Origin of the sequence: Bacillus cereus group sp. BceL291, assembly GCF_051776705.1 — a bacterium.
Lineage (GTDB): Bacteria > Bacillota > Bacilli > Bacillales > Bacillaceae_G > Bacillus_A > Bacillus_A cereus.
The window spans coordinates 1-57,671 of record NZ_JBPWAP010000010.1; the positions used below are offsets into that span (position 1 = coordinate 1).

The window sequence follows — 57,671 nt, forward strand, 5'->3', positions numbered from 1 at the left end:
CTAGGTTTATTTGGTATGCCCATTTTTAAAGATACCAAATATTTCGAGAGTTTTTTGGTTATATGAACGAAAGTTCATTGTGTTTCCATTCTTAAGTGGATAGGCATGCGGATTTGCCCCAGGTTGCGAAATTCCATCTACAGTTACACTATTTGTGATAAAAGTCGTTCCAGTTGGGATTGGATCTTGAAAAATAACATTCGTCGCAAGTACATTTCCTGTATTTTGAATTGTTACCGTGTACGTAAGAACGTCGTTAACCGTTGCAAAAGCTTTATCCACTGTTTTTCTCGTTATTATCTCAGCTATATTAATTGTCGTAACTACAGTATTGCTTGTCGCTTGCCCTGAAACTGGTGGTTGACCAGGTACTGGAGTAAAGTTAAATGTTACACTCGCACGGTTTGGAATTGGATTGACAAGAGGGTTTGATGTCACTCGAACTTGAAAGCGCACTACAGTCGTTTGCGATGCATTAATACTTCCAAGATTAATACTACTTGCTGGATTCGCTCCTGGACGTGCTACCCCGTTTACCGTAACGCTATTTGCGACAAATGTTGTTCCAGCAGGGATACTATCAACAAAAATAACATTGTTTGCAGTGATGTTTCCATTATTCGTTACATTAACCGTGTACGTTAATACATCATTAAGTGTTGCCGTCTGTAGATCTACAGACTTTTGCATACTTATAGTTGCTTGATTCACTGTCGTTTGTACTGTATTTGAAGAAGACGTACTTGCAATAGGAAGGCTACCAACGAAAGGACGAAATTGGTAAGACACCATTGCACGATTTGAAATAGGGTTTGGATTTGGAAACGATGTAATTCTTACTTGGAATGTAACGATTCTTTGAGCATTATTTGGTATCGTTCCTAAATTAATTCCACTAGCTGGATTCGCACTTGGTTGTGTTACTCCACCAACCGTTACACTACCAGCTATAAATGCTGTGCCGTTCGGAATACTATCTTGTAATAAAACGTTGTCCGCACTTCCTGTTCCTGTATTCGGAACTGTAATCGTATAAGTGAGAATATCTCCTATACCTGCAACTGCTTTATCAACAGATTTGACAGGATTTATAATCGGTCCCGTCGCATCAATTTGAACACCAAAACCAGCCGCTGCATAACCATCACCATTTGTAACGAACCGAACGGTTGCTGACGTTTGATTATTTACTAATGATGATGAAGCATCTACGTTTGTAATATCCCATCCTTGTCTTCGAACAGCCAAAGCTATCCCTAATGGCTGATTCAAATCTCCAAACGTTCCGGTTGTATCTAATTCCCCAAAGTCATTACAAATTTGAGATTGAAAGAAATTATTTGCCGGATTTCTCGGTCCGAATAATGCAACTGTAGCATTTGGGTTTGGTCCAAAGCGAAGTTGATCTCCAGAAATGTTGGAATCTCCCTCTTGAACAGTTACGAGTACTCTTCCTGTAACAGCTCCTGTAGCTGGAGTAGCAAATCCTGAAATAGTAGCATCAACAGGCGGGGATGAAGCATCAATAATTTCTTGGCCTGCATAAACTGACAAATTCCGAAGAGGTAAACTTGCATTTTGATATACAACCTCAAGCGTCCAGCCAGCTGAACGACTGATTGTTGGATCAGCTGAAGTTCTTGCAGCGGGCACAGCACCTGTTGTATATGTGCCTGCCCCACCTGCACTAACAAGATTCGTTACATTAGCAGAGCGAGCATAATAAAACTGATTTCCTACTGAACCTTGCTGCGCGGTAGCGGGATCTGGCGTAACAGCAAACGTCCCTGATGGTGTTGTAAATGTAATATCATCATTTAAAAATGGTAAAACATCTTCCGTATCAGTCCGAAAAGTACCAGCCCAAACTAACTCTGCATATAGTACACTACTCCCCGCCGGAAGATTTAAAATTGCACTTGAAGAATTCAATTGCCATTCATCCGTCGTTCCTGCTGGGAACCCTGGTACTTGCAGCGCTGTATTTACCGTAGTAAATACAGCAAGTGTACCAAAAATATTACCTGGCGCAGGTGATGTAGGGCTAAGCCCTAACGTGTTCCCAGTGAACGTGACGGCACCAGGTACTGTTGTTGTAAAACGGTTTATAAAAGGCACACAATCATCTCATTTCATTTATAGTAAAAAGTGCTCTATACTATAAAATGTAGACAAACTATGCAATGTACGTTGTCCAACAAAATTCCGCACATACGAGAGGAGTTTATAAAACTATGCGCTACGTTATCATAACAGGAACTTCACAAGGTTTAGGTGAGGCTATTGCCACTCAGTTGTTAGAAGAAAGTACAACTGTCATCTCTATTTCTAGAAGAGAAAATAAAGAACTTACTAAACTTGCAGAGCAATATAACAGCAATTGCATTTTTCATTCCTTAGATCTTCAAGATGTACATAACTTAGAAACTAACTTTAAAGAAATCATTTCATCCATTAAAGAAGACAATGTATCCTCTATTCATTTAATTAATAATGCAGGTACAGTTGCACCTATGAAGCCGATTGAAAAAGCAGAAAGTGAACAATTCATTACGAACGTTCACATTAATTTACTTGCACCTATGATTCTTACATCTACGTTTATGAAACATACGAAAGAATGGAAAGTAGATAAACGCGTTATAAATATTTCATCTGGTGCAGGAAAAAATCCTTATTTCGGATGGGGCGCTTATTGTACGACGAAAGCTGGTGTAAATATGTTTACACAATGCGTAGCAACTGAAGAATGGGAAAAAGAATATCCAGTAAAAATCGTCGCTTTTGCCCCCGGTGTTGTTGATACAAATATGCAAGCACAAATTCGTGAAACAGCTAAAGAAGACTTCACAAATTTAGACCGCTTCATTGCATTAAAAGAAGAAGGAAAGCTATTATCACCTGAATATGTTGCGAAAGCTATTCGTAACTTACTAAAAACTGAGGAATTCCCTCAAGGCGAGGTTATTAGAATTGATGAATAACAAAAAGGCGTGCTAAAATAGCACGCCTTTTTGTTTTACTTCTCTAAAAATATGAGCACAGATTCCGCAATTTGTTCATAACCAATTTCTTGATAAATTTTATTGGATGTCGGATTCGCTAGATCAGTATATAACGTAGTCGTCTGGTAGCCTTCATCTAACATACGTTGACTAAGTGCTGCTACACAATGAGATGCATACCCTTTTTTCCTTGCTTCTTTCGGCGTATATACGAAATTGACTGTTATATTATTTTTAGTTGGTCTCGTTTTTGCAGCTACAGAAACGAGTTTCCCATCCACTTCCAAACCAAACAGTCGATTTGTAGTTATTAATGTATACGCAGTTTGTTTTGCTTCTTCTTTCGTAGTAGGAAGCTTTACGTCTTCACAAAATTGATATATCCACTGTTCTATTAATGGTAATTCATCATTATTTACCGCTCGGAAAAGTCCATTCGCATTACACTTCTTCTTTACTCTGTTCAGCTCATACACACCTTGCTCCATTGCAACATTCGTTTTTTTATTTTCTAATACGGCAATCTCTTCCGCTAATTTCTGTACAATTTTCTTATTACCGATCAATCCAGGAATATCCGGATATACTTTCGTTAATTCTTTTGCAAGTTCCTCAATAGTTACTCCCGCAATTTCAGAAGTTGCAACAATGATTTGTTTCTTCTCTTCTGTTTGCAGAAATACAACCGCAATTTCTTCTCCTTGTTTCGCTATCCCCATAAATATCGGTTCTTGGACCATTTGTAATACACCTAATATGAGATTGTTTTCCTGCTCATTCTTTTCTAGAAATGGTGTAACATCTTCTTTAAAATGAAAAATCTCTTCATATACATGTAATTGAATCATCGACAATCTCTTCTCTCTATTCATAGTTTAATTAAGTATTGGCGATTAATTCATCAAATCCCTCTTTTACGATTCAATAATATTCAAAGCTAATGTATTCAAAGCATTTTCAGCTTGTAAAATTCTCTGTTTTTCCTTTTCAAATACATCTTCTTCTTTTTGAAATGACTCTTTTCGATTTTTGATCATGCGCTCCATCTCTTTTTTACTCGGTCCACCGTATACATTTCTTTTTTGAATAAAAGCTTCTGGCGATATAATTTCTTTCCACTCTTTTTCTAATAAATTTATTTTAAAATGTTCTTGCAAGTACATATTTACCTCTTTGAAGTGTAATTCATGTAGTTCTTTTTTCTGCTCCAATGACATATTTGCAATAGCACTTGCTGCATGATGAGCATGCCGAAATGGAATTTCATAGTTTTTTGTTAAAACATCGGCGAAATCCGTTATCGTTATTGCATGTTTATAGGAACGACTTTTTAACGTTTCTTCTTCTACTTTCATCGTTCGGATCACTGCATTCATCATACAAAAAACACGAATTGCCTTTTCAATCCCTTTATATAAATATGGCTGCAAGTCATCTTCCGTATCGACAATATCACCAAATGGTGTATTATGAATCATTTGAAATACTGTAAATGCTTCTCCTAAAGCACTACTCGTAATTGCACGAGCATGTTCAATTGAAACCGGGTTTCGTTTTTGCGGCATAATACTACTGATTTGTACATATGACTTTGCAACAGTAATACCGTCATATTCTTTCGTTGCTAACAACAAAAAGTCATGAATCCATCTACTCGTATTCGTCATCATTACCATAAGTAGCGAGCTAACTTCTAATAAATAATCCGCTCCAGCAACAGCATCATATGAGTTCTCAATTACATTTGTAAATCCAAGTAGATGAGCAACTCGTTCTCGTTTAATCGGGAAACTTGTTGTAGAGAGTGCAGCCGCCCCCATTGGAGACTGATTTAAAAGCTGGTACGTTTTTTTCATTCGTTCTAAATCTCTTTGCATCGTATCATAAATTGCTAACGTATAATGACCAAATGTTGTTGGCTGTGCTGGTTGTGTATGTGTATAAGCTGGCATGATCGTTTCCTTATGATCAGCAGCAAGTTGCAGTACACTTTCTTGCAATAACAAATGATGTTCTATTAATCGTAATACATATCGCCTTAAACTCATGCGATACATCGTTACGCCCATATCATTTCTACTTCTACCAATATGCATATTACTTACAAAATCGCATTTCGCTTCTTGAGAAATTAAATGTTCGACTAAAAAAAAGAGATCTTCATGCTGCTCTGTATAGAGCAATTGCTCTTCTGGAATTCCCTCTACCTTTTTTAATGCGTGTAATATAACTTTAGCTTCTTCCTTTTTCATTAAATTTTCTTCCGTCAGCATCGTAATATGTGCTTTATGCACTTGAAACATATCTTTCAATAAGTAATTTCGTTGAAAATCAAATACATGTTGTAATACACAATCCACATATGTTTTCCCAGGGAAATCAGCGCCTTCACTCTTTATAAACTCTTCTTTACTTTGTTTCATCACCTTTTCCCCTCTCACCTAAGTATTACTACCCATCATACCCAGAGATAGAAAAAAAGTGCTTGTACATAAAAATAAACTCGGTGCTCTCTGCACCGAGTTTATTTAATAAAAGTCGCATCATACTTATCACTTTGCAACACTTGGAAATGCAAGTTTGCTAAATGCTTCCGTATTTCTGCACTATCGTCTTCATTTAAATTATTCGCCAAAAACACAATTTCTGTACAGTTTCCACGTTTATCCATAGCATAAACTGCTTTTGTAACCGTCCATGGTGTGTAACCATTCTTTTGCCCCGCATGTCTGAATGTTTTACGGTATTTCTTGGCACTCATGTCTGTTTCAACGATATTTGCCCACACTTTTTCTTCAGCCTCTGTCAAGCCACCTTTATGGTTTGCCTTTTGAAGTAATACCATATAATCATTTGCAGAAGCTGCTGGTAATCTATCTGACCAAATTTTGTCGTAACGTTCCTCTAAATAAAGCGGAATTTCCTTCTGTAATAATGGTCCCTTCTTCTTTAAGCGTTCATGAATAATCATCGCATATTCACGATATTGCTCTTGAGACATTTCTTTTAACTTTTTCTCTATTTTATATTTTGGAACATGTAATTCTTTATGCAAATATCCCGGGATATACAAAGATGAAACGATTGGAAATAGTGGTTGATGTACAGGAAGTGATAAACTTTGTAAATTTCGATTGATGTTATCTAATCCTAACAATTCCATTAAGTATTCAGCATTTGCATTCGAACTAAACTTAACCATTCCTTTTGCCACTTCTTCTAAAGAAACCGCTCCTTCAGTTATCTTGCCCGTCTTCTCCAAATACTTTTGCCATCTATCTTGTGCACCACCATCTGTATTCGGCACATAATAACGATTCACATCATTAATCGACACGAAACTAGAAGAATCAATTTTCCCTTCAGTAACTTGTTTCGTATATTCAAGCGCCACAATTAATTTCATCGTACTAGCAACTGGCAATACAACATTTGGGTTTACAGAATAAACAACTTTATCATTTCTCTTTACTAGAAGCGCACTATTTTTTTCATCTTTATGTTCTTCAATAAAAGATGCAATATACTGTGCATCATCATTATTTGAACTCCACACTTTTTTCACTAAAAAGTTACCCGATATTAGCAAAACAAAAATACCCACAATTACTGCGCATACTATAGTTTTTTTCAAGTAAAATTCCTCTCCTATTGTGTAACTCTTCTCTATTTATCATTTAAAAACAAAATAATGGAGATGGTCATTTAAATAACCATCTCCATTATTTTAACTTGTATGCTCCTATTATGTCTACGTCATAAATTTCACAAAATCCTCAAGAAACTTTTTATAATGTAACGACCAACCAATTCGCACCCAATTTTTTAATGCTTTTGCATCAGGTTGAGGCCGAAAATCAGCAATACTCTCTCCTTTTGCAATTCCAACTGTATCTACATCGACACGACGATATACATAATCTAAAAGGGATGGATTTGCCACAACCATCATTGTAACGACGTCATGTACTGGACTTCCTTTTATTTTCGGATTTAACTTTCTATAAGCTTTATAATAGTACGTAAATATCGGCTCGATTAACTTATTAAAACTCGTTTTAGAGTGTTTCGTAATATATTTTACCATTTCCGGTGTAATAATTGCTTCAGATGTAACGTTAAGTGGCACTAATGTTACATTTTTGGCATTTTGCATAACTAATTGTGACGCAATGGGATCACCATGAAAATTCGCCTCTGCGACTGGTGTTACATTGCCAGGCATTAAGAAAGCACCGCCCATTATATAATATTCTTTCACATACTTCATCATCGGCTTTTCTAAAATAAATGCTGTCGCTAATGTTGTTGATCTACCAGCATCGACTATTATTAATTCTCCTTTATATTTTTCAAGAAGATCAAAAAATGTACAAAAAGGCTTTATATTTGGTGAAAAAGTTTTTGAAGGTTTAATTGGCCCTAAACCGTCTGTCCCATGAATTTCTGGATAATACGTCGTAATATCTCCGGATAAAGGAATTTTCGCACCATTAATAACAGGTATATCTTCCCGTCCTGCCATTTGCAATAAATATGCGGCATTACTTGTCGCCTTTTCTTGTGTTACATTTCCATATCCCGTTACTACACCAACAATATCAATATCAGGATGCAACAATCCATACATAATTGCTAAAGAGTCATCAATGCCTGGGTCTCCTAAAAATAATACTTTTTTCATCGACCTCAACTCCATCCCCTCAGTTGTTATTAATTTATGAATAACCGTGGATATACAGAATAAAAAATGAACAAATTCACACAAAAAAACGCAGTCTTATAAGGACTACGTTTCTTCAGCTAACCTATACTGTTTTTTTTATAGCACTCATACTTCCAATGATGTAAGCGATAAACGCAAAACAAATCGGGAAGACAACTGTATGTATACCGAACGGATTTGGATAGAAAAGATGAATACACATATATGAGCCTACCCCAACTAAAATAGACGCAAGCGCTCCTGTAGCATTTCCTTTCCTCCAATATAACCCTAATACGATTGGCCAAATGAATGCTGCTTCTAATCCACCGAAAGAAAATAAATTTAGCCATATTAAAAAATCTGGTGGTTTAATTGCCGCTGCATAAACGAGTAGTCCTACAATACCCGTAATCCACAAACTTCCTTTTTTTATCGTACTGTCTGCTGCATCTTTATTTATGTAATTTACGTATATATCTTTAATAATTGACGAGCTTACAAGTAATAATAAAGAGTTTACTGTAGACATAATCGCTGCCATCGGTGCAGCTAAGAAAACTCCAGCTAACCAAGGTGGCAACACTTCCATCGCAAGTAGCGGCATTACTTTATCTGGTACCGTTATACCTGGAAGTACTACTCTTGCAAATACACCTGTTAAATGCATACCGATCATAATTGTGCCAACGACAACGGTTCCAATTATTAAAGCTTGGTGCATCGCTTTTGAATTTTTATAAGACATGGCACGCACGCTAATTTGCGGTAAACCGACAACGCCAATTCCAATTAAAATCCAAAATGATGTAACATATGATTTCGTTAAACTGCCATCTGCTCCGAATGGTGTAATTAACTTTGGATTAATTTGAACAAGTTCCTGCATAATCTTTTCAATTCCACCACCAGCAATGACAGTAGCAATTAAAATGATTGTTGTTCCAACTAACATAATGATTCCTAATAATGTATCTGATAGAGCAACTGCACGAAATCCACCAATTAATACGTACACAAGTACAGAAAAAGTAAATAAAAATAGTGCTGTTGTATACGATAGCCCCGTTAGTGACTCGATTAATCGTCCACCACCGACCCACTGGGCTACTGTCGCTGAAAATAAAAAGATAATAATACATAACGCAGAAAGTATAACAACTGCTTTATTATTGTATCTCCCTTTTAAATAATCGATAAGAGTAATTGCTTCCATCTTCCTAGCGATAATTGCAAACTTTTTACCGATAACCGTTAAAACGATATACCCTGTTACAACTTGAATCGCAGATAACAGTACCCATCCAAGACCCATATTGTAAGCAATACCAGGGCCACCAATAAAGCTACTTGCACTACCGTACGTAGCAATCATTGTCATCGCTAATAATAAACCGCCTAGCTCACGCCCACCAAGAAAATATTCTTGCAAAAATTTATTATGAGCAGTTGCTTGCACGCGTCTTGAAGCATATACACCAATTAAAAATACAACGATAAACGAAATTATCATTGGAATGATTACATACCAATTCATCTATTATTCCTCACTTTTTTCTTCCTCATCGAGTGAAATATCTTGAAATACAAAACGAACAACTAAACTAAGTAAAATAACCATAACGATAAATCCAACGATACAGCTATAAAAAAACCATGCGGGAAAACCTAATACATATGTATATTCATTCGGATTTTTACTACCAAGCCCATAAGCAAATCCGTACCAAATTATAAAATTAATAATAGCAAGTCCAAGACCAATTAACGCTTCTCTATGGGCTATTCGAAAGCGTGGATCATCATGATAATCTTTCATTTTTACCCCTCCTCTCACGATGTATTATTGTACCATTGTTCTTCTAGTTTTTCCTACTAGAAAGCAAAAACAAGCAGGATTTTTTTATAATCATATAGAAGATTCTCTTACATTACATATTTTTTACAATTGTAACACAAATGAAATTTGAATTTTCAGTATTTCTTAATTATGATTTTAATTAGAGGCTTTCCATCTAGTTTCCACATCCTTGATTTCGGAATAAGCGCCGTCTCGTACTGCGTTTACATTATATTTTCAAGGGGGTTATACAATGAGTCAACTAGCTGTAAATCTTCATGAAAAGGTAGAGAAGTTTCTTCAAGGTACAAAAAAGTTATATGTGAATGGATCTTTCATTGAAAGCGCTTCCGGTAAAACATTTAAAACACCTAACCCAGCAACTGGTGAAACACTTGCCGTCGTTTCTGAAGCTGGTCGCGAAGATATTCATAAAGCTGTAGTCGCAGCTCGTATGGCTTTTGACGAAGGTCCTTGGTCTCGTATGAGCACTGCTGAGCGAAGCCGTCTCATGTACAAGTTAGCTGATTTAATGGAAGAACATAAAGAAGAGCTCGCACAGCTCGAAACATTAGATAACGGAAAGCCAATCCGTGAAACAATGGCAGCAGACATCCCACTTGCAATTGAGCATATGCGCTATTACGCTGGCTGGGCTACGAAAATCGTTGGTCAAACAATTCCTGTTTCCGGTGATTACTTTAACTATACACGCCATGAAGCTGTTGGTGTCGTTGGTCAAATTATTCCTTGGAACTTCCCGCTTCTTATGGCAATGTGGAAAATGGGAGCAGCGCTTGCTACAGGATGTACAATCGTTTTAAAACCTGCAGAACAAACTCCACTATCTGCTCTATACTTAGCTGAATTAATTGAAGAAGCTGGATTCCCGAAAGGTGTTATTAATATCGTACCTGGATTCGGTGAATCAGCTGGACAAGCTCTCGTTAATCATCCACTCGTTGATAAAATTGCATTTACCGGTTCTACTCCTGTCGGTAAACAAATTATGCGACAAGCATCCGAATCATTAAAACGCGTTACACTTGAGTTAGGCGGTAAATCACCAAATATCATCTTGCCGGATGCTGATTTATCTCGCGCGATTCCTGGTGCACTTTCTGGTGTTATGTTTAACCAAGGACAAGTATGCTCTGCTGGATCACGCTTATTTGTTCCGAAGAAAATGTATGATAATGTCATGGCTGATCTCGTCCTCTATTCTAAAAAACTAAATCAAGGTGTCGGTCTTAACCCTGAAACAACAATTGGTCCTCTCGTTTCTGAAGAACAACAAAAACGTGTAATGGGCTACATTGAAAAAGGGATTGAAGAAGGCGCTGAAGTACTTTGCGGAGGAAGTAATCCATTCGATCAAGGCTACTTCGTTTCTCCTACAGTATTCGCTGACGTAAATGATGAAATGACGATCGCAAAAGAAGAAATTTTCGGTCCAGTTATTTCTGCAATACCATTTAACGATATTGATGAAGTAATTGAACGTGCAAATAAATCACAATTCGGCTTAGCGGCTGGTGTATGGACAGAAAATGTTAAAACAGCACACTATGTTGCAAGCAAAGTACGTGCAGGTACAGTGTGGGTAAACTGTTATAACGTTTTTGATGCAGCATCTCCATTTGGAGGATTTAAACAATCTGGTCTTGGCCGTGAAATGGGATCTTATGCATTAAATAACTATACAGAAGTAAAGAGCGTTTGGCTTAACTTAAATTAATGAAAAGAACCTGACCTATCCGGTCAGGTTCTTTTCATTATGTATTCCTTTAAATTTGCAGTCCTCCGCTCACATTTAATACTTCACCTGTAATATAAGATGCGTATTCTGATGCTAAAAAGGCTGCTGCGTTCGCAATATCTTCTGGCGTTCCAATTCTACCAACTGGAATAGCGCCAACCATCTTTTCTTTCACTTTATCTGGTATCGTTTTGGTCATATCTGTATCCATAAACCCCGGACAAATCGCATTACAAGTAATACCGAAACTTCCAACTTCTTTCGCTGCTGTTTTCGTTAATCCTACAACTCCAGCTTTCGTTGCAGCATAATTTGCCTGTCCAATATTCCCCTCTCTACTTATAGAAGAAATATTAATAATTCTTCCATATCCTTGTTGTCTCATATAAAGAAGCGCTGGTTGCATACAATAAAAAACTCCAGTTAAATTCACTTGTAATACTTGTTCCCAAGCAGATTTCTCCATTTTATGTAACATTGCGTCTCTTGTAATTCCAGCATTATTCACCAAAATATGTAATGTACCAAATTTTTGAACCGCATATTCAATTAACGACTTTGCTTCATTTTGATTACTCACATCACATCGATATGAGCACACTTCATATCCTTCATCTGATAACTCACGTGTCGTTTTTTGTAGCGTCTCTTCATTTACATCGCTAATTAATACTTTCGCCCCTAGCTTTGCATAAACCCTTGCAATCTCTTTTCCAATTCCCTGTGCAGCTCCTGTTACAACAGCTGTTTTCCCATTTAAAAACTCCATTCCTATCCCCCATTTCTATTACTTATACTGTATATTTCGGCTTTTTACTTTCCAACTCCTCTTTGTATAAAAAAGTCTATTTGTGTCAAACTAACTTTGCAACGTCGCATAAAGTGAAACTTTAATTAGTGGGAAGTTTGTTCATCCCCCACTGATTATCAGCCCTCACCAATCGGGCATTTAATCTCCCACCTAGCTTCTTTGTTCCATCTGAGTTTTAAGGTGGGAGTTTTACTACCCGTTATGCGGGATAAATTGCAAGGAGATTGTGTCGAATGAATAAAAAAAATTTCAAACAAAGCAAAACAACTGATGGCATTGATGTTGAGTTCTCTCGCGAACTCGCTGACCACAATGACTTAGAAGCAAACGCACGTGCAAATGCCGCTGATGCACGTCAAAAGCGCCAATCAACCGAAAAATAAGGTACATCACAACCTTATTCTTTTCAAAAGGGACCTACTACCCAACAAAATAAACCGAGAGACATCTCTCGGTTTATTTTCTATATTTTTTTGCATAATGAGCCAAAGTAAGCAACGGATATATATGAGCATAACTATGATAACGAATATAAAACCCACCTGGTAAACCTGTTCCAGTAGGATATTTTTCATTTATATAAGGGTTGGAGAGCAAATATGAAATACCTTTTCGAATAACTGGCGTTTCTTTATCATAGTAAGAAATGAGGGCATCTAACGCCCATGCTGTTTGGGATGGTGTACTAAATGGCAAAGTAACAAATCTTTTTTCCACACTACTTTGGCAAGATTCTCCCCAGCCACCATCTTCATGCTGTATATGTTCAAGCCATAAAACGGCTCGTTTCAATGATGAATCGCTAGATGGTATTCCTAGTGACCGTAAACCAGTCAACACTGCCCACGTACCATATATATAACAAATTCCCCATTTCCCATACCACGATCCATTTTCTTCCTGTACATTCATTAACCAATTTATCGCACTTTGTTTTTGTTTCTCGGGCAATTCATTTTGCGTATACGTCCCAAAAAATTCTAGCACTCTTCCTGTAATATCTGGTGTAGAAGGATCTGTAATCATATCACTTGCATTCTCGATTGGTAAATTTGCTAATATACGGCTCGTTACCCCTTTTTCAAAAGCTCCCCAACCACCATCATTATTTTGCAATCCTTTAACCCAATTAACCGCTCGCTTCCAAGCATTATCTACATTTTCGTTCCCTCTACTTCGCGCCAACGCTCTTAACACAGCAGTTGTATCATCAATATCTGGAATCGTCGTATTCACATCCGAAAAGCCCCAACCACCTGGGAAGAGATCCGGTGCATGTACACTCCAATCTACTTTCTTCGTTTGCTGTTTTCTTAGTAAATACGCTGATGCATTTTGAATCACTTTACTTACTTTCGGAACTTGAGCTTCTTGCAAAGCATAACTGAGTAAAGCTGTATCCCATATAGTTGACGGAGAGTTTTGCAAATGGCTCCCTCTCTCCATCTTCCATATATAAGATGTAATTCCCATTATAGCCTTCTCAATAATTGGTGATTGAATAGAATGTCCTAATGCAAGTAAAGCATAAATCATATAAAACGAGGCAGTTGCGTAGCTATATAATGTTCCATTTTCATCAATACGCCCTTTCATAAAACGTTCTACTTCCTCATATCCTTTATGATGCAAAGAAAGTGGATACGTTATAATTTTCTTCACGTCACTTACTAACGTTTGAAAAACTGGAGACCGATCCTCCCGAAACCATTCTCCGCCCCCGCCTGCAATGTGATTTAAATTTGGCAATAACTTTTTCCCTACTCGAAATCTTTTATTTAAACACAACATCATCGGAATTAAATGAATACGTGCTGAGCTACTCAGTTCAAATATACTGAGAGGGGAATCATTCTGCAGAAACATAATTGGTGTTGGCAAATGAAAGAGAGAAGGATATTCATATTCTCCATGAATCGCTAATAAAAACTTCGTCATAAAATGAGCACGCGCTACCCCACCGCGCTCATTTATAAACATTTCCGCTCGCTTCATATTCGCATCTTCTTTTGTATATTTTTCCGATGCAAGTAAGGCAGCATAAGATTGAATTGTAGCAGATAAATTACCACCCACCTCATCTTCATACAATTTCCATGTTCCTTCATTTGTTTGGAGTGATGCTAATCTTTTTACAAACGGTTCTATCTCTTTATCTCTACCTAATAATTTTAATAAAAAAATCATATGACAATCTGTTAATGGCGCTCCCTCAAAACAAAACCGCCACGTACCATCTTGCCGTTGCATTGTTTGAAGTGCAGTTGTTCTTCTCGCTATTTCTTCATACACTTTTTCATATAATAACAAGTTACTCACCCACCCTTTCGAAATCCGTATAACGATATTCAAAAAGGTAGCTGAATATGTATAAAAACAAAGAAAAGCAGAACATATAAAATGTTCTGCTCATAAACAATACCCTACTCCGACAATAATTCCTAATAAAGCACCGACTACTACTTCATACGGTGTATGCCCAACAAGTTCATTTAACTTCTTATATTCTGTTTCTCTACCGTGAAAAAAGTCATTCAATATTTTTGCTTGTTTACTTACTGCAAGCCTTACTCCTGAAGCATCATACATAACAATAATGGCAAAAATAGTAGCAACCGCAAACATCGAGCTTTCCACACCTTCCACTACTCCAACTCCTGTAGCAAGCGCTGTAACTGTTGAAGCATGAGAACTTGGCATCCCACCTGAAGCAAAAAACTTTGCAAAATCAAATTCACCTGTTTTAACTAATTTAAAGACTACTTTCGTTAATTGTGCTAAAAACCATGAAATTACAGCTGCCATAAGCGGATCATTATGTAAAATTGTTTCCATGTTCTCAGCTCCTTACTAGCTATAATGGAAATCCTATATAGTATCAGTATAAAGAAAAATGCGTAGAAAATACTACGCATTATGATACTTTTGCTGATTTATTTTTTATAAATTTCGGTTGTTTCTGCACTAAAAACTTAGTCTTCGCTACCGAGAATACAAATAATGCAACCCATATACAGAAAAATGCAATCATATGAGTAGATGTGAAATGTTCACCAAATACGAATACACCTAAAATTAAGCTAATTGTTGGTGCAATATATTGTAAAAAACCTACCATATAAAGCGGAATAAGTTGGGCTCCTTTTGCAAAATAAAAAAGTGGTAGAGCTGTAACAATACCCGCTCCTATTAATAGTAATGTCGATAACATTGAGATAGAGCCAAATGAGCCGAAACCATGTACTCCTGTCATTACTAGATAAATAATCGCAAACGGCGTTACTAACATCGTTTCCATCGTAAGTCCAATTGTCGCATCATAGTTTAACAATTTTTTCGTTAATCCGTATAATCCAAATGAAAGGGCAAGTGATAAAGAAACCCACGGGATAGCCCCGAAACGTACTGTTAAAATGATAACCCCCACTCCAGCTAAACCAACTGCAACATATTGCCAGAAGTTTAACTTTTCCTTTAAAACGACTGTACCAAGTAAAATACTAATAAGCGGATTAATATAATAGCCAAGACTCGCTTCAATAACATGATTATGATTAACGGCCCATATGTAAACAAACCAGTTTCCACTAATCAAGACTGAAGCTATTGTTAATGACATTAATAATTTAGGTCGTTTAAAAAGATTCACAAATTCCCCAATAAACTGGCGAAACCTCTTCGTAACACCTAATACGAGTAACATAAAAACAAACGCCCAAACGATGCGGTGTGCTAATATTTCATCTGCTGGAACTTCCTCAACCCATTTCCAATAAATCGGTAGGATTCCCCACATCGTGTAAGCACCAGCCGCATATAGTATCCCTTTTTTTTGCTCTGCTGATTGACTCCCCATCTTCCTTTTTCTCCTCTTCTCATTTTTTCTCCATTATACGGTCTCACATGCTCACTTTACCAATAATCAATCTGCATTTCTTTCGACATTTCTCATACAACGAATAATAAACATACCGTTATTACAACAAGTAACGGTATGCCGAAAACAAATTTCTTTTTATGAGTTTTATGATGAAACATATACATGCCAATCCAAGCTCCAACTGCTCCCCCAGCTGCCGCTGATAAAAACAACGTACTTTCTGGCGTTCTCCACTGTTTCTTCTTCGCTTTTCGTTTATCAAGCCCCATAAGGCTAAAAGCTATAATGTTAATAATAAGAAAATAAATCCATTTCATCGCTTTCTCTCCTTATGAAAAATTCGCTTAATGGTAACACGAAAAAACGACGGAAACAACTGAAGAACTCTTTTTATCCAACTAGTTTCATTCCTTTTTCTTAATTAGTTACCTTCATATTTACATAACCAACTAAAATCGCAGTTAAAGCATTTAATATAGAAAAATGTTATGAGCAGAATCCTATATTTCATTACATTCATCCACTACCATATCATCAAAAAAATTGCTCTCAATCACTTTCTCATCAAAACGAAGAACTACAATTAGCCCTACATATAAAGAAACAAAATTTAGAAACCATTCCCCATTCTCATCTTTCTTAGCTAAGCATTTAAATATCTCTTGAAATTGCATACGCTCATCTGTCGCAACAACCGGTCGCACGCCAAAATATTTCAATACAAGATGTAGGTTGAGCTGCACGGATAATGATAAAATATACTTTAATAACTCGGTATAATGAGCAACATTTTTTTGACTATATAACTTCACAAGCTCTTGATGTAAAGTAGAAATTGATAATTCTTCTTTAGTCACTTTTGTTGCTTCTATCATTTCAATCATCTTTTTCATATCCATTCCATTTACCCCTCCTGTTACAAAACAAAAGCCAAAGTATACTTATTTTATAATCAACAATAATTGATTATTTCTCGTCTCTCTTTCTTCTTCACTTACTAAGTCATACTTTTTTAAAAGATGAAATACATCATTTAATATTTCTTGTGAGTGATTACCTTGTAAAAAATTTTTTAACCCTTTAAAAATCTCTTCTGATAAAAAACTCTTTTGACTTTCAAGCTTATTCATCACATCTTCAATAGAATGATCAATGTTACATGCCATACTAAACTTCCCCCTCTATCCTCTATAAATAATATCCTCAGCTAACGATGTAAACACTTCTCCAACAAGAGAATCTTCATCATATACAGATGAACCATTATTTTCTTCACGTTTCGCAAAAGGTATTTGAGCAATTACTTCTGTTTGCAATTGTTCTGCAAGCATTTCGCCGCCGCCTTTTCCGAAGAGATAATTTTTCGATCCATCTTGTTCTTCATAATAAGCCATATTTTCCACAATACCTAAAATCTCATGCTTCGTATGTTTTGCCATTACACCGACTCTTGAAGCAACGAATGAAGCTACATTGTGCGGAGTTGTAACAATTATTTCTTTCGCTTGCGGAATCATCGCTGCAACATCGATCGCAACATCTCCTGTACCTGGTGGTAAATCAAGTAATAAATAATCTAATTCTCCCCAGTGCGTATTCGCAAGAAAATTTTGAATCCATTTATTTAGCATCGGTCCGCGCCACATAACTGGGTTATTTCCTTCTGTAAAAAATCCCATCGACATGATTTTAACACCGTGACTAATGACTGGAATTGCCGTTTGATCAATCATCGTTGGTTTCTTATTCGTTTCCATCATAGCTGGAATACTAAAACCATATATATCTGCATCTAATATCCCCACCTTTTTGCCCATACGCGCTAGTGCAGTTGCAAGATTAATTGTCACCGTTGATTTTCCAACTCCGCCTTTTCCACTCGTTACAGTAATAAAACGTACTCCTGAATCCGGGCGAAGCATGCTCGGCATACCAGTTTCTGTTCTAGTATTTTTCTTTAATTTCTCTGTTAAAGCTGTACGTTCTTCTTGTGTCATAGAACCAAATGTTACCTCCACTTTAGAGGCACCAATTGCGTGAAGTGATTCTTCAATATCTTGCTGAATTTTTGCTTTTAACGGACAACCTTGGATTGTTAGTACTACTTCAAGTTTAACCTTTGTTCCGTTCATTTGTATATTTCTAACCATATTTAATTCTACAACACTTTTGTGTAACTCTGGATCCTCTACATGTTTTAATGCATTCATTATTTGTTCTTGAGTAAGCATAGAACTCATCCCTTCTCTTATTCTAATTTATATACAACATTTTCTTGGCGCTTCATCTGGTGAAAAAACTTATCATCCACCGCTAACAGGCGGGATTAATGCGACTATATCTCCAGCTTTTATCATCTCTTCATTCATTACAAACTCTTCGTTAACAGCGACCATCACTTTATCCAACGATTGTAAACAATAGCTGGCTTTAAGCCATTCTTTTAATTGTTGCACTGTCATTTCTTGCTTTTCTGAAATCACTAATCGATCCGATCCAACTTCCTCACGCAAATTTGCAAACAATAAAATTATAATCATTTTCTCATTCTTCCTTCTTTGGTTTTCCTTCTGGATATGGTGTATTTTCAAGTTGATCTCCAATCCACATCGTTCCATCTTCCCAAAATTCTTTTTTCCAAATTGGAACAATTCGTTTTATACGTTCAATCGCGTACTCATTCGCTTCATAAGCTACTTTACGATGCGGTGATGAAACTGCAATGACTACCGCAATATCCATTATTTCTAGCCGCCCTACACGGTGCGTAATTGCTACTTTTGTATCCGGCCATCTTTCACAAATTTCTTCTCCAATTCTCATAAGTTGTTTTACTGCCATCGGTTTATATGCTTCATACTCTAAATGTAGCGTTCGTTTTCCTTTTGTTAATTCTCTCACCGTACCAATAAATGTTGTAATCGCACCTGCTTCTCTTCTTGCGACTTTATTCGTTACTTCTTCAACTAAAATCGGATTATCTACAATCTCAAATAGCACTTGTTCCATTAAAACCACCTCTCACTTTATGAAATGTCCAAGGCCATTCACTACCTTCGTTATCTTCTAATAAAAGAACATCGACAAACATATCTTTTTTATATCCTCTTGTCCCGCCCGGCAATACGATAAACGCGTTGGATTCTGCCAATGAAGAAACTGAGCTAGATTTATCAAACCCTGATGGATAAGCGATTAATTTCCCCTCATCATATTGCAATTTTGCTCGTACAAATCTTGTAAATGGATTCGGTTTTAGAAAATCTTCTCCTAATAACGCTTTTTCTCTTTTTAAATGTACTTTTTCACTAAACATATACGTCCGAATACACGGTCTTACGAATAATTCAAACCCTACGTAACAAGCTGATGGATTTCCTGATAAACCAAATAATAACTTGCCATTTAATTGTGCTACAGTCGTAACACTTCCTGGTCGCATTGCAACTTTATTAAAAAGAACAGATGCACCTAACTTTTCGTAAATAGCTGGTAAATAATCATAATCTCCTACTGATACACCGCCCGTTGTAATTAACATATCTACTTGGCCAAGCGCTTCTTTCACAGCTGTAAAACACGTATTAAAATCATCACTAAACTTCCCAAAATATTTTACTCTTCCGCCCGCTCTTCGAATTTGAGACAATATCATGTACGTATTACTGTTTCGGATTTTCCCTGGCTGTAATGAATCATTGACATCCAGTAATTCACTCCCAGTCGCTAACATTCCAATTACAGGCTTTCTCGCAACTGGTACTTCACTATAACCGAATGTAGCAAGAAGAGCTGAAATACCTGGATTAATGTACGATCCTTTCTTTGCAAGAACCGTTCCTTTACGAGCATCTTCACCTTGAAAAGAAATATTGTCGCCCTTTTTGAATGATCGCTTCACTTCCATATAATTGTTGCCATTCTTCTCATATTGACGAGTCAGCTCTAACATAACAACCGCATCACACCCATTCGGAATTTGTGCTCCCGTCATAATTCGAACTGCTTGAAACGGAGCTACTTTCTCATGGAATAGCGATCCTGCACCAATTTCACCCACTACTTCAAATACAATTGGCGTTTCATAACTTGCTAAATTAGTATCTTCTGCTCGAATAGCAAATCCGTCATATGGCGAACGATTAAATGACGGTACATCATGGTCAGCTACTAAATCCTCTGCTAATATACGTCCATAAGCTAATTCAATTGGTAATAGCTCCTTTAAGCCTTTATCAGCAAATCCCATCACTTTACGAACAGCTTCTTCAACCGTAATTGGCACTCTTCTTTCCATTGTTGACACCCTCTCTATTAACCGAATACGCGATAATATAGTTGTTTCGCTTTCGAAATATCATTTGTACCATGAATAAAAACACGACCATCTCGAAAAACAACCACGCGGTAATCATCGAATTGGCAAGATAGTAAATACGGATTCCGATCTACTTTCCCCAGTTTTTGTAATACTTTTTCTATATCATCAAAATTGTATTTCCTATTGTCTACTGTTCTAATTTGAACTGTATTTCTTCCGCATAAAACAGCTGCTTTCGTTTGATTTTCGTATGATAAATAAGGATAAGTTCGATTCAAACCGCATGAGAGACAAGCGTCTGTTTTTATTTTCCCTAATTTTATAAAATGATTTTGATTACTCCATATATCAAACATGAAAAATGTTTTTCTAATTGCTGAGAAATCTTCCACTAAAATTTTGAGTGCTTCTGCCACTTGATATGCTGCGACGATTTGAACAGTCGGGCTAATAATTCCAGCGGTATCACATGTCACACCTGTAACAGGAATATTTTTCAGCATACAATGTAAACACGGTGTCTCTTGCGGAATAATTGTATAACTCATACCATACGATCCAACGCAAGAACCATATACCCAAGGAATATTATGTTTTTGTGATAAATCATTTATTACAAATCGAATATCAAAATTATCTGCTGCATCAATGATTACATCTACATTTTTTAATAGACCTTCCATATTTTCTGAAGTTGCATCCATTACGAAAGCATGTATTTGTACTTCCGAATTAATTTGTTCTAACCGATTTTTTGCAGCAATTGCTTTCGGCATTTTCTCTCTCGCATTTTGTTCAGAGTACAATTGTTGTCTTTGTAAATTACTCCATTCAACGTAGTCACGATCAATAATCGTCAACTTGCCAACACCTGCACGTACGAAACTTTCGGCACTTGCACTTCCTAATGCGCCTGCCCCTACAATTAACACATGTTTATTTCGAATTTTTTCTTGTCCTTTACTCCCAATTGGTTTGAACAACTGTTGTCGTGAATACCGATCAGCCATTACATACCCTTCCTCTCAAGAACTCTATTTCATATTAGAATGTTGTTTCTGATAACAAGCAAAGTAAGCAAAACCAACAAACCCAGCTCCTCCAATTACATTTCCGATAAAAACAGGAACAAAATTTTTAGCCAAATCCATCCACGTTAGATGACCAGCAAAAATAACAGCGGAAATGACAAACATATTTGCTACTACTTGCTGAAATCCAATCACTACAAATGCCATAATTGGAATCCAAATTCCGATGATTTTTCCGACAAAATCACTCGTCCCGTAAGCGAGCCAAAGAGCAAGACAAACGAGCCAATTACAACCAATTGCTAAAATTAAAGTTCTCCCAAATGATTCATGTAACTTCCCTTCCGCTATCGCTACCGTTTTATTTAAATACTCTCCCTCTGTTAATCCGCCAAGATGCCCAAAGCAATACGCAACGAAAATTGCCCCAATAAAATTCATGAGAGTAATCCAAACCCAGTTATTCAGTACGCTTATCAATGTAATTTTCTTTGCATAAAGCGCCATAGACAGTGACATCATATTTCCCGTAATTAATTCTCCTCCTGCTAATACTACGAGCATGAGTCCAACAGGAAATACTGCTCCTCCTAAAACATTCACTAGACTTCCCCAGCGCTCAGGTAAATTCCCTAAAACTCGAATGTTAAGTAAAAAACCTATCGCAATAAACGCTCCTCCTAAAAAACCGAGAATAAGCATCGCTGGCAATGTCTGTCTTACTTTTTGAACACCGGCCTCAATGACAAGCTCAGCAATTTGTTCCGGCTTATGAAATGCCATTACCCATTCCTCCATTTTCTCCAAATAAAAAAGCAGCTTCAAAAAACCTCCTCAAAATAAAGGTTTTTGAATGCTGCTTAATTTCTCTGCACATCTTTTACAGAGATATCAATCATCACTTTTACTATAAAATAGAAAATCCACAACTCTTGTAAATTTTCCATTTTTCACTATGAAGCTAGCTTTATATATTAACCACCGATATGTGACATTTCAATTTTAGGTATTGTTTTCTTATTTGTATGAGTTAAGCGTTCATCTGAATAACGATCTTCCCTATTATTCCATATATCGCGTACTACATCTGTAATGTCCTCATCTGTATGTTCAGAACGAAGCAATTCTCTTAAATCATTTCCTTTAGAAGCAAATAAGCAAGTATATAATTTTCCTTCTGCAGAAATACGAGCTCTCGTACATGATGAGCAAAAAGAATCTGTTACTGATGAAATAATGCCTATTTCCTCATCGCTTCCTATATAACGATACCTAGTAGCCACTTCACCAGAATAATTTGCTTCTATCCGTTCTAACGGCATAACTTGATGAATCGTATCTACTATTTCTTGTTTAGAGACGACCTCTTTTAAATCCCAACCATTATAATTTCCAACATCCATATACTCAATAAAACGAAGAATATGCTTATTTTCCTTAAAATATTGCGCCATCTGCAAAATGTCCTGTTCGTTTTTCCCCTTTTGAACGACCATGTTTATTTTAATTTTCATTCCAACTTCAGCTGCAGCCTGTATTCCTTCCAGAACCCTTTGCACTTTGCTCCTATTACCATTTAAATAGAAAAACCGCTCTTCTTCTAAGGAATCTAAGCTAACTGTTACACGTGATAGTCCCGCCTTATATAAATCAGGAGCAAACTTTTTAAGTAACGATCCATTGGTTGTTAAACCGATATCTTCTACACCATCAATTTTATTAAGGCGCTCAATAAGCTTTGGAAGCCCTCTTCGAAGTAACGGTTCTCCGCCCGTAATCCGTAATTTTCTCACACCTAAAGAAACGAAAATACGTGTTATCCTTTCAATTTCATCAAAAGATAAAATTTTATCATTAGACAAAAACGAGTAATCAGGACCAAATATTTCTTCTGGCATACAATATCGACAGCGAAAATTACAGCGATCAGTAACTGAAATACGTAAATCCTTTAACGGACGTTGCAACTTGTCTAATGTAACTGATTTCATCTTCATTGCCTCACTTTTATTTTATATTTAAAACACGTTCTGGATGGGTATATACATTTAAGGAGTGATTACGAATAAATCCTATTGTCGTAATACCTAAATCTTCCGCTAGTTGCAAAGCTAACTCAGTTGGAGCTGATTTTGATAGTATAATTTCACAACCGATTTTTGCAACTTTCAATAATATTTCCGAAGAAATACGACCACTAAAAACAATGATTTTATCTTTTATAGAAATATCGTTTCTTAAACAATAACCGTAAATTTTGTCTAATGCATTATGCCTACCAATATCCATTCGACTTAAAATAATACCATTCACATCACATAAAGCTGCATTATGAACCCCACCAGTATGATGAAACGTATCCGCAGATTGCTGCATTTCTTTCATTAACCGAAAACAATCCTCTGCAGCAACCTGTACATGGACACCCTTCATTTTTTTTGCACTTAGTGCATCATTTGCAAAAACAAACCCTTGCCTACTCATACCACAACAAGACGTAATATAGCGTTTATTTTGCATTTGTTCATAATACGGATTTACTTTTGTCGTTGTTACATGCACAAATCCTTCTTTCTCCTGCACCCATACACTATCAATATCTTCATACTTCCGAATGATTCCTTCAGACGCTAAGAAGCCTATTACCATATCTTCTATATATTCTGGAGTACTAACCATTGTAACAAACTCCTGTCCGTTCATTTTAATGGTGACAGGAAACTCTGTTACAATGCTGTCCTCTATATGTTTAAATGCTCCTTGTTCATAACGAAAGATTTCTCTTTCTACCTGTATCGGTTTCACGATCAGTATCCTTCTCTCACGTTATATTTTTATCAAAAACAAATACAGAAACTGCAATATCTTCTTCTACTTTCATATCTGAAAACAAATTCACTAATTTCGCTCCAACAAGTTCCTCCAAATGTTCACGTGAATTCACAGCATACACCTCTTGAATCATTTTCGTTCTAGCCATATGAACCATTTCCGCACCGTCCATCGTACTTGAAATAAATTTTTCAGTAGGTGTTAAGTTTCCATAAAGAGTTGCTATAGCCATATTTTCTGCAAAAACAGTATGAATTCGTTCTGGTCCTTTTCCGAAAAGTTCTTTTCGAAGTTTTCGTATCATATCATTAAATTCATGTACTTTTTTTGACATACAATCATACCTCCCAAAAGCCTCATTTTACTTTATTATATATTTTACCAAAATGAGCCTTCCGCCCAAACTATTTCGTACAAATATTTAGGCGGAAAGGTTCACTTCATGAAGTTTATTCGTCTTTTAACCCTTTCCCCATACCTTTTAAGAAATGAAGCCCAAACCCGATAGCACGGTTAATATCTGGGTCTTTCAATACTTTCATAAGATCGAATACCCCTACTTTTTTATTACTTTCTAGATGTTCATTACCTTCTTCTAGCCCGACTAATAAACTACCTATAAGCTTTTTCGTAAGTTCTGGGTCAAGTTCAGTTAACGCCCCTGCAGCACCCATCATATTATTAATTAAATTTGTAACAGGCTCACGAGTTACTTGACCTAGAACGATCTTTGCAATTGGTTCTTTCGCTTTCAGCATAGAATTTGCAGCTTCTAGCATTCCAATGTCATTTAATTCCCCTACTATATTAAACATCTGATTTAGAGCTTCTTCATTATTAGTTAAAAGCTCCTTTAAATCATCTAATTTTTGCTGTTTTATTTCTTCCTCAGTTAATTCTTGTTTTTGAATCATTTTTATAGGTGCAGCCATAGTTTTCTCCTCCTACTTATCCGTTAAATGCACATACCCTGGACGTGCCCACTTACGATGTACCTCAATGCCAGCTTGAGGGTGACGTTTTTTATTGCGTGGGTTCGCTTTTGGCATCGGATTTTCGCCATCAACTTCTAACACTTCCATACGCACTTTCGTTTGTTTATACGCAGGTGTATTCGTACGTACATCCACAGCAGGACCTGTTAAGAAATTAATTGCCGTTTCGTTATCTGTAGAGTTCATCGGTAAATATAACTCATTCGCTTTTACACGATCTGTAACGAGTGCACGTAATTTTAATGCTCCAAAAGGAGAGACAAGACGAACTAACGAACCTGTTTTTACGCCACGTTCTTTTGCAAGGTCTGGAGAGATTTCAACGAAAACACCAGGTACTTTCGTTTGAATACCTGTTGATTTATTTGTCATATTCCCTTCATGGAAATGCTCAAGCATACGACCGTTGTTAATGTGAAGGTCGAACTCAGCTGGAAATTCAGCTGGACGTACCCAGTCAGCAATCGCAAAACGAGCTTTTTTATCTGGGAAGTTAAATCCATCTTGGAACAGAAGTGGTGTATTTGTTCCATCAAAATTTCCCCAATGGAAACTGTTCCATCCTTCAAGCACTTCATAGTTCGCTTGCGAGAATAATGGTGATAAACTTGCCATTTCAGCAAAGATTTCACTTGGGTGGCTATAATTCCAGTTTGCCCCTAGTTTATTCGCAACCTCCTGGACGATCCACCAGTCTGGTTTCGCGTCTCCTAGCGTAGGAAGAACTTGATATAATCTTTGGACACGGCGCTCTGTATTTGTGAAAGTACCTTCTTTCTCAAGAGATGGCGCTGCTGGTAATACAACATCTGCATATTGAGCAGTTTTAGAAAGGAAAACATCTTGCACAACGAAGAAATCAAGGCTCGACAACACTTCATGTACATGATTTGCATTAGAATCTACAAGAGCCATATCTTCTCCGACAAGATACATTGCTTTCATTTTTCCTTCGTCAATTGCGTGAAGCATTTCAATATTATTAAGACCTGGTTCACTATCAATTTTCACTCCGTAAGCAGTTTCAAATTTCACACGTTCCATTTCGTTAGTAACGTGCTGATATCCTGGAAGCCATCCTGGTAAAGTACCCATATCACAAGCACCTTGTACGTTATTGTGACCTCGAAGTGGGTATGCACCTGCTCCTGGACGACGATAGTTCCCTGTTGCAAGAAGTAAGTTTGAAATTGCAGCGGAAGTATCAGAACCACCTGTATTTTGCGTTACCCCCATACCCCAAAGGATACATGTACCATCTGCATCACGAATCATTTCAGCCATTTGAATAAGTGTTTCTTTTGAAATACCTGTTACTTCTTCTGCATATTCAAGTGTATATTCTTCTAGGCTCTCTTTGAAATCTTCAAAGAAGTTTACATTCTCATTAATAAATTCCTGATCATGCCAACCTTGATCGATCATATATTTCGTAACAGCCATTAACCATACTTGATCTGTTCCTTGTTTTGGACTAATAAAGACATCTGATCGCTCTGCCATTTCGGTTTTACGAAGATCAGCTACAATTAACTTTTGTCCGTGTAATTTATGTGCACGTTTAATACGTGTAGCTAGAACAGGATGACCTTCTGTCGGATTACATCCCACAATAATAACAAGACCAGATTGCGCAATATCTTTAATCGTTCCGGCATCACCGCCCATACCAATTGTACGGAACAAACCATCCGTTGCTGGTGATTGGCAATAACGTGAGCAGTTATCAATATTATTCGTTCCAAATACTTGTCGAGCTAATTTTTGAATTACATAATTGTCTTCATTTGTAATTTTAGAGGAAGAAATAAATCCAATAGAACCTTTACCGTACTCTTCTTTAATAGCGCCTAATTTATTTGCAACTACATTCAGTGCTTCTTCCCATGTAGATTCAACAAAGGTTCCATTTTTACGAATTAAAGGTTTTGTTATTCGTTCTTTAGAATTTACGAAATCCCAACCAAATTTCCCTTTTACACAAGTGGAAATTGCGTTAACTGGTGCATCTGAAGATGGCTGTACTTTAAGGATTTTACGCCCCTTCGTCCACACTTCAAACGAACAACCTACACCACAAAATGTACATACTGTTTTCGTTTTCTTCGTACGAGTATCACGCATGGCCGCTTCCACTTCTGATACCGCAAAAATACCGCTATACCCAGGCTCAACTTCTTTAATTAAATCTACCATCGGTTCAAGAATATCTGGTTTTAATCCCGTCATAAATCCAGCTTCACCGAGCATCGTTTTCTCCATTAAAGCGTTACAAGGACAAATCGTTACACATTGACCACAGCTAACGCATGAAGAATCATTAATATTTACTCCTTCATCCCAAATAACTCGTGGGCGTTCCGCTTCCCAGTCTATCGATAACGTTTCATTTACTTGTAAGTTTTGACACACCTCAACGCATTGACCGCATGCAATACATTGATTAGGATCATAGCGATAAAACGGATGCGTCATATCAACTTCACTTACATCTACTTTCGGTTCATACGGATATTTTTGATGTTCGATTTCCATTAATTCTGCTGTATTATGCAGTTTACAGTTCCCATTGTTGTTGTCACATACTGTACAGTATAATAAATGATTTTCTAGTAACCGATCCATCGCCTCTGTTTGTGCTTCTTTTGCGCGAACAGAAGCACGTTCAATGTTCATACCTTCCGTTGCTATCGTCGAACAAGAACGCATTAACTTTCCGTCAACTTCTACAATACAAGTGTCACATGTTTGAATAGGATCTACTTCTGGCACGTAACAAATTTGCGGATGTTCAATCCCGTTCTCATTAATAACACCCAATATCGTCGAACCAGGCTCCGCTGTATACTTTTTTCCGTCAATTGTAATATGAACCATGTTGTCATTCATGGTCTTTCCCCCTTTTTGAGAATAAAAAAACTCCACCACGAAAATATACGCACCACATTTTTGGCACGCTATCATCATGGTGGAGTAGTTTATTAGCACATCTTGCTAAAATACCAATCCATTTATTCATAAATAAAACGATAGATTCATAACAGGTCATATCACGATTCCATCTTTAACACTATAATTATAGCGTTAAAGTTAAAAATATACAATATAAAATTTAAACTACGCATATGTCAGCTTGTAACTATCCATAATAACCCATATAAAACATAACAAGGAGTAAGCGAACAAATGGGGTCTTTTAATAAATGGATTCGTGGTGAAAAATCTTTTTCTACCAAAGAGCAAGCTAATCACACATTAAATAAATCTATCTCTTCTTCCCTTTCCCTTAATTTAAAGCACTTGTCCAAACTGTTTAGCGGTATTCCAGAATTAATAACACGCACTTTTCCATTAAAAAACGGACAGGAAGCTGCACTTATATATATGGAAGGACTTGTAGACAAAACTGTTATTAACGTAAACATTCTTCGTCCTCTCTTATTTAAAGAGTGGAATGAAGACGATTTTTGGGAAGCCTCTGTTTCTATCGGAAATATTAAAAAAGTTCAACAGTGGACAGACATTGAACAATCTCTTTTACACGGCAAAAGTATTTTATTTATAAACGGGCAACTATCCGCTTTAGAGCTTGATACGCAAGCGGCACCAAAAAGGAGCATTGAAGAACCTACAACAGAGAGCTCCATAAAAAGCTCACACGAAGGATTTAATGAAGTAGCGAGCGACAGCCTTGCACTTATTCGTCGATATATTCCAAATCGCGAATTGAAAGTGAAGGAATTCACTGTTGGTGAACGAGCTACTTCAAAGGTTTTTTTGCTTTATCTAGCAGATGTTGCGAACGAAAATGTCGTAAAAGAAATGGCATCCCGTATCGAGTCAGTAAAAGTTGATGCGATTCTTACTACTGGTGAATTAGAGGGATTTGTTGAAGATAATTCCTTTACTCTCTTTCCGCAATTATCAATAACTGAACGTCCTGACACAACAGCACATCATATTCTAGATGGGCGAATTGCCGTTATTGTAGATCGCTCACCAGGCGTATTAATAGGACCTATGACCTTTTCATCCTTTTTTCAGACGATAGATGATTACAGCTTCAGACCTATGATTCCATCTTTTATACGACTCCTTCGTTTCACTGGACTATTTATTGCAATATTTGCTCCTGCTCTTTATATTGCTATGATTTCCTTTCATTATGAAGTAATTCCACTTAAATTATTGTTAACAATTGGAGAATCTCGAGCCAAAATTCCTTTTCCGCCTATATTAGAAGCACTTTTGATGGAATTAGTACTTGAAATGCTACGCGAAGCTGCAGTTCGACTTCCCGGTCCCGTCGGACAAACAATTGGCGTCGTAGGAGGGATTGTTATTGGACAAGCTGCAGTTCAAGCAGGAATCGTAAGTAATGTTATGGTTATCGTCGTATCTATTACCGCAGTCGCTTCTTTTATCATTCCCAATCTGGAAATGTCAGCAGGAGTTCGGATTCTTCGCTTTCCAATGATGATAATCGCTTCTTTATTCGGAGTCATTGGAATTATGGTTGGAATGTCAGTTATCATCATCCATATTCTTTCTATGGACTCACTTGGTGTTCCTTACGGTAGTCCTTTTTCTCCATCATTTGCTACGGATTTAAAAGACGTTCTTGTGCGTTTGCCATGGAAACTAATGAAGAAACGACCACTATCCCTTAACTTAAAACAAGAAAATCGACAACCGGATATAGAAGAAAAGGAGGAAGATAAGTGACAAAGCGTGTAAAGAGGGAGATTAGTTTATTTCAATACATTTTAACGATTAGTGGTGTTCAAGTAGGATTCGGTGTACTTACACTGCCACGTGAAGTGGCCCAAGGGGCGAATACAGATGGCTGGATGTCTATTATTATAGGATGCGCTATCACTACTTTAGTCAGTCTATGTATTGTAAAAATCATGGAGAAGCATCCTGGTTACCATTTACTTGATGTGCTAACTCGTTATCTTGGAAAATGGTTAGGAAGAGTAGGAATGATTTTTTGGATTTTATATGCTGTTCTTGCAGCGGTTTCTTTAATTTTTTCCCTCTTATACGTTATTCACATTTGGATTTTGCCTAGATCTCCAATGTTTTTAATCATGATGCTATTATCTATTCCAATGGTAATGCTCGCATGTAAAGGTGTTCTTATTATTAGCCGCTATGCTGTTTTTACTGTCTTATTTACACTCTGGATGCCATTACTATTATTTATCCCACTTAAAGATGGGCATTGGATCTATCTTCTTCCTCTCCTTAAAGAGGGATGGATACCAGTTTTCAACACAGTAAAATCAACTATTATTGCCTTTCTCGGATTTGAGTTTGCATTCGTCCTTTATCCTTACCTCAGTAATAAATCATCTGCAAAAAAAGGGATTGTTATTGCAAATATGATTACTTTATTCGTTTACCTGCAAGTGACGTTCGTTTCTTTCCTTTATTTTAGCCCAGATGGTATAACTAAGTTTTTATGGCCTACCCTTTCTCTCGTTACACCATTTCACTTCTCATTTCTTGAGCGATTTGAAATTATCTTTTTGTCATTTTATCTCTTTATTATTTTTGATTCTTGCATTCCTTATATTTTTACTGCTTCAGATGGAATCAATCAATTACTTAACAAAAAAAGGAGTTCATTACCTATTTATGGTTTATTATTCGGGTGTATCTTCATCTTATTCTTTTATATCCCTTCCTCTTACCAAATAAGTGCGTTGCGAGAATTTTGGGGAACTGCAAGTTATTTTATCGTTTTTCTATTCCCGGTCGTATTTCTCTTATACATGACACTTTATCAGCATTGGAAAAGGAGCAGAGTTTAAATGAGGCGCTTTATTCATTTCACTATACTTTACTTTCTCATAACCTTTTTAACAGGCTGTGGAGATCGACTCGACTTAGAAAAACAATCGATTTCATTAATTTACGGCTTTGATGCAAAAGCAAAAGGAAAATTAATTGTGTACCACGTAAATCCTATTTTTAATGAAGACGTAGAAAAAAAGTACGAAACACATGAAGCGAAAGTACGTACACCTCGAGAAGCAAAAGCAACGTTTAATAGTTCAAGTGGCGGTTTAGTATCTACAGAAAAGTTACAGCTCATTTTATTTAGCACAAATTTTTTAAAACAAGAAGGGGCTATGCCTTACCTTGATGTTTGGTATCGTGATCCTAAAAACACTGGAAACATGCGCATGGTTGCAGTAGACGGTCCAATTTCTTCAGTTATATATAATAACTTTAAAGATAAGCCTGCCCTTCCCGAGTATTTAACAGATTTAATTAATACGAACAAACTGTACAATCGGACCGTTTTTACGACATTCCATGAATTTCACAGGCAAACGTTTAATAAAGGTATAACACCTGCTATTTCAGAAATAAAAAAAGGTAAAAAGGATGTTATCGTTACTGGTTCCGCGCTATTAACTTCTCGCGGAATTTATAAAATGTCATTAAATCGTTATGAAAGCGCCCTTCTTCTTTTGTTACAAAAGAAAGCGAATACACCGGTTTCGCTTACATTGAAAATCCCTTCTACTTCAGTTGAAAGTAATAGTGATTTAAAAGATACCGATGGCGGCGATTTCGTAACAATAAATGTTCTTAGCATGGATCGTGATATCCATACAGATTATAGCGATAACCACTTCAAATTTCATGTTAAAATGGATTTGAAAATTGCTGTCTCTGAACTTACATTCAATATGGATATAGACAAAGATAGAAAGAAATTAACTTCTCTTATTACAAAACAACTAAACAAAGATTTGAACGATTTAATCCACAACATTCAAAAACAGCAACTTGATCCATTCGGATTTGGTGATTATGCGAGAGCGTTTCAATATAAAGAATGGAAACAAGTCGAAGTTGATTGGCCGAGTGCCTTTTCAAAAGCTAATGTGAAAGTGGCACCAACTATTAAAATTTTAGAAAATGGGATTATTAAATAGAAAAAACACGCTACTTGTTCTTATATGAATAAGTAGCGTGTTTTCATTTCCATTACAAGTATTATTTCAATGGACTATACTTTATTTCTATTTCTAACATTACTATGTTTTTTAGCATATACAAAATATATGAAAACCCCTATTATAATCCATGCCACAAAACTAATTAAAGTAAGCTTAGAAAGGTTCAATGCCAAATATATACAACTTACTATTGAAACGATAGGTAAAAAAGGTACTAGAGGGGCACGGAATGGCCTCTTCATATTAGGATGTGTCTTTCTTAATACAATGACAGCTATAGATACAAACACAAATGCTGTTATCGTTCCCATATTCACTAAATTAGCTAATAAATTCAAATCCACTAATCCCGCTAATAAAGCTGCTAGTATACCTGTAACCCACGTATTAAAAAATGGAGTTTGTAAACGTTTATGGACACTTGAAAGTCTTTTTGGTAACAGTCCATCTCGACTCATCGAGTAAGATACACGAACAAATGCAAACATAGCTACTAACAGAACTGTTGTTAGCCCTGCTATCGCTCCCACCGATAACAACCCAGCAATTCTATCTTCTCCTACAGTGCGCAACGCATATGCAACCGGATCAGCAACATTTAATTCCGTAAACGGAACCATTCCAGTTAGCACGAATGAAACACCTACATATAGAACGGTACAAATGAACAAGGAAACAAGTAGCCCAATTGGCACGTTACGTTGTGGACGCTTCACTTCCTCTGCGGCTGTTGCAACTGCATCAAATCCTAAAAAAGCAAAAAATACAGTAGCAGCGCCCCCTACCACACCGTGAAAACCAAACGGTAGAAACGGTTGCCAATTCTCTGGTCTTACATATTGTGTCCCTACAACAATAAATCCTACAATAACAGCCAGTTTAATAATAACCATTATATTATTAATTCGTGCACTTTCTTTTGCACCACGGCTTAATAAAAATGTAACAACTAAAATAATAAGAACTGCTGGTAAATCAATGATTCCACCCTTCCCCATTCCTGGTGCCGAAGCAAAAACCGTAGGAATGTGAATATTAAAACCTAGTAGCAATGACTGAAAATATGCTGACCAGCCTGCTGCAACCGCAGAAGTCGCTAATAAATACTCCAGCATAACACACCAGCCAACTATAAATGCAAAAATCTCACCTAGTGTCATATATGTATATGAATATACACTTCCCGAAACTGGAACTGTAGATGCAAATTCAGCATAACAGAAAGCTACACATGCACATATAATTGCCGCTAATACAAAAGATAATACAATCGCCGGACCAGCATGTTTCGCTGCTACAATACCAGTTAATACGAAAATACCTGTACCAATAATTGCTCCAATACCTAAAAGAGTTAAATCAATCGCTCCTAAAGTTTGATTCAATACTTTTTTCTTTTCTTCATCCATTGCTTTCTTTATGAAAAGACTCATTCTTTGAAACCTCTTTTTCAAGTTTATCTCTTACTTGTTACATTCTTTATTACTGTTCTATTTTAAAAATAAAAATATACATAGTTCACTTCCCCTATAGACTTAGTAACCCGTCTCAATAAAAACAGAAAAATCAATCTCTTTATACCGTATTGAATTTTCAAAATATTAACCATACCAAAAAACCATTAAGAATGCTGATTGAATTTATCATACAATTAATTATATTGTCAATAATAAATCACTCAAAAATAATCGGCTGATTATGTATCAAATGTTATTTTTATACATAATTATTTTCTCAAAAACATTGTTGTTTTCCACCTTAATATTCATATGCATTTTATTACATTGATTTTCATACAATTTTCATTACATACAATGTAATGAAAATCATAATAACCTCAAATGAATTATTATTCAAAAATAATAATTCATTTGAGGTTATGTCACCATTTTAATACTAACAAAAAAGTGCAGATTTTCATCTGCACTTTTTTTTATTCTTCCACTTCAGCTTCTGCACTACTATTTTCAAGATGCTCCTTCTGAGCTTCCTCTTGCAACTCTGCTGAAATCATCCCATAATAAAGTTCCGGATATAACCCAAATATTTGATATACACTTCCTAAAAACGGCATCAGAATCCCTCTTTTCTAAAGTTGTATTGCCACTTTTAAGGATTCCCTTTTCATTCATTATACATTCGTTTTTGGCGTTTCTTCTTCATCTTGAACACTTAATAAATTTTGCCATTTTTTATACGGAGCGCTATTTGGATCTACATATCCTTTTGCATGCGAGCGATCCCACAATTGTTTAATAAACATTTCTTTCTCTTTCTTTGCCACCATATCGGCACCTGTACCGTAATAGTTCTGGAAATACAACTCGATTTCATCGAGGAATAGTCTTAATAATTCATCTGATGTTTCTTCTAATGTCGGATCATACTTCGCTTCACGGTCATACATTAAAATCATATCTAAAAGATTGTGGACATGTTCTTTTCTAAGCCATCTTACATCTTGGGCTCCTAATACGAACGGATGTGTATATAAATGTCCACCTTGTATCATCGCCTTTTCTTGCTCTTCTTCAAATCGTGACAAGATGTTTTCATAAATAAACGGATTATGAAGCAATGCTCTGTGTAATTTATAACTTTCGCTTGAAATATTTTTCCCCATCGACTGAATTAAAAAGCTACGTCCTACACCGTTATATTGATACACAAATTGTCCATCAACAGCAACTAAACTAATCCAGCGATACATATATGCGTATAGTAATGCACGATTACATTTATCATAATCTAATTTTGTTTGAGTCGCGTTTAAATCTGGCATAAAGGCTGGTAAGTGCCAATACTTATCTAAATGCGGCGTTAAACTAGATTTTTTACTATTTAATTTATTTACACGGCGATAATACGATTGGAAATAGTCACCTTTATCATTCATAAATCCGTTTGAAATATGTCCTGATGATAATTTAGGAAAATCTTGCAGCGATAAGCCGTAATGCGCTCGATAACAGATTACTTCAAATGGCGAAAAGGCTTCATGTACTGTATCTTTTTCTTTAAACATTTCTTGAATTAATTCCTCTTGCAGCTCTTTCTTTAAAGAAGGATGTATACCCCAATATTGTAATTCCCTATGATGAGCAACTTTCGGAACGAATGGACTCGCTAAATGGAACAGGTCTTCAATTTTTTCACGAACGTATTCATCGCGATCACGTTTCTTATAATCTGCTTCTTTTCGCAACGCTTCAATGATATTCAGTTCTAATTTATCACGATAGCGTACTTGCAGTTCGTCATAACAATAGCTCAGTATATGTTCTCGGTAGAAATCCTCTACCTTTTTCGACTGAATCTCTTCTGTTTTCGCATCACGACAATATTCCCCGTACAAACTCATATAAATTTCCGCTGATATATCTTTCGGTAGTACACCTAAATTTAAATGTTGCTGCATATCTTGCCATATCTTTTCTTGCAGCTGTTCTTCAGCTAATACATATACATTCGTCGGGTTTGTTTTCCCTTCAAATTCCTTACTGCGCTTTTGGATTTCAAACAGTAAATTTTCACGTGTTTCATGTAAATTATCAAAAAATCTTTCCCAATATTGAATCATTTTATTAACTGCTTGATATAGCGATTGATATACAAGTTCTAATAGCATTTCTTTTCGATATTCATTTAATTTGTGTACATATTGCGTTATAATGTCTTCAAATTCTCTTTTGAATAAACGTTGCTGATTATTAATCATTTTTCCAAACCAGCCTTGTTGTTGAGCAATTTCTACTCGGCGTACAGCCGTTACCGTTCCATCGATATTACCCACATTAAATTTTTTATCGTAGTTTTGAATTACATTTCGCTTTTGTTCATTATTTTCATGTAGTCGATTCATTTTTTCCACTAACTGCTTTCGAATTTCATATAACATAAAACGTGCTGCTACTGGGTGAACTGGATCTGTTTTCTTTAAAAACCATGTATTTAATTGATAGGACTGCCCTTCAGAACCACTTGGTGAAAAGCGGTCTGATTCAATCATGTCATATAAAAGTGTCGTTACATGTTCATGTACACGGCTCGGAATCGCATACGCATATAAACGAACCGCATGATCCACTCTTGCCACTTCACCTTTCATTTGTTCCATCATTTTCAGTTTCGCAGCTGAAATTTTACACTCATGTTGCAGACGATTTAATTCCTCATCTTTTTGCACCGTTCGTTGTACATAACTTTCTACAGCTTCTAAAAACAGTTTTGATTTCGCAACTCCGAGCTTACCACCCTCTGCTCCTTCACGTGTTTCATTGTACATTTGTCTATAGAAAATATGAGCTTGCTCTGGACGGGTAGCAAGATGTTCCAAGTCCTCTAAATAACTTTTACCTCTCTCCGGCTTTTCACGCTGCATCCCACGTTTTACATCTTGGTCATATCTTTGCTTCTTCTCTTGAAACAGTTGATCTAAATGAAGCCACGATTCATCTAAACCTTGCACAGCCCATTTTAAAGCACAATATTTTAACACATGCTCATACGGATAAATGAGTTTTGCCGTTCCTGCCCCGCAATATCGTCCTTTTCCGCTTGATTCTGCTAATTGCTGAATTTGATTGTCTTCTTGTGCAAAATGACTTGTGGACATCGGGCTAAATAACTGTAAATAAATTGTATTTGCCATCTGTTCCATATAATCTGATAAATTGTGTAAATGGTGTCCATGTAGGTTTTCATAATCGTATAAGAAACAATAATTGTACGGTAAATGATGTTGTTTAATTGTATGATTCGTTCTTCCGTCTTCATCTACTTGATCAGGGCGATACTCTAATTCAATTGTTACACCGCCGCGTTTTGATAATTCTCCAGTAGAACCGAGCGTAATAGCATGTAATTCTTTTAACGATGCATAGCCATTTGCTTGCACCGTTTCAAATTCTTTCGCGCTAACTGTTCTCGTCTTTACTAAAACATCCGGCATTAAAAACGCACCGCGTATTAAAATGTTATGATGCTGCAATTTCTTCCGAAGCATTTCACGTAAATATAATGCAATTTGCAGAAACATCCCTGAACCTGTTCCGCCTGCTAGTGATGTTACTATAATGACACGCACACCATATTCCGTTTGATCACTTGTAACCGGAAAAATTTTCTCGATTTCTTGCCAAAAAGACGTCAATTTATCTTCTTTCATCGCAGCACGTAACGCTAAACGTGAAATAACGCGTAACTGTCCTGCTCCTTCTGTTAATGGCTTATCAAGTATAGTCGGATCCATCGGAAACCACTCTGGGATCGTTGGATCTCCTGCAATATACTCCCTAGGCGTTTTACTAGAACTTGTTTGTGTCTTAAACTTTCGAATATGATCAAATTTACTTAATGTATTCACATCTGTATCAAATACGTGCATTGCTACCTTTTTTCGGCGCTCTTCAGGCAGTTTTTCATATATTTGATGCGTCACAGTACTACCGATTCCACCTAAACCAATTAATATTGTTGGAACTTGTAATGTCATGTGAACCACCTTCCTATTCTTGCTTGTTTGAAAAAAGGGAAAGAGAATGAATACTCCATCCCCTTCTTATCCCTACCTACTATTCACATTCGTACTTGTAAATCTCCTTACCATATCCTCTATCAATTAGTAAAAGTTCATTTGGATATAGTGTCTTATGTTCCATTCCTACTTCATCCTCTGTTATAAACATTCCATCAATAATCATTCCAACTACTTGTGATTCTTTCGCTACAAAGACAGATTTCGAACCTTTCTTCGCTATAAATGTAACGGATTGCACAGTTTTTCTTTCTGCTCTAAATGGGATCCCAAAATAATGGTTCCACCATTTATTTCGAAGTAATTCTGGTTCAGATTGATATAGCCAATCTTTCGCTACCTCTTGATCCCATTCATAATACAGTAGTGCTTTCCGGTGAAATCTTGGCCGAACAATCCATCCTAAAACAATGATTCCTACTACTAACAGTAATAAAGTGATAGGAATGACAAACTTAAAAATAAGCGCATATTTTTCATAAAACGGAGCATCTTGAATATGGAATGTTATGTTTTTCTTTACTTCTTGTAACTTTGAATCCTGCATTACGATGGTAGCTTCTACGGTGCCGGTATCTGTAAAATTAAATGTGTCGGAGTAATAGGGACGAGGATAAACATAGATTTGATTTCCATGTTGCTTTATTTCATAGTTGATTGATTGTTTAGATGTGATACCAGTAGATTTTAATAGTTTCTTTACAGCCTCTTCTGTCATCGGCTTACCATCTAACTGTGGTTGTATAATAAACGGTTTACTATTCTCTAAATTTGTCACTTTTTCTTCATAATCTTTTGTAACAGTTTGAAGTGATAATTTCGGTTTCTCAGCTGTTTCAATTTTAAATTCTTTCGTCTGTCTATAAAACCCCTTTATATTCATATGAACTTTCCCGCGTACTAACCCTTTACCAAGCTTCGTTTCGTAATAAAACACATGCCTTTTATCGTTCCACTTCATTGCATATTGTTTTCCGTCTATTTCTACTTCTGCCTGAAAGTAAGAAGACTGAACTGGCAACTCCGTAGGCCTTGCTTCAATAACAGCTGTCACACCTTCATACATTTCCTCAACATTTTTTCTATCCTTATCCTCTTTATCATAAGTAGAAACAGTATAATTAAGTGCCGGTTCGACTAGTACTTGTAACCCTTCTTTCTCAATATCTCGGTCCACTTCTATCGTATAAGTTCCTGGTTTAATAACTTCCTCATTTTCCGTACTTATATGAACTATATTTCCGAACAACTTTGCTTCTCCTGGTGCATGTATGGAAAAAGAAGATTGTAATTGTAATGGTTTAGAAATTTGTGTGACCTGATAATCGGGCAGAGAAGGCGATTGTCGTACAAGCGTCATACGCTTTAACGGAAACGGTGTTGTAATCTCTACTCTTTTCCCCACTACTTTCGTTTTTACAATCGATTCAACAGAGGAGAATGGATCACGATTTGCAACTAATGCTGCCACTTGATTTACACTTTTTACAATGCCATCTTCTCCGCTTGACGGCATCGTAACACCATTTATCTCTTTCTTCCATATTTCCTTGAACGTATTTAGTTGTTCTTTTTCTTGTTGTCCTAAATCTTCTTCCATCGTAATTAAGACTGGATGTAACGATATCTTTTTTGCATCCATTTCTTTCTTAAACTGGGCTAATTTCTGCAAAATTTGTTCTTTTCCGCCAACCTTATCTTTCTCTAAATCATTAAATGCCCCGTCAGTTAATACAATAAGCCAAAATTCACGTTTTCCATCTATATCTGCTTCCTTTTTTATAGATTGCATCGCCGTTTCTACCGCGCTAAATGGAGTATTTAAATACGTTTTCCATGCTCCAATTCCCTCAATTTCTGTTTGCCTTTTATCCTTCGTTAACGAAATGTTTAATGGCTCATTCGGCTTACTCATTGGAACGTAAGAAAATTTATCTTTTTCATCCAATAGCGCAACTAAACTTTGCAAAGCATAATTGGCATATTTCCAGCGATCGTTATTTCTCATGCTGCCCGAATCGTCATATACAAGTGAAACGACCCTTTCCTTTGCCTCCTCTCCTTTTGCAAAAGCTGATAAAGGTAAACATATAAATAGAAACAACATGAACGTGGCACAAATTCGGATTTTCATGATGAGGCTTCGCCACCTTTGTAGACAAATTCCTATGTTTAAATTTATGAGAGGAAACAAGATATATGACTTGTATTTTAGGACAACGAACCCAGCATAATTTTATTATGTAAACAGTTATAAGAACTGAATATTATTCCTTCTAGCGTTTTCTATCCGATACTATAAGTAAAAAAGCCTGTTTAAGCTCCACACTTAAAACAGACTTTTCCTACTTTTTATTTTAAAAACACATAACAAAAAGTTTGATTTTTGACTTAACACATCACTTCTATTGTAAATCCACCAGGTGCTTCAACGTAAAACGTATACGCATGGACATGCTTAGGAGGCTCGACCAAAAATCCATCTTCCTTCAATCTTTCATTTATCTTATCTACTTGTTCTTCACTTTCTTGTGGAAATCCTACGTGAAATGTTCTTGGATACTGAACTTCTTTTCCTTTCATTAAAGTTAGTATAAATCCATCATTATCACGCATAACTGCAAAGGCATTCCCTCTTGTTCCACTACAAGTTAGACCAAAATACTTCTCTAAAAACCCTCTAGCTGCTGTTACATCTGTAACTGTTAAATTAAGATGTTTAATTCCCAATCCTTCACCTTCTTTCTCAATTTTCTAACATTTTATCATACAAATAAAAAACACGCCTTCCACAGCGTGTTTCATTGCTTTACATACACTTCAACAATCGGATTCTCTTTATTATCCGCATGCAAGCGTATATTCTCTTCACTTGTATTATAAATACTAGCTAATAATATTATCGTTAACACATTAGGTGTCTTCGCATCACTTCCGTATTTTCTCTCAAGCGCTTCCTTATATTCAAAATCTAAATCCCCCTGCACATATGTATACACTTCAAAACCATCTTCTAAATTGCAAACTACTGTATCAATAATATCTGTCCCTACTTGCTTCTTCATTTCCTCTCGTAACGCTTCAATAAAATCTTCCCATGGTACTTCGTATGTCTGAAACTGATCTGTAGATTTCATGCCTTTTCCTCCTTATATATCCTCTTCTTATATTTCCCCTTTCCTATAACAATTATGATAGATAGGGCATTCGTACAAGCCGCACTTGTCCCCCTTACATATCGTATTACTGTAATGCGGAAGGAGGAAAGAATATGCATAGACAAAAATGTTATGATACATGCCAACGTTATTTCGGAAAAGTTGTTCGGATTGAAGACCGTGATGGCCGTATACATTTAGGTAAAATAATCGATGTGACACAAAACTCTGTATGGATCGAACCGGTGCAACAGCGCTCATCTTTTGATTCAGGGTTCGGATACTACGACGCTTATGCAAACGGTGGTTGTGACCTTTGTGGAGGCCTTAGCAGGTGTGATAGTTGTGGATTCGGATGCGTTGGTGGATTCAGCAGCTGCGGATGTGGTGGTCGTGGTTGTAGTAGTTGTGGTTGCGGCGGCTGGGGAGGCGGCGGTTGTGGCTGGGGTGTTGAACTCGGATTTGGTTTCATCTTCGGAATTACATTAGCTGCATTATTTTTCATTTAACATAGTAAAGAGTTGGCTACCTTTAGCCAACTCTTTTTCTTTATTTTTCACATATAAAAATACGATGCCCTAAAATGTGTTGGTACATAAGCCGTACATTTTCATGCTGTGCCCACGCCTCATATAACTCATTCGGAATATGTGAGGATACATTCCATTCTGGCTCTTCTACATAGCCAGAGATTGTTTCTGCAATCGTGCCACCACCCGCAATTGTAATTCTTTTAAAATTTGCTTTCTGAAATAATTGTACCCACTCATTCTCAGTTAACAGTTCTTTCATGCCATATAATTGGGCGATTTTTTCTTCCTCACCCTTATCAATGTGCCTATCAATAATCATTTCAATGACAACAAGCTTACCGTCCTGCTGTAATACACGATAACACTCCGAGATAACCCTTTCTTTGTCTGTAAAAGCGATGATTGATTCTCCAAGTACGAACTCAAATGAGTTATTCAAACACGGTAAATGCTCTACATTTCCTTCAATTAATTGTATATCTAACCCTTCAAACAACCATCTATCTTTTGCCTTTTGAATCATAATTTCATTCTTTTCAACCGTTGTTACTTTATAGCCAAATTCCCTTGTCATATACGCCGCTGTTTTCCCCGTACCACAACCTATCTCAAGGACATTCGCTCCATATTTAAAAGGCAGTTGTGCTAACAATTGTTTTGTTAACGTAAAGCCACCAGGATGAGCACTTCCTATTCCGTAATAAGCTAGGAAATCGATGTATGTGTTTCGTTTCATGGGATTCTCCCTTTTTTATTTTATATATTCGAGCACGGAAGAAAAGTGCATAGAAAAAAGGGCGTATTGTACGCCCCTCATCTTACTTATCCTCTGTAATATATGCCCATTTATAGCTGTAGTCTCCACCAACCGGATGGTGAACAATACCTTTTACTTTCTGTCTTTGAACGATAGCATCACCACGTTGATATAATGGTGCAATTACAGCATCATCAAGTAATATTTTCTCAGCTTTTAGTAAGCTATCCCAACGTTCTTTCGTTTTCGTTAATAGCTCGCCTTTACCTTTTTCTACAATTTCATCATATTTTGGATTTGAATATCCAGTTTGGTTATGAGGACCATTTGTAACGAACATATCAATGAATGTCATTGGATCTAAGTAGTCAGGGCCCCAACCAGCGTAAGATAAATCATAATCTAAATCTGATTCTAATTTTAATTTTTGTTTAAACGGTTGATTTTTCAAGTTCACTGTTAACCCTGGTAAGTTTTTCTCAAGTTCTCCTTTTAAGAATTCTCCTACTTTCTTCGCATTATCGCTATCGTAGTTTAATAGCTCAATCGTTACTTGCTCTTTTCCAAGTTCTTTTTTCGCTTTTTCCCAATGCTCTTTTGCTTTTTTCACATCTGTTTTTAAAATATCTCCATTTTCTTTACGGAAGTCTTTTCCATCTGGACTCTTAGCAAATTCTTTTGGTACTAAGTAATCTGCTGGTGTAGATCCGTCATTTAAAATAACGTTCGTTAAGCCTTTTTTATCATATGCCTTTGCAATCGCTAAACGTAAATCTTTGTTCTTTAATACTGTATCTTGCCCACCACGTTTTTGGTTTAAACGTAAGAAGAACGTTGATGGTGTTTTTTGTGTATAAAAGTCTGGATTTGATTTATATTTGTCAACCATTTCAGATGTAAGTCCCGCACGATCGATTTGTCCGCTTTCATATAAGTTTACACGTGTACCGCTATCTTTTACTACGTTAAAGTTGATTTCATCTAACTTAACTGTTTTATTATCCCAATATTGTGCATTTTTCTTTAATTTCCATCCTTCTTCATGTTTCCAGTCTGTTAATGTAAATGGTCCGTTGTATAACGTTGTATCTGCTTCTAAACCAAATTTTTCACCTTTTTCTTTTACGAATTTTTCATTTAACGGATAGAATGTTCCGAATGAAGTTAATTCTACAAAGTAAGGAACTGGATTTTCTAATTCTACCTCTAATGTGTAATCATCTACAGCTTTTACACCTAACGTATCAAGTGGTGCTTTCCCATCATTAATTGCTTTTGCGTTCTTTAAATCAAACATAATGTATGCATATTCCGCTGCTGTATTTTTATCTACCGCACGTTTCCAAGCAAACACGAAATCCTTCGCTGTTACAGGGTCTCCATTTGACCATTTTGCATTTTTATTTAATGTAAATGTATACTTTTTACCATCATCACTCTTTTTATATGATTCAGCAACTCCTGGTGTTGCTTTATTATCTTTATCAAGTCGATATAAACCTTCCATTACGTTGTTTAAAGCTAGAAACGATACTTGGTCTGTCGCTTTAGCAGAGTCCATAGATGGAATCTCTTGAGACTCTGTTAAATTAAGCACTTGCTTCGCCGCTAGCTTTCCGCCTTCTTTTTCACCGCTTTTTGGTGTTGTGCTTGCCTTCTCTTTATCTCCTGATCCAGAGCAAGCTGTTAATGCCATACTCATTACTAAAACTGGTGCTACGACCGCTGTCAATTTTTTCATCTTTTTTCTCTTCATTTTTTTGTACCCTCCCCAATTATATGTACGATATTAACATTTAGAAATTCTCTACTAACTTTCGTTATCAGAAAATTCTTATTAATTAATATTCTACTGTTTTTTTAAATTTTGTAAAGTATTTTTGTAAATTTTCTAAATATTTATTTTTTTATTATAGTAACTTGTTGTTTTAACTACTATATGAATTATCCCCCGTCTACTATATGTAAACATCTCTCCCCTTATTCCACTCTATTACTACGTTCTATATTTTTCTTATTAGCATGAGGTCTCTTACTATCATCTGTATTACTACTTACTGACCTCTCTAAATTCCTCCGATAGAACCTTCCTAATTACCTACCCGATTCTCAATAGACTAACGAGATTTATTCCCTTATACATACTAAAAAGCATTTCAAAAGCAGCTCAGCCACTTTTGAAATGCTTTCACTTTATTTTTTTCCGCCATCCTCAGTTACATACGCCCACTTAAAGCTATATTCTGGACTGATGTTATGTTTCACAATTCCTTTTACATTCGGTTTCATTACATACGATCTTCCTGTTTGATATAAAGGAACTAACCCTGCATCTTCTTCAAGGAATAATTTTTCAGCTTTCCCTAACGTTTCCCAGCGTTTTTTCGCATCACTCATTAATTCATTACCTGCTTTTCCTACCATTTCATCGTATTTTGGATTTGAATAACTCATTTGGTTGTACGGGCTCTTCGATTCAAACATATCAATAAATGTCATTGGATCCGCATAGTCTGGACTCCAACCTGCATAAGAAATTTCATAATCTTGCGCAGTTTCTAATTTTAATTTTTGTTTGAACGGCTGAATTTTCGTATTAATCGTTACACCTTTTAAATTTTTCTCAATTTGATCTTTTACATAGTCAGCAATCTTTTTCGCAGTTCCATCATCATAGCTTAGCAATTCAATTGTAACTTGATCTTTTCCAAGTTCTTTTTTCGCTTCTTCCCACGCTGCTGCTCCTTTTTTCGGATTATATTTCAGACCATTTTTAAATGTATCTTGATAATCTTTACCATCTGGCCCTGTCGCAAGTCCTTTTGGAACCAATTGATCTGTTGCTTTTGAACCATTATTTAAAATTACATTTGCCAATCCTTTTTTATCAACTGATAATGCAATTGCTTCACGAAGTTTTTTGCTCTTTAAAGGCGTATCTTGTCCGTTACGTTTTTGATTTAAACGTAAGAAGAATGTACTTGATTCCGCATACTCACCATATTCTTCTTTGTTCGATTTATATTTATCTACAAACTCTCCTGATAGTAATGTAAAATCAATTGATCCTGTATCATATAAGTTTACTTTCGTTGCAACCTCTTTTACTACACTATAGTTAATTTCTTCTAATTTCACAGTCTTTTTATCCCAGTACTTATCATTTTTCTTCAGCTGCCAACCTTGTTCATGTTTCCATGAAGACATAACGAATGGACCATTATACACAGTTGTATCTGCTTCTAAACCGTACTTATCACCTTTTTCTTTTACGAATTTTTCATTTAATGGATAGTATGATGGGAATGCTAATAAATTTAAGAAATACGGTACCGGTTTTTCTAATTCTACTTCTAGCGTGTAATCATCTACCGCCTTCGCTCCTAATTCAGTTACAGGTTTTTCTCCTTTATTAATCGCTTCTGCATTTTTAATATAGTAAGCAATAAATGCATATTCTGCTGCAGTATTCTTATCAAGTAAGCGCTTCCACGCAAAAACGAAATCTTTCGCTGTTACAGGATCACCATTTGACCATTTTGCATCTTTTCGCAGTTTAAACGTATACTTTTTACCATCTTCACTTTTCGTACTAGACTCTGCCGCAGCAGGAATTGGCTTATTATCTTTATCAAGGCGATATAGGCCTTCCATCGTGTTCCCTAAAATTTGCGAACCTAATGTATCAGTAGATTTAGAAGTATCCATCGTCGGAATTTCTTGGTTTTCCGTACGATTTAATACTTGTTTCGCTGCATATTTAATATCAGATTTTTTTTCTTCCCCACTATTTGATGTAGTAGTCGTTTTCTTTTCCCCACCTGACCCAGAACATGCTGTCAATGCAACACTCATCGCTAAAACTGGTACTACAACTGCCGTTAACTTTTTCATCTTTTTTCTCTTCATTTTTGTACCCTCCCTAATTATATGTACATTACCAACCCTTGAGAGACCCCTTACTAAAGATTTATTTTTCAGAAAATTATAACTAATGTTATTCTACTCTTTTTTTCGTATTTGTAAATAGTTTTTTAAATATCCTGGTTTTTTTAAATTTAGTAGGATTTATCCCCCATCTACTATATGTACATACTATACACCTTATTCTCCTCTATTTAACCACACTAAAAATTAGTATTTTAAGCTCACAAAAAAAGCATTTAAAAGTAGCTAAGCCACTTTTAAATGCTTTTTCAACTCTATTATTTTTCAGTCACATATGCCCACTTAAAGCTAAATTCTGGACTGATATTATGTTTTACTACTCCCTTTACATTTGGTTGTAAAACATAAGAATCTCCTCGTTGATATAAAGGTACAATCGCTACATCTTCTTCAAGTAATGTTTTTTCAGCTTTTCCTAACTCTTCCCAACGTTTTTTCGCATCGCTCATTAATTCCGTTCCAGCTTTTTTCACCATGCCGTCATATTTAGGGTCAGAGAAGCTCATTTGGTTATGAGAATGTCCAGTCTCAAACATATCTAAGAACGTCATTGGATCTGCATAATCCGGATTCCATCCGCCATACGAAATATCATATTGTTGTTCAGTTTCTAATTTTAGTTTTTGCTTAAATGGTTGAAGTTTAATGTTAACTGTTACACCTTTTAAGTTTTTCTCAATCTGATCTTTAATATATTCGCCAACTTTTTTCGCATTACCAGTATCGTAGTTTAAGAATTCAATTGTAACTTGGTCTTTACCTAGCTCTTTTTTCGCTTCTTCCCAAGCTGCAGCAGCTTTTTTAGCATTTGGTTTTAAACCATTTTTAAACGTTTCTTGGAAGTCTTTACCGTCTGGTCCAGTTGCTAAACCTTTTGGTACTAAGAAGTCAGCTTCTTTTGATCCATCATTTAAAATTACGTTTGCTAAATTCTTTTTATCAACTGATAGTGCAATTGCTTCACGTAACTTTTTACTCTTTAATGGTGTATCTTGTCCATCACGTTTTTGGTTCATACGAATGAAATACGTACTCACTTGTGAATATGTTCCGAATTCATCTTTCTTATTTCTGTATTTATCTACGAACTCTCCAGTTAATAAAGCAAAGTCAACTTGACCGCTATCATATAAATTGATAAGAGTTGCTGGTTCTTTAACAACACTGAAGTTAACTTCTTCAAGTTTTACAGTCTTTTTATCCCAATATTGATCATTTTTCTTTAATTGCCATCCTTGTTCATGCTTCCAATCTTTAAGAACGAACGGTCCATTATAAACTGTTGTATCAGACTCTATACCGAACTTCTCGCCCTTTTCTTTAACGAACTTTTCGTTTAATGGATAATATGATGGGAATGCTACTAAGTTTAAGAAGTACGGTACTGCTTGCTCTAACTCAACTTCAAGCGTAAGATCATCTACTGCTTTTACTCCTAATTCAGTTACAGGTTTTTCTCCTTTATTTACTACTTCTGCATTTTTAATCGGGAATGCGATAAATGCATACTCAGCAGCTGTTTTTGGATCTAATAGACGTTGCCAAGCATATACGAAATCTTTCGCCGTTACTGGATCTCCATTTGACCATTTTGCATCTTTACGTAGTTTAAATGTATATTTTTTACCATCTTCACTTTTCGTGCTAGATTCTGCTGCAGCTGGAATAGGTTTATTATCTTTATCAATACGATATAATCCTTCCATCGTATTCCCTAGCATTTATGAAGATACTGTATCTGTTGATTTAGAAGAATCCATCGTTGGAATCTCTTGGTTTACTGTTCGATTCAACACTTGTTTTGCCGCTAATTTTCCCTCTGACTTGCTATCTCCACTTGAGTTTGTGCTTGTCTTTTTATCTCCGCCTGATGTAGAACATGCTGTTAGTGCCATGCTCATTGCCAAAACCGGTACTACAACTGCTGTTAGTTTTTTCATTTTTTTCTTTTTCATTTTCTGTACCCTCCCTAATTCTAAACGATAGCTATTAAAAAATTTTCTGATAATTCTGTTTTTCTCTATATATTTATCAGACGATTCTTACTAATTCTTATTCTACTAATTTTTTAATTTTTGTAAAGTATTATTATTGAAAATTTTTAAAAAATTATTTTTTTACAGTAATATTCATAAAAATTCCATATGTTGTTCAAACCTTATTTTGCATTCATACACATTCGTTGTTTTAATCACTTCGATCTCATTTACCGCTTGAATACTGGTTAATTATTGCTAATAAATAATGCATATATGTAAAAACATCTTTTCTACAAAAATAAAAAAGCAGACATTTCGTCTGCTTTAATTCTCCTCAATTTGCTTTTCACTTAACCCTAGATGTGTTCTAAGAGTATTACTCAAACTCTGTAGATCTTTTTTATTAGGATTATAATAATATACACGTTTCCCGTTTGGGCCATTAGGTAAGTATAAATCATCACCAGCTAATTGTATTTTTTCAACTGAACCGTTTAAACCGTATTTATAAAAAGATAAAATATCATCCATTACTAAATTTGTTTTAAAATCACCATCAACCGCCTCAACTATTTTTTCTAGCTTCGTAATCGATCCTACACTTTTTAATTTACTTAAAATCGCTTCAATAACAAGTTGTTGGCGCTGTCCTCTCATTGCATCACTATCAATATGGCGCGTTCTTGCTAGTGCAAGTGCTTCTTCCCCATTTAATTTTTGTAATCCTTTTTTCAAATGAATCGCATCAGGTTCATCTTTACTATTTTGCTCCGTAAATTCAACTGGGACATCCACTTCAATACCATCTAACCCATCAACAATTTTAGTAAAGGAACCAAAATTAAATTTCACAAAATAATCAACAGGCACCTGTAACAATTTTTCTACCGCTTCCACAGAAGCTTGCGGTCCTCCATCTTTACCATTTTTAACGAAACCACTTCCATATGCATGGGTTATTTTATCTTTTTTCTTTTCAACTGGAACATATGTATATGTATCACGCGGTATGCTCGTTAATTTCACTGTTTTATCGTCTTTATTAAAAGTCGCTAACAATAATGCATCTGTATGAAATGCACCATTATATTCCTTTTGTCGTTCTTGATTTTCATCAATTCCCATAATTAAAAGTGAAACATGATTTGCAATTGGCTTTACAGATTTCTCACGTAAATTGGATTTTTCGCCTCGTGCTAAATTCAAATTAGATTTTTGTACGAGACTAGAAGTTTTCATATATACATAGGCTCCATAGCCAATTCCACCAAATAGTAATACCGCCAATAGTAAACTTACTATCGTTTTCTTTTTATATTTTTGCTTATTTTTCTCTTCTCTTAAAGATGAATGATTCCCCATTTACTCTCCTCCTGTTTCTATTCACCCAATATGTTTTTCATTTTTTCATATTTAGCGCTATCCTTTTGAAACATACTTTCTTTCAATCCCTTATCTATTTGTATCCATTCAGTCGTAACTGAATATTGAATCAAGCCTTCTTGAAAACTAAGAAATTTCAACATAATCCCTGTATTTTTCTCCACAACCATTTCGAATTTCCCTCTTAAATCTTCAGAGGTGCTAACAGGCACCTCTATGTTGATAACTCCTTCAATTTTGTAACAATCTAATCCAAGATATTTCGTTTCTTTATAATTCCAATCTTTATATCGAATTAACAAATCTGCAAATTCTGATTGAATACTATATTTAGCTAGCCCTACATATTCATCATCATATCTCTTTTTCTCATCTGATTTTCTCACTAACCTTTCCGTAGGATTTAATTTTAATAGTTCATTGTTTCTTCCTTTCGGGTTCCATTTTGTCTCTTTATAGGTATACTTCTCATCATCAAACTCTTTTTTCTTGCCCTCGTTATATATAATTGTTCGTTTTTTCGCTAGTTTATCTTCTTTCGAAGAGATACCTCTTTGTTTCTCCGTATCAATCGCATACTTATATGTTGTAGCAATTCTTGATGAGCTAGAATATTCCTCAAATTGTCCTGAAATATTTTTAAAATAATCAATAGAATCTAGCATTTTTTGATGAATCTTTTCTTTATCTGGATAATGTACATTCGATTTTATTTCTTCTTCATTTTCATAATCAGAAAACGCTTTTTTCTTTACATATTCAAATACTCCACCATTTTGCGCAAAACTTTGTATAGAAAACTCAGACATAGATACCACTGAAAGTATACAAACCGCTGCACTAATTATCATCATATGAATTTTGTAACTCTTCTTTTTTACCTTAAGATTATGTAGCGTGCCATTAATTTTTTCATTTAACTCTGGAGGTACTATAACATTTTCATCTTTTATTCTCTTTTTTAATTTCTCATCAAATAATTTTTCATTATCCATCCTTTACACCCCCTATTCCATCTTTAATCGTTTTTGTAGTTGTTCCCTCGCGCGTGACAATCTTGATTTCACTGTTCCTTTCGGTATTTCTAACAGCTTTGCTATACTCTCTTGATTCATGTCTTCATAGTAATAAAGCACCGTAACAGCTCTTAATTCTTCATGTAACGATTGAATCGCATTACACAAATCTATATCTTCATACTGATCACACGCACTCATATTGTAATCATTCTCTTCTGTCACAATTACATTTTTATACGCTCTAATAATATTGTTACACTCATTTATTAGTATTCGAATTAACCAAGTTTGAAAAAATTCTTCTTTTTTTAATTTTTTTATATTTTCATAGGCTTTTAAAATTGTTGTCTGTATCGCATCCTCTATATTTGTCTCATCACGTAACATCGCCTTTGCTATTCGATACATCTTCACTTTTTCTGTATGTATAAGCGCTATAAAGGCTTCATGATCACCTTTTTTCGCTAAAGAAACATCCGTTTCTTCTTTTATAATCATTTTATATAAAGGGATTACTTTCACAATCGCTCCTCCTGTTTCATCCTCACTTCATCACTTCCAATTTAACTTTACATATATTAGACGTATGAACCTAGAAAAAGGTTCGCTTTTTTGAATATTTTTTTAATTAAAAAGATAAATATCCTTTATAAGGATGCAATAAACATACTAGTTTAAATTTACAAATAAAAAAAGCCCACTTTCTCAGTGGACTTTCTACTCTATAACGGTAAATCCCTCTTCCTAAATACTACAATCGCTACGATAAAAATACAAAGCGCTACAGCAGTTAAACTTATACTTACCGGCCATATATTATATGATCCTTCAGCAATTTCTTTCGGACGAAACAGCGTGAATAATGATAGGTTTTTCATCCATTCTAACTTATCACTTAACTTCCCTACCATATCCAATACGAAAAATAAGATAGTTAAACTCGCTGAATAACTTAGTGCTTTTCTTTCGTCATTACATATACAAGAAAAGAAAAATGAATAGGCACTAACGACTAAAAATATGAGCCCTCCGACTACATTTATCTTCAAAAATAATTCTTTATTTAAGTTATTATCCTCTAAAAACCATTCAGCACCTACTATACCCGCTACATACGTAACCGCTACAATAATCAGTAGTCCTAATATAAGAATAGCCGCTTGCGTAATTGCGATTCGTACTCTAGATACAGGCGTTGCTAGCAAGTATGCCATTGCTCCTTTATCTACATGACGAGCAATTAAATGTGTCGCAACTGTTACGCAAAAAATTGTTAAAATGATAATAAACAATAGACTATAGTATTCGCCCGCTAGAAAATCCATTACGTTTTGAATCGGACTTTCCATACCAACGATTTTTTTCACACTATCAGGCATGGCACCTATTAATTCATTTAGCCCTTTTGCTGATACCATTGACGGGAATATCCAAATTAATAACCACAGATATAAAGCTGCACCAGACGCATAACTCAAAATACTTTTTTGTGTTTCTTTCAAACTAGCTAAAAATAATTGCTTATTCATGCGTTATCCCTTCTTTCTTATCGTAATAATGCATAAATAAATGTTCTAAATCCATCGCTCTCGTTTGAAGTGCCGTTACATTGTAGTTTGAAAGTGTTTGTAAAACAGTTTGATAGTTTCCTTGTACAATGATAGATGCCTCTCTGCCTTTTACCGCTTCAAATTGCAAATTACACTTTGTAAGAGACTCGATCTCTTCTTGTGATGATACTGTTACATCTATCACCTGTCTTCTCATACTTTGTAAATCGTGAATATTTTCAACCGTTACGAGTCGACCATCTTTAATAATAGCTACTCTGTCACAAGTTCTCTCAATTTCAGTGAAAATATGCGAAGACATAAGAATTGTTTTTCCTCTTTGCTTTTCCTCTAATATTAAATCTATAAACACTTGCTGCATAAGTGGATCAAGTCCAGATGTTGGCTCATCTAAAATTAACACCTCTGGATCGTGCATAAATGCAGCGACTATCCCTACTTTTTGCTTCATTCCTTTAGACATTTTGCGAATCGGTGTTTTCACATCAAATTGCAGACGCTCTATCAGTTCATCTCGTCTTTTCGTATCCTTTAATCCACGCATTCCTTGCATTAATTTTAAAAACTCTAATCCGTTCATTCCTTCAATAAAAGAAATTTCACCCGGTAGATAACCAACTTCCCTTTGAATTTTCGCTGCTTCATTCCAACAATCTAATCCAAAAATTGTCGCTTTACCAGCTGTCGGTTTTATAAATCCCATTAAATTACGAATCGTCGTTGATTTTCCGGCACCATTCGGTCCTAAATAACCAAATACTTCTCCCTCTTTTACATCAAATGTAATATGAAACAAACCTTTTCCATTCGAAAACTGTTTTGTGACATCTTGAACTGAAATCATAATTCCACCTCATTTTTTGAAATATTTAATGTATGATATTTCAAAATCATTGTACTCCTCATCTTTCATATTCGCAACAACTTTTTGAAATATTTATCAGTCCATATTTCAAAATTATTGTTTTCCATTATTTTTTCTTGTATATTTTAAGTGAGGTGATTGCATTGAACGGCTTTGAAAGAGTAAAAGAAAAGAAAAAGCGTGCCATTAAAGAAGCAGCATTCTTATTATTTTCAGAACGTGGATTTAATGAAGTGAAAATAGAACATATCGCAAAAGAAGCAAACGTTTCTCAAGTTACAATTTATAATCATTTCGGAAGTAAAGATGCGTTATTTAGGGAGCTTATACAAGAATTTATCATATCTGAATTTCAATATTATAAAGAGCTTGCAGAAGAAAAATTACCTTTTCATGATATGATGCAAAAAATGATTGTAAGAAAAATGAATACTGGCGGATTATTTCAACCTGATATGTTACTACAAATGATGCAAAGGGACGAAGAACTCCGTAAGTTTATTTATAGTTATCAAAATGAAAAAATCCTACCCTGGTATTTAGAAATATTAGAACGAGCTCAGCGCAAAAACGAAATTAATCCACACCTTACTAAAGAAATGATGTTACTTTACATTCAAATGTTTACAAAATTAGGTGATGAATTTGGAGCACAACTTCTTGAAGGAGATCGGGAAAAACATATAAAAGATATCGTTACGATGTTCTTCTATGGTCTTTCTGTTCCACAAAAGTAATTTTTCTAAAGAACAAATAAAATCACCAAAAAGCCCTTTGGATATTTAAATCGCAAGGGCTTTTTCATATCAAAAAATGACTAAAACTAACTTTATCTTAAAGAAGTTAAATGCTGCTTTATAGATAACACCTTATTATAGATTAACTCTTTTAGCATCACAGGCTGAATTGAAATAATCGTTTCACCGAAATTCATAAAATAACTTGAAATAAACTCAACTTCTTGCTTGTTAAAATAGCCTGTTATACTATAATTTTCATTTTCTTTTTGTATCCTCATGGAAGGATAATTCTCTTTATCAAAAATATCTTTTCCTTTTTGATTAACAATGACACTAAAATCAATTGCATCAGGTTTTCTATGAAAGTTTGTAAGATAACTTAATAGTTCTTCAAGATTTTTTGAATTCGTGTTGCTTGTTTCCTCAATAGAAAGAATTTTATCACATCTAATTATTTGAACATCATTTGTCTCAAAATTAAAGATTTTAGCATACCACTGGCCAAATTTAGATTCGATTCGAATAAATTGGGCGACCAATACTTTCTCCTCATCTTTTTTTAAATATGTTAAATAATAAACTCGCTCAGCAAAAATCCCCTGTAAAATTTCTTTTAAGAACGGACTAAAATTACTATGATTTGTTACTTCAAAGGAAAGCGTTCGTTCCATAATCGAAATGTTTTTACTCACATTATCAGGTAGTACATGTTTAAATTTATTTTCAAGCGCAATACTTTCTATATTAAATGGTTTTGTCTTGTATCCATTTAGTGTAAGAATCGAAAAGTATAACGCATACATTTCATCCACACTAAAATAAATTGGCGATAACACACTATTTTCTATAATTTTATAACTTCCATTTCTACCTAGTTCAGAATATATGGGTACACCTATTTCTTCCAATGATTGAATATCTCGTAAAGCTGTACTTTTAGAAATATCATATCTAACCATTAAATCTTTTAAATTAAAATTTCTTTTATTATTTAAGAAAATAAGCATGTCATTTATTCGTTCCGTTTTTTTCATATTTACCTCCCGAAAGGTGTCATGTATTGAAACCTTTTTAGTCTATATTATAATTATTAACTAATAAAGGAGTTGTAAATTTATGACATTAGAAATAGCTATTTTTCTCTCAATGAATGGGCAAGCAAAGGAGGCAATTAACTTTTATACACGTAATTTAGAAGCCAAAAAATTAATGGTTGTTACGTATGAAGAACTGGCGAAAAGAGATCGTTCTTTTAAAATTACAAGTGAAAATAAAGAACATATCGCTCACTCTGTTTTACAAATTGGGAATACAAAGCTAATGATAGCAGAAGATACAATGAATACTAATGAACGTTATAACGTTGGAAATAACATGTCACTTTGCATTCAAAGCGCTAATTTAGAAGAAATACAAAGATTTTATAATAATTTAATTTCCGATAAGCATGTGAAAATAATCTCTCCGCTAGAAAAAAATATATTTAGTGAAGCATATGGTATTATTGAAGATCCTTATGGCATACACATCCAATTAATGTATGATAAACGACTAAACTAAATAATTAATCATATTCACATATTCCTAATAAAAAGACACGAATTTCGTGTCTTTTTATTTTATAGAAATGACTCTACCTTTTTCACTGCTTTCAATCGCTAATTGAATCAGTTTAATAACATCTAAACCTTCTTTTGCTGTTACAGGTAGTTTCTCACCATTTAATATACTATCTCGTACACCTTTATAATAATTGTCATAACAACCGACTTCTGTTGGAATACGCTCTAAGCTTTCTTCTGTTTCTAAAGTAGCAAAATTCTCTTCATCGTCTACTCCATAACCGTTATCACCTGGCTTCATTCCATTTTTTAATTGCTCTTCCTGCGAATCCATACCGTACTTCACGATAGAACCTTTCTCTCCATGCACTATAAAATGCGGTCCAGCTTTTTTCACATAACTGCTACTACGTAAAATGACACGTTTAACTCCGTAATGAAGTACTATGTGGAAATAATCATCCACCTCTGCACCTGGTCTTTGTTTTATTACATCTGCACTTATCGCATCGGGTTTCCCGAATATTGATAACGCTTGGTCAATTAAATGCGATCCTAAATCGTATAATATACCGGAGCCTGGTAGATTTTTTTCTCTCCATCGATCACGTACATGTGGACGGAAACGATCAAAATTCGATTCATATGCGTATACATTCCCTACTCTGTTTTCTCCTAACAATTTCTTAATTGTTAAGAAATCATTATCAAAACGACGATTATGATATACGCTTAACATTATATTATGCTGCTCTGCTAATGAAATAAGCTTTTCCCCTTCTTCAATTGAGACAACAAATGGTTTTTCTACAACAACATGCTTACCGTTTAAAATTGCTTCTTTTACATATGGAAAATGAGTTGTATTAGGTGATGTAATAACAACTAAGTCAACATCAGCTCGCTTCACCAATTCATCAATTGTACTAACAACATTAGCATTTGGTAATGTTTCTTTTACTACCTCTTCTTTTGAGGATAATACAGCACGAATATCATATTCTTCTATCGTTTGTAATAGTGGGATATGAAATGTCGTACTAGAAAAACCAAATCCTACAATCCCTACACCTATTTTTTTCATGTTGCCCCTCCATTTGTCCCGCTTTAACAGGCAGTAAGATTCCTAACTCAAAATTCAGCGAAAACTAAGGAACTAGGTGAGGAATCAACTGCTCGTTAAAGCCCGATTGGTTTAACTAATAATCAGTGTGGATAAAGAAAATCTCCATTGATTAAAGTTTCACTTTATGAGAACGATTTCATTCAGTTATTATAACAAGATTATTATTATTTATATAATAAATTGCCTAGAAAAAAGCATCTTGCTATTATTCATAGCAAGATGCCCTCTTTATTCTGGTCTTTTCTTCGTCCACGTTTCTACTACTTCACCAGTATCATTAACATCTAGCACTAGGCTACCATTACTATACCGGTCTTTATTTCGATACGCTTTCGGATCAATCTCTTCTACAATGTTTTTCTCTGTCTTCATGTAAACTAATTCATCGTCCCGAACAATTTCAATACCGACAATGCGGTACGGATTACGTTTTAATTCTTTGAAAATAACAAGACCTCGTTTCGCCCTCGTTGATTTTTCAATTTCTGATGCTTTTAGACGTTTTACAGCACCGCGCTGTGTTACGAGAATAAGTTGATCTTTGTCACCATTTAACGGTTTACCAGAAGCGACATAGTCATCTTCTTTTAAATTAATTGCTTTCACGCCAGCAGCTCTTACACCGACTGGACTTACTTCATCTTCATGGAAAATAAGTGCATATGCACCGTGTGTAGCAAGAACGATATCACTCGTTCCATCTGTCGCAAATATATCGACAACTTCATCATCTTTTTTCAAGTTTACAGCAACGAATGCCCTTGAATAACGCTGAACTTTATATTGATTTAATTCTGTTTTCTTTATCATACCATTTCTTGTTACAAATACGATAAATCGTTTTTCTTCCTCAAAGTTCGGTACAACCGTTGCCCAAATGATTGTTTCATCCCGGTCGAGTGAAACGATATTAGCAACGTGCTGACCTAAATCTTTCCAACGAATATCTGGCATTTCGTATACTGGCAGATATATATAGTTGCCTTTATTCGTAAATAAGAGGACTGTCTCTGTCGTATTCGTATCGAATCGTTCAAGTAAGATGTCACCCTCTTTCATACCGAAGTCTTTGCCATTTGAGGCATTATGTGAGCGCCATCCAGTACGTTTCACATATCCTTCTTTCGTTACAGTAACGATGACATCTTCTTGTGGGATCATCACTTCTACATCGATTTTAATTTCCTCGATTTGATCTTCAATAATTGCGCGTCGATCATCACTATATGTTTTCTTAACTCTCTTTAAATCTGTTTTAATTACTTGAAGTAATCTTTTTTCACTTTGTAAAATTGCCTGTAGCTCAATAATTTTCTTATTAAGCTCATCTGCTTC

Annotated in this window: 50 protein-coding genes and 2 pseudogenes (1 of these 52 running past the window's edge); 9 read left to right on the top strand and 43 right to left on the bottom strand. The window is 35.4% G+C overall.

Annotation, left to right across the window (positions count from 1 at the left end; genetic code table 11):
* Positions 1 to 108: 108 nt before the first annotated feature.
* Positions 109 to 2,118: pseudogene (locus ACS2CR_RS09465) on the bottom strand (DUF11 domain-containing protein); the annotation flags it as partial.
* A 116-nt stretch (positions 2,119 to 2,234) separates the two neighbouring features.
* Here ACS2CR_RS09465 and ACS2CR_RS09470 point away from each other — a divergent pair.
* The gene (locus ACS2CR_RS09470; protein WP_053513932.1) at positions 2,235 to 2,984 is read left to right on the top strand and encodes a (S)-benzoin forming benzil reductase; all 750 of its coding nucleotides are present in this window, start codon (positions 2,235 to 2,237) and stop codon (positions 2,982 to 2,984) included.
* Positions 2,985 to 3,019: 35 nt separating this feature from the next.
* On the opposite strand, the gene ACS2CR_RS09475 is transcribed toward ACS2CR_RS09470, so the two are convergent.
* The 6 genes from ACS2CR_RS09475 to ACS2CR_RS09500 form a co-directional block, all read right to left on the bottom strand.
* A complete protein-coding gene (locus ACS2CR_RS09475; protein ID WP_000615376.1) occupies positions 3,020 to 3,853 on the bottom strand; it encodes a GNAT family N-acetyltransferase in 834 nt (277 codons plus the stop codon).
* 66 nt (positions 3,854 to 3,919) lie between these two features.
* A complete protein-coding gene (gene argH, locus ACS2CR_RS09480; protein ID WP_000813961.1) occupies positions 3,920 to 5,428 on the bottom strand; it encodes an argininosuccinate lyase in 1,509 nt (502 codons plus the stop codon).
* A gap of 101 nt (positions 5,429 to 5,529) precedes the next feature.
* Positions 5,530 to 6,639, bottom strand: coding sequence for a serine hydrolase (locus tag ACS2CR_RS09485; RefSeq protein WP_153602737.1), 1,110 nt, complete (start codon positions 6,637 to 6,639; stop codon positions 5,530 to 5,532).
* A gap of 117 nt (positions 6,640 to 6,756) precedes the next feature.
* On the bottom strand, positions 6,757 to 7,689 hold the full coding sequence (locus ACS2CR_RS09490) for a nucleoside hydrolase (RefSeq protein ID WP_053513936.1): 933 nt from the start codon (positions 7,687 to 7,689) through the stop codon (positions 6,757 to 6,759).
* A 124-nt stretch (positions 7,690 to 7,813) separates the two neighbouring features.
* Positions 7,814 to 9,247 (bottom strand): sodium/pantothenate symporter, encoded by a 1,434-nt coding sequence (gene panF, locus ACS2CR_RS09495; RefSeq protein ID WP_053513938.1) that lies wholly within the window; start codon positions 9,245 to 9,247, stop codon positions 7,814 to 7,816.
* Between the two features lie 3 nt (positions 9,248 to 9,250).
* Complete coding sequence (locus tag ACS2CR_RS09500) at positions 9,251 to 9,529, bottom strand: YhdT family protein (protein WP_000656239.1); 279 nt, start codon at positions 9,527 to 9,529, stop codon at positions 9,251 to 9,253.
* A 274-nt stretch (positions 9,530 to 9,803) separates the two neighbouring features.
* On the opposite strand from ACS2CR_RS09500, the gene dhaS reads away from it, so the two are divergent.
* The gene (gene dhaS / locus ACS2CR_RS09505; RefSeq protein ID WP_000080279.1) at positions 9,804 to 11,288 is read left to right on the top strand and encodes an aldehyde dehydrogenase DhaS; all 1,485 of its coding nucleotides are present in this window, start codon (positions 9,804 to 9,806) and stop codon (positions 11,286 to 11,288) included.
* A 49-nt stretch (positions 11,289 to 11,337) separates the two neighbouring features.
* Here dhaS and fabG read toward each other — a convergent pair whose 3' ends face one another.
* Entirely contained in the window at positions 11,338 to 12,078 is a 741-nt protein-coding gene (fabG, locus tag ACS2CR_RS09510) for a 3-oxoacyl-ACP reductase FabG (protein WP_000395042.1), read from the bottom strand.
* A 275-nt stretch (positions 12,079 to 12,353) separates the two neighbouring features.
* On the opposite strand from fabG, the gene ACS2CR_RS09515 reads away from it, so the two are divergent.
* Positions 12,354 to 12,503, top strand: coding sequence for a YfhD family protein (locus tag ACS2CR_RS09515; RefSeq protein ID WP_001035818.1), 150 nt, complete (start codon positions 12,354 to 12,356; stop codon positions 12,501 to 12,503).
* A gap of 73 nt (positions 12,504 to 12,576) precedes the next feature.
* Here ACS2CR_RS09515 and ACS2CR_RS09520 read toward each other — a convergent pair whose 3' ends face one another.
* The 17 genes from ACS2CR_RS09520 to fdhF all read right to left on the bottom strand — a co-directional run bounded on the left by ACS2CR_RS09520 (position 12,577) and on the right by fdhF (position 28,068).
* A complete protein-coding gene (locus ACS2CR_RS09520) occupies positions 12,577 to 14,430 on the bottom strand; it encodes a terpene cyclase/mutase family protein (protein ID WP_000928169.1) in 1,854 nt (617 codons plus the stop codon).
* Positions 14,431 to 14,529: 99 nt separating this feature from the next.
* Complete coding sequence (locus ACS2CR_RS09525) at positions 14,530 to 14,955, bottom strand: divergent PAP2 family protein (protein ID WP_000447820.1); 426 nt, start codon at positions 14,953 to 14,955, stop codon at positions 14,530 to 14,532.
* Positions 14,956 to 15,034: 79 nt separating this feature from the next.
* Positions 15,035 to 15,976 (bottom strand): EamA family transporter RarD, encoded by a 942-nt coding sequence (rarD, locus tag ACS2CR_RS09530; RefSeq protein ID WP_000535537.1) that lies wholly within the window; start codon positions 15,974 to 15,976, stop codon positions 15,035 to 15,037.
* 92 nt (positions 15,977 to 16,068) lie between these two features.
* Positions 16,069 to 16,317, bottom strand: coding sequence for a DUF1294 domain-containing protein (locus ACS2CR_RS09535; protein ID WP_000871346.1), 249 nt, complete (start codon positions 16,315 to 16,317; stop codon positions 16,069 to 16,071).
* 183 nt (positions 16,318 to 16,500) lie between these two features.
* Entirely contained in the window at positions 16,501 to 16,899 is a 399-nt protein-coding gene (locus ACS2CR_RS09540) for a hypothetical protein (RefSeq protein WP_000367289.1), read from the bottom strand.
* 42 nt (positions 16,900 to 16,941) lie between these two features.
* Entirely contained in the window at positions 16,942 to 17,166 is a 225-nt protein-coding gene (locus ACS2CR_RS09545; protein WP_000752383.1) for a hypothetical protein, read from the bottom strand.
* A 15-nt stretch (positions 17,167 to 17,181) separates the two neighbouring features.
* A complete protein-coding gene (locus ACS2CR_RS09550) occupies positions 17,182 to 18,231 on the bottom strand; it encodes a P-loop NTPase (protein WP_000957517.1) in 1,050 nt (349 codons plus the stop codon).
* Positions 18,232 to 18,303: 72 nt separating this feature from the next.
* Positions 18,304 to 18,540 carry a molybdopterin converting factor subunit 1 gene (gene moaD / locus ACS2CR_RS09555; protein WP_000583943.1) on the bottom strand — a complete coding sequence of 79 codons (237 nt, stop codon included), beginning with the start codon at positions 18,538 to 18,540 and terminating at the stop codon, positions 18,304 to 18,306.
* Positions 18,541 to 18,544: 4 nt separating this feature from the next.
* On the bottom strand, positions 18,545 to 19,009 hold the full coding sequence (moaE, locus tag ACS2CR_RS09560) for a molybdopterin synthase catalytic subunit MoaE (RefSeq protein WP_000438664.1): 465 nt from the start codon (positions 19,007 to 19,009) through the stop codon (positions 18,545 to 18,547).
* Complete coding sequence (locus tag ACS2CR_RS09565) at positions 18,990 to 20,297, bottom strand: molybdopterin molybdotransferase MoeA (protein ID WP_016111394.1); 1,308 nt, start codon at positions 20,295 to 20,297, stop codon at positions 18,990 to 18,992. Before ACS2CR_RS09565 ends, moaE begins: the two co-directional genes overlap by 20 nt.
* 17 nt (positions 20,298 to 20,314) lie before the next feature.
* Positions 20,315 to 21,331 carry a molybdopterin-synthase adenylyltransferase MoeB gene (locus ACS2CR_RS09570; RefSeq protein ID WP_053513939.1) on the bottom strand — a complete coding sequence of 339 codons (1,017 nt, stop codon included), beginning with the start codon at positions 21,329 to 21,331 and terminating at the stop codon, positions 20,315 to 20,317.
* A 24-nt stretch (positions 21,332 to 21,355) separates the two neighbouring features.
* Positions 21,356 to 22,135: a formate/nitrite transporter family protein gene (locus tag ACS2CR_RS09575; protein WP_000863998.1), complete on the bottom strand. Its 780-nt coding sequence runs from the start codon at positions 22,133 to 22,135 to the stop codon at positions 21,356 to 21,358.
* A gap of 191 nt (positions 22,136 to 22,326) precedes the next feature.
* Entirely contained in the window at positions 22,327 to 23,343 is a 1,017-nt protein-coding gene (gene moaA, locus ACS2CR_RS09580) for a GTP 3',8-cyclase MoaA (protein ID WP_016111392.1), read from the bottom strand.
* Positions 23,344 to 23,359: 16 nt separating this feature from the next.
* On the bottom strand, positions 23,360 to 24,157 hold the full coding sequence (gene fdhD, locus ACS2CR_RS09585) for a formate dehydrogenase accessory sulfurtransferase FdhD (RefSeq protein WP_000802689.1): 798 nt from the start codon (positions 24,155 to 24,157) through the stop codon (positions 23,360 to 23,362).
* A 16-nt stretch (positions 24,158 to 24,173) separates the two neighbouring features.
* A complete protein-coding gene (locus ACS2CR_RS09590) occupies positions 24,174 to 24,518 on the bottom strand; it encodes a DUF2294 domain-containing protein (protein WP_000039583.1) in 345 nt (114 codons plus the stop codon).
* A 115-nt stretch (positions 24,519 to 24,633) separates the two neighbouring features.
* Positions 24,634 to 25,116 (bottom strand): DUF1641 domain-containing protein, encoded by a 483-nt coding sequence (locus ACS2CR_RS09595; RefSeq protein WP_000729897.1) that lies wholly within the window; start codon positions 25,114 to 25,116, stop codon positions 24,634 to 24,636.
* A 12-nt stretch (positions 25,117 to 25,128) separates the two neighbouring features.
* Positions 25,129 to 28,068, bottom strand: coding sequence for a formate dehydrogenase subunit alpha (fdhF, locus tag ACS2CR_RS09600; RefSeq protein ID WP_053513941.1), 2,940 nt, complete (start codon positions 28,066 to 28,068; stop codon positions 25,129 to 25,131).
* A gap of 297 nt (positions 28,069 to 28,365) precedes the next feature.
* On the opposite strand from fdhF, the gene ACS2CR_RS09605 reads away from it, so the two are divergent.
* Genes ACS2CR_RS09605 through gerSC form a run of 3 tightly spaced genes read left to right on the top strand, consistent with a single transcriptional unit; the run spans position 28,366 to position 32,135 of the window.
* Positions 28,366 to 29,904 (top strand): spore germination protein, encoded by a 1,539-nt coding sequence (locus tag ACS2CR_RS09605; protein WP_053513943.1) that lies wholly within the window; start codon positions 28,366 to 28,368, stop codon positions 29,902 to 29,904.
* Positions 29,901 to 30,998, top strand: a complete 1,098-nt coding sequence (locus tag ACS2CR_RS09610) for an endospore germination permease (protein ID WP_016111134.1) — start codon at positions 29,901 to 29,903, stop codon at positions 30,996 to 30,998. The genes ACS2CR_RS09605 and ACS2CR_RS09610 overlap by 4 nt, the downstream gene beginning before the upstream one ends.
* Entirely contained in the window at positions 30,999 to 32,135 is a 1,137-nt protein-coding gene (gerSC, locus tag ACS2CR_RS09615; RefSeq protein WP_001252212.1) for a spore germination protein GerSC, read from the top strand. It begins immediately after the preceding gene.
* A 74-nt stretch (positions 32,136 to 32,209) separates the two neighbouring features.
* On the opposite strand, the gene ACS2CR_RS09620 is transcribed toward gerSC, so the two are convergent.
* The 6 genes from ACS2CR_RS09620 to ACS2CR_RS09645 all read right to left on the bottom strand — a co-directional run bounded on the left by ACS2CR_RS09620 (position 32,210) and on the right by ACS2CR_RS09645 (position 40,832).
* Positions 32,210 to 33,592: an APC family permease gene (locus ACS2CR_RS09620; protein WP_000051665.1), complete on the bottom strand. Its 1,383-nt coding sequence runs from the start codon at positions 33,590 to 33,592 to the stop codon at positions 32,210 to 32,212.
* Positions 33,593 to 34,092: 500 nt separating this feature from the next.
* Positions 34,093 to 34,233 (bottom strand): hypothetical protein, encoded by a 141-nt coding sequence (locus ACS2CR_RS09625; protein ID WP_001116193.1) that lies wholly within the window; start codon positions 34,231 to 34,233, stop codon positions 34,093 to 34,095.
* 57 nt (positions 34,234 to 34,290) lie between these two features.
* Positions 34,291 to 37,653: a tubulin-like doman-containing protein gene (locus ACS2CR_RS09630; RefSeq protein ID WP_000175107.1), complete on the bottom strand. Its 3,363-nt coding sequence runs from the start codon at positions 37,651 to 37,653 to the stop codon at positions 34,291 to 34,293.
* 79 nt (positions 37,654 to 37,732) lie between these two features.
* On the bottom strand, positions 37,733 to 39,829 hold the full coding sequence (locus tag ACS2CR_RS09635) for a vWA domain-containing protein (protein WP_053513945.1): 2,097 nt from the start codon (positions 39,827 to 39,829) through the stop codon (positions 37,733 to 37,735).
* Positions 39,830 to 40,086: 257 nt separating this feature from the next.
* Positions 40,087 to 40,425, bottom strand: coding sequence for a VOC family protein (locus tag ACS2CR_RS09640; protein ID WP_153602513.1), 339 nt, complete (start codon positions 40,423 to 40,425; stop codon positions 40,087 to 40,089).
* Positions 40,426 to 40,496: 71 nt separating this feature from the next.
* Entirely contained in the window at positions 40,497 to 40,832 is a 336-nt protein-coding gene (locus tag ACS2CR_RS09645) for a hypothetical protein (protein WP_053513947.1), read from the bottom strand.
* Positions 40,833 to 40,966: 134 nt separating this feature from the next.
* Here ACS2CR_RS09645 and ACS2CR_RS09650 point away from each other — a divergent pair, with 134 nt between their 5' ends.
* Positions 40,967 to 41,362, top strand: a complete 396-nt coding sequence (locus ACS2CR_RS09650) for a hypothetical protein (RefSeq protein WP_053513949.1) — start codon at positions 40,967 to 40,969, stop codon at positions 41,360 to 41,362.
* A 40-nt stretch (positions 41,363 to 41,402) separates the two neighbouring features.
* Here the strand turns inward: ACS2CR_RS09650 and ACS2CR_RS09655 are convergent, their stop codons facing one another.
* The 9 genes and pseudogenes from ACS2CR_RS09655 to ACS2CR_RS09695 all read right to left on the bottom strand — a co-directional run bounded on the left by ACS2CR_RS09655 (position 41,403) and on the right by ACS2CR_RS09695 (position 52,887).
* Positions 41,403 to 42,122 (bottom strand): class I SAM-dependent methyltransferase, encoded by a 720-nt coding sequence (locus tag ACS2CR_RS09655; RefSeq protein WP_000828247.1) that lies wholly within the window; start codon positions 42,120 to 42,122, stop codon positions 41,403 to 41,405.
* Positions 42,123 to 42,204: 82 nt separating this feature from the next.
* On the bottom strand, positions 42,205 to 43,899 hold the full coding sequence (locus ACS2CR_RS09660) for a peptide ABC transporter substrate-binding protein (RefSeq protein ID WP_000823443.1): 1,695 nt from the start codon (positions 43,897 to 43,899) through the stop codon (positions 42,205 to 42,207).
* A gap of 437 nt (positions 43,900 to 44,336) precedes the next feature.
* A complete protein-coding gene (locus ACS2CR_RS09665) occupies positions 44,337 to 46,052 on the bottom strand; it encodes a peptide ABC transporter substrate-binding protein (protein WP_000823472.1) in 1,716 nt (571 codons plus the stop codon).
* A gap of 296 nt (positions 46,053 to 46,348) precedes the next feature.
* Positions 46,349 to 48,046: pseudogene (locus tag ACS2CR_RS09670) on the bottom strand (peptide ABC transporter substrate-binding protein).
* Between the two features lie 348 nt (positions 48,047 to 48,394).
* Positions 48,395 to 49,432 (bottom strand): LCP family protein, encoded by a 1,038-nt coding sequence (locus tag ACS2CR_RS09675; protein WP_053513951.1) that lies wholly within the window; start codon positions 49,430 to 49,432, stop codon positions 48,395 to 48,397.
* A 17-nt stretch (positions 49,433 to 49,449) separates the two neighbouring features.
* Positions 49,450 to 50,448, bottom strand: a complete 999-nt coding sequence (locus ACS2CR_RS09680; protein ID WP_000368244.1) for a hypothetical protein — start codon at positions 50,446 to 50,448, stop codon at positions 49,450 to 49,452.
* 12 nt (positions 50,449 to 50,460) lie between these two features.
* Positions 50,461 to 50,994 carry an RNA polymerase sigma factor gene (locus tag ACS2CR_RS09685; RefSeq protein WP_000864723.1) on the bottom strand — a complete coding sequence of 178 codons (534 nt, stop codon included), beginning with the start codon at positions 50,992 to 50,994 and terminating at the stop codon, positions 50,461 to 50,463.
* 200 nt (positions 50,995 to 51,194) lie between these two features.
* A complete protein-coding gene (locus tag ACS2CR_RS09690; protein WP_001041436.1) occupies positions 51,195 to 52,001 on the bottom strand; it encodes an ABC transporter permease subunit in 807 nt (268 codons plus the stop codon).
* Positions 51,994 to 52,887, bottom strand: coding sequence for an ABC transporter ATP-binding protein (locus tag ACS2CR_RS09695; protein ID WP_000626568.1), 894 nt, complete (start codon positions 52,885 to 52,887; stop codon positions 51,994 to 51,996). Before ACS2CR_RS09695 ends, ACS2CR_RS09690 begins: the two co-directional genes overlap by 8 nt.
* A 155-nt stretch (positions 52,888 to 53,042) precedes the next feature.
* On the opposite strand from ACS2CR_RS09695, the gene ACS2CR_RS09700 reads away from it, so the two are divergent.
* A complete protein-coding gene (locus ACS2CR_RS09700; RefSeq protein WP_002005560.1) occupies positions 53,043 to 53,645 on the top strand; it encodes a TetR/AcrR family transcriptional regulator in 603 nt (200 codons plus the stop codon).
* Between the two features lie 92 nt (positions 53,646 to 53,737).
* On the opposite strand, the gene ACS2CR_RS09705 is transcribed toward ACS2CR_RS09700, so the two are convergent.
* On the bottom strand, positions 53,738 to 54,682 hold the full coding sequence (locus ACS2CR_RS09705; protein ID WP_074643407.1) for a helix-turn-helix transcriptional regulator: 945 nt from the start codon (positions 54,680 to 54,682) through the stop codon (positions 53,738 to 53,740).
* 82 nt (positions 54,683 to 54,764) lie between these two features.
* On the opposite strand from ACS2CR_RS09705, the gene ACS2CR_RS09710 reads away from it, so the two are divergent.
* Positions 54,765 to 55,208 (top strand): VOC family protein, encoded by a 444-nt coding sequence (locus ACS2CR_RS09710; protein ID WP_000171345.1) that lies wholly within the window; start codon positions 54,765 to 54,767, stop codon positions 55,206 to 55,208.
* 54 nt (positions 55,209 to 55,262) lie between these two features.
* Here ACS2CR_RS09710 and ACS2CR_RS09715 read toward each other — a convergent pair whose 3' ends face one another.
* Together ACS2CR_RS09715 and parC are read right to left on the bottom strand one after the other, a co-directional pair.
* Positions 55,263 to 56,294 (bottom strand): oxidoreductase, encoded by a 1,032-nt coding sequence (locus ACS2CR_RS09715; RefSeq protein ID WP_000719771.1) that lies wholly within the window; start codon positions 56,292 to 56,294, stop codon positions 55,263 to 55,265.
* Between the two features lie 270 nt (positions 56,295 to 56,564).
* On the bottom strand, positions 56,565 to 57,671 hold the end of the coding sequence (gene parC, locus ACS2CR_RS09720; protein WP_001147463.1) for a DNA topoisomerase IV subunit A. Its footprint extends 1,317 nt past the window's final position; 1,107 of the gene's 2,424 nt are visible here — the last part of the coding sequence; its start codon lies off the right edge, out of view; it ends in the stop codon at positions 56,565 to 56,567.

What these genes read in the sequence shown, in the direction of transcription:
- ACS2CR_RS09470 (WP_053513932.1), top strand. Translation starts at nt 2,235, where the DNA reads ATGCGCTACGTTATCATAACAGGAACTTCACAAGGTTTAGGTGAGGCT.
- ACS2CR_RS09475 (WP_000615376.1), bottom strand. Translation starts at nt 3,853, where the DNA reads ATGATTCAATTACATGTATATGAAGAGATTTTTCATTTTAAAGAAGAT.
- argH (WP_000813961.1), bottom strand. Translation starts at nt 5,428, where the DNA reads ATGAAACAAAGTAAAGAAGAGTTTATAAAGAGTGAAGGCGCTGATTTC.
- ACS2CR_RS09490 (WP_053513936.1), bottom strand. Translation starts at nt 7,689, where the DNA reads ATGAAAAAAGTATTATTTTTAGGAGACCCAGGCATTGATGACTCTTTA.
- panF (WP_053513938.1), bottom strand. Translation starts at nt 9,247, where the DNA reads ATGAATTGGTATGTAATCATTCCAATGATAATTTCGTTTATCGTTGTA.
- ACS2CR_RS09500 (WP_000656239.1), bottom strand. Translation starts at nt 9,529, where the DNA reads ATGAAAGATTATCATGATGATCCACGCTTTCGAATAGCCCATAGAGAA.
- dhaS (WP_000080279.1), top strand. Translation starts at nt 9,804, where the DNA reads ATGAGTCAACTAGCTGTAAATCTTCATGAAAAGGTAGAGAAGTTTCTT.
- fabG (WP_000395042.1), bottom strand. Translation starts at nt 12,078, where the DNA reads ATGGAGTTTTTAAATGGGAAAACAGCTGTTGTAACAGGAGCTGCACAG.
- ACS2CR_RS09515 (WP_001035818.1), top strand. Translation starts at nt 12,354, where the DNA reads ATGAATAAAAAAAATTTCAAACAAAGCAAAACAACTGATGGCATTGAT.
- ACS2CR_RS09525 (WP_000447820.1), bottom strand. Translation starts at nt 14,955, where the DNA reads ATGGAAACAATTTTACATAATGATCCGCTTATGGCAGCTGTAATTTCA.
- rarD (WP_000535537.1), bottom strand. Translation starts at nt 15,976, where the DNA reads ATGGGGAGTCAATCAGCAGAGCAAAAAAAAGGGATACTATATGCGGCT.
- ACS2CR_RS09535 (WP_000871346.1), bottom strand. Translation starts at nt 16,317, where the DNA reads ATGAAATGGATTTATTTTCTTATTATTAACATTATAGCTTTTAGCCTT.
- ACS2CR_RS09540 (WP_000367289.1), bottom strand. Translation starts at nt 16,899, where the DNA reads ATGGATATGAAAAAGATGATTGAAATGATAGAAGCAACAAAAGTGACT.
- ACS2CR_RS09545 (WP_000752383.1), bottom strand. Translation starts at nt 17,166, where the DNA reads ATGGCATGTAACATTGATCATTCTATTGAAGATGTGATGAATAAGCTT.
- ACS2CR_RS09550 (WP_000957517.1), bottom strand. Translation starts at nt 18,231, where the DNA reads ATGCTTACTCAAGAACAAATAATGAATGCATTAAAACATGTAGAGGAT.
- moaD (WP_000583943.1), bottom strand. Translation starts at nt 18,540, where the DNA reads ATGATTATAATTTTATTGTTTGCAAATTTGCGTGAGGAAGTTGGATCG.
- moaE (WP_000438664.1), bottom strand. Translation starts at nt 19,009, where the DNA reads ATGGAACAAGTGCTATTTGAGATTGTAGATAATCCGATTTTAGTTGAA.
- ACS2CR_RS09565 (WP_016111394.1), bottom strand. Translation starts at nt 20,297, where the DNA reads ATGGAAAGAAGAGTGCCAATTACGGTTGAAGAAGCTGTTCGTAAAGTG.
- ACS2CR_RS09570 (WP_053513939.1), bottom strand. Translation starts at nt 21,331, where the DNA reads ATGGCTGATCGGTATTCACGACAACAGTTGTTCAAACCAATTGGGAGT.
- ACS2CR_RS09575 (WP_000863998.1), bottom strand. Translation starts at nt 22,135, where the DNA reads ATGGCATTTCATAAGCCGGAACAAATTGCTGAGCTTGTCATTGAGGCC.
- moaA (WP_016111392.1), bottom strand. Translation starts at nt 23,343, where the DNA reads ATGAAATCAGTTACATTAGACAAGTTGCAACGTCCGTTAAAGGATTTA.
- ACS2CR_RS09590 (WP_000039583.1), bottom strand. Translation starts at nt 24,518, where the DNA reads ATGTCAAAAAAAGTACATGAATTTAATGATATGATACGAAAACTTCGA.
- ACS2CR_RS09595 (WP_000729897.1), bottom strand. Translation starts at nt 25,116, where the DNA reads ATGGCTGCACCTATAAAAATGATTCAAAAACAAGAATTAACTGAGGAA.
- fdhF (WP_053513941.1), bottom strand. Translation starts at nt 28,068, where the DNA reads ATGAATGACAACATGGTTCATATTACAATTGACGGAAAAAAGTATACA.
- ACS2CR_RS09605 (WP_053513943.1), top strand. Translation starts at nt 28,366, where the DNA reads ATGGGGTCTTTTAATAAATGGATTCGTGGTGAAAAATCTTTTTCTACC.
- gerSC (WP_001252212.1), top strand. Translation starts at nt 30,999, where the DNA reads ATGAGGCGCTTTATTCATTTCACTATACTTTACTTTCTCATAACCTTT.
- ACS2CR_RS09620 (WP_000051665.1), bottom strand. Translation starts at nt 33,592, where the DNA reads ATGAGTCTTTTCATAAAGAAAGCAATGGATGAAGAAAAGAAAAAAGTA.
- ACS2CR_RS09625 (WP_001116193.1), bottom strand. Translation starts at nt 34,233, where the DNA reads ATGCCGTTTTTAGGAAGTGTATATCAAATATTTGGGTTATATCCGGAA.
- ACS2CR_RS09630 (WP_000175107.1), bottom strand. Translation starts at nt 37,653, where the DNA reads ATGACATTACAAGTTCCAACAATATTAATTGGTTTAGGTGGAATCGGT.
- ACS2CR_RS09635 (WP_053513945.1), bottom strand. Translation starts at nt 39,829, where the DNA reads ATGAAAATCCGAATTTGTGCCACGTTCATGTTGTTTCTATTTATATGT.
- ACS2CR_RS09645 (WP_053513947.1), bottom strand. Translation starts at nt 40,832, where the DNA reads ATGAAATCTACAGATCAGTTTCAGACATACGAAGTACCATGGGAAGAT.
- ACS2CR_RS09650 (WP_053513949.1), top strand. Translation starts at nt 40,967, where the DNA reads ATGCATAGACAAAAATGTTATGATACATGCCAACGTTATTTCGGAAAA.
- ACS2CR_RS09655 (WP_000828247.1), bottom strand. Translation starts at nt 42,122, where the DNA reads ATGAAACGAAACACATACATCGATTTCCTAGCTTATTACGGAATAGGA.
- ACS2CR_RS09660 (WP_000823443.1), bottom strand. Translation starts at nt 43,899, where the DNA reads ATGAAGAGAAAAAAGATGAAAAAATTGACAGCGGTCGTAGCACCAGTT.
- ACS2CR_RS09665 (WP_000823472.1), bottom strand. Translation starts at nt 46,052, where the DNA reads ATGAAGAGAAAAAAGATGAAAAAGTTAACGGCAGTTGTAGTACCAGTT.
- ACS2CR_RS09675 (WP_053513951.1), bottom strand. Translation starts at nt 49,432, where the DNA reads ATGGGGAATCATTCATCTTTAAGAGAAGAGAAAAATAAGCAAAAATAT.
- ACS2CR_RS09680 (WP_000368244.1), bottom strand. Translation starts at nt 50,448, where the DNA reads ATGGATAATGAAAAATTATTTGATGAGAAATTAAAAAAGAGAATAAAA.
- ACS2CR_RS09690 (WP_001041436.1), bottom strand. Translation starts at nt 52,001, where the DNA reads ATGAATAAGCAATTATTTTTAGCTAGTTTGAAAGAAACACAAAAAAGT.
- ACS2CR_RS09695 (WP_000626568.1), bottom strand. Translation starts at nt 52,887, where the DNA reads ATGATTTCAGTTCAAGATGTCACAAAACAGTTTTCGAATGGAAAAGGT.
- ACS2CR_RS09705 (WP_074643407.1), bottom strand. Translation starts at nt 54,682, where the DNA reads ATGAAAAAAACGGAACGAATAAATGACATGCTTATTTTCTTAAATAAT.
- ACS2CR_RS09710 (WP_000171345.1), top strand. Translation starts at nt 54,765, where the DNA reads ATGACATTAGAAATAGCTATTTTTCTCTCAATGAATGGGCAAGCAAAG.
- ACS2CR_RS09715 (WP_000719771.1), bottom strand. Translation starts at nt 56,294, where the DNA reads ATGAAAAAAATAGGTGTAGGGATTGTAGGATTTGGTTTTTCTAGTACG.